The sequence below is a fragment of the Desulfosoma sp. genome, from assembly GCF_052743555.1.
The window spans coordinates 22,473-78,518 of record NZ_JBRAHS010000015.1; the positions used below are offsets into that span (position 1 = coordinate 22,473).

At 55.8% G+C, this 56,046-nt stretch carries 58 protein-coding genes and 1 pseudogene (1 of these 59 cut by a window edge); 43 read left to right on the top strand and 16 right to left on the bottom strand.

What is annotated here, in order from left to right; genetic code table 11:
• Positions 1–80 precede the first annotated feature (80 nt).
• On the bottom strand, positions 81–698 hold the full coding sequence (locus tag ACUVSA_RS10690) for a lipid-binding SYLF domain-containing protein (protein WP_445894798.1): 618 nt from the start codon (positions 696–698) through the stop codon (positions 81–83).
• Positions 699–1,352: 654 nt separating this feature from the next.
• On the opposite strand from ACUVSA_RS10690, the gene ACUVSA_RS10695 reads away from it, so the two are divergent.
• The 41 genes and pseudogenes from ACUVSA_RS10695 to ACUVSA_RS10895 all read left to right on the top strand — a co-directional run bounded on the left by ACUVSA_RS10695 (position 1,353) and on the right by ACUVSA_RS10895 (position 41,577).
• Positions 1,353–2,384, top strand: coding sequence for a peptidase U32 family protein (locus tag ACUVSA_RS10695; protein WP_445894799.1), 1,032 nt, complete (start codon positions 1,353–1,355; stop codon positions 2,382–2,384).
• 545 nt (positions 2,385–2,929) lie between these two features.
• A complete protein-coding gene (locus ACUVSA_RS10700) occupies positions 2,930–5,320 on the top strand; it encodes a tetratricopeptide repeat protein (RefSeq protein WP_445894800.1) in 2,391 nt (796 codons plus the stop codon).
• Positions 5,317–6,708 carry a sigma 54-interacting transcriptional regulator gene (locus tag ACUVSA_RS10705; RefSeq protein ID WP_445894801.1) on the top strand — a complete coding sequence of 464 codons (1,392 nt, stop codon included), beginning with the start codon at positions 5,317–5,319 and terminating at the stop codon, positions 6,706–6,708. The genes ACUVSA_RS10700 and ACUVSA_RS10705 overlap by 4 nt, the downstream gene beginning before the upstream one ends.
• Positions 6,709–7,135: 427 nt before the next feature.
• On the top strand, positions 7,136–7,522 hold the full coding sequence (gene flgB / locus ACUVSA_RS10710) for a flagellar basal body rod protein FlgB (RefSeq protein ID WP_445892313.1): 387 nt from the start codon (positions 7,136–7,138) through the stop codon (positions 7,520–7,522).
• Entirely contained in the window at positions 7,522–7,959 is a 438-nt protein-coding gene (gene flgC, locus ACUVSA_RS10715) for a flagellar basal body rod protein FlgC (RefSeq protein ID WP_445894802.1), read from the top strand. The genes flgB and flgC overlap by 1 nt, the downstream gene beginning before the upstream one ends.
• Before the next feature lie 22 nt (positions 7,960–7,981).
• A complete protein-coding gene (gene fliE, locus ACUVSA_RS10720; RefSeq protein WP_445892315.1) occupies positions 7,982–8,278 on the top strand; it encodes a flagellar hook-basal body complex protein FliE in 297 nt (98 codons plus the stop codon).
• A gap of 26 nt (positions 8,279–8,304) precedes the next feature.
• Complete coding sequence (gene fliF / locus ACUVSA_RS10725) at positions 8,305–9,885, top strand: flagellar basal-body MS-ring/collar protein FliF (RefSeq protein WP_445894803.1); 1,581 nt, start codon at positions 8,305–8,307, stop codon at positions 9,883–9,885.
• Between the two features lie 3 nt (positions 9,886–9,888).
• Positions 9,889–10,890: a flagellar motor switch protein FliG gene (fliG, locus tag ACUVSA_RS10730; RefSeq protein ID WP_445894804.1), complete on the top strand. Its 1,002-nt coding sequence runs from the start codon at positions 9,889–9,891 to the stop codon at positions 10,888–10,890.
• The gene (locus ACUVSA_RS10735) at positions 10,877–11,605 is read left to right on the top strand and encodes a FliH/SctL family protein (RefSeq protein ID WP_445894805.1); all 729 of its coding nucleotides are present in this window, start codon (positions 10,877–10,879) and stop codon (positions 11,603–11,605) included. The genes fliG and ACUVSA_RS10735 overlap by 14 nt, the downstream gene beginning before the upstream one ends.
• Positions 11,595–12,947, top strand: coding sequence for a FliI/YscN family ATPase (locus ACUVSA_RS10740; RefSeq protein WP_445892319.1), 1,353 nt, complete (start codon positions 11,595–11,597; stop codon positions 12,945–12,947). Before ACUVSA_RS10735 ends, ACUVSA_RS10740 begins: the two co-directional genes overlap by 11 nt.
• A gap of 11 nt (positions 12,948–12,958) precedes the next feature.
• Positions 12,959–13,414 carry a flagellar export protein FliJ gene (fliJ, locus tag ACUVSA_RS10745; protein WP_445894806.1) on the top strand — a complete coding sequence of 152 codons (456 nt, stop codon included), beginning with the start codon at positions 12,959–12,961 and terminating at the stop codon, positions 13,412–13,414.
• 259 nt (positions 13,415–13,673) lie between these two features.
• Positions 13,674–14,099, top strand: a complete 426-nt coding sequence (locus ACUVSA_RS10750; protein WP_445894807.1) for a MotE family protein — start codon at positions 13,674–13,676, stop codon at positions 14,097–14,099.
• A 976-nt stretch (positions 14,100–15,075) separates the two neighbouring features.
• Positions 15,076–16,899, top strand: coding sequence for a flagellar hook-length control protein FliK (locus tag ACUVSA_RS10755; RefSeq protein WP_445894808.1), 1,824 nt, complete (start codon positions 15,076–15,078; stop codon positions 16,897–16,899).
• A 19-nt stretch (positions 16,900–16,918) separates the two neighbouring features.
• On the top strand, positions 16,919–17,635 hold the full coding sequence (locus ACUVSA_RS10760) for a flagellar hook assembly protein FlgD (protein ID WP_445894809.1): 717 nt from the start codon (positions 16,919–16,921) through the stop codon (positions 17,633–17,635).
• Positions 17,636–17,824: 189 nt separating this feature from the next.
• The gene (locus ACUVSA_RS10765) at positions 17,825–19,009 is read left to right on the top strand and encodes a flagellar hook-basal body complex protein (protein WP_445894810.1); all 1,185 of its coding nucleotides are present in this window, start codon (positions 17,825–17,827) and stop codon (positions 19,007–19,009) included.
• A 492-nt stretch (positions 19,010–19,501) separates the two neighbouring features.
• Positions 19,502–20,266, top strand: coding sequence for a motility protein A (locus ACUVSA_RS10770; protein ID WP_445894811.1), 765 nt, complete (start codon positions 19,502–19,504; stop codon positions 20,264–20,266).
• Positions 20,267–20,297: 31 nt separating this feature from the next.
• Complete coding sequence (locus tag ACUVSA_RS10775; protein ID WP_445894812.1) at positions 20,298–20,798, top strand: flagellar basal body-associated FliL family protein; 501 nt, start codon at positions 20,298–20,300, stop codon at positions 20,796–20,798.
• A 15-nt stretch (positions 20,799–20,813) separates the two neighbouring features.
• A complete protein-coding gene (fliM, locus tag ACUVSA_RS10780) occupies positions 20,814–21,800 on the top strand; it encodes a flagellar motor switch protein FliM (RefSeq protein ID WP_445894813.1) in 987 nt (328 codons plus the stop codon).
• Between the two features lie 159 nt (positions 21,801–21,959).
• Positions 21,960–22,217 (top strand): annotated as a pseudogene (gene fliN, locus ACUVSA_RS10785) (flagellar motor switch protein FliN); the annotation flags it as partial.
• 4 nt (positions 22,218–22,221) lie between these two features.
• Positions 22,222–22,527, top strand: coding sequence for a flagellar biosynthetic protein FliO (fliO, locus tag ACUVSA_RS10790; protein ID WP_445893150.1), 306 nt, complete (start codon positions 22,222–22,224; stop codon positions 22,525–22,527).
• Entirely contained in the window at positions 22,524–23,294 is a 771-nt protein-coding gene (gene fliP / locus ACUVSA_RS10795; RefSeq protein ID WP_445894814.1) for a flagellar type III secretion system pore protein FliP, read from the top strand. The genes fliO and fliP overlap by 4 nt, the downstream gene beginning before the upstream one ends.
• A gap of 13 nt (positions 23,295–23,307) precedes the next feature.
• Positions 23,308–23,577 (top strand): flagellar biosynthesis protein FliQ, encoded by a 270-nt coding sequence (gene fliQ / locus ACUVSA_RS10800; RefSeq protein WP_445894815.1) that lies wholly within the window; start codon positions 23,308–23,310, stop codon positions 23,575–23,577.
• Positions 23,578–23,612: 35 nt separating this feature from the next.
• Positions 23,613–24,386, top strand: coding sequence for a flagellar biosynthetic protein FliR (locus ACUVSA_RS10805; protein WP_445894816.1), 774 nt, complete (start codon positions 23,613–23,615; stop codon positions 24,384–24,386).
• A 64-nt stretch (positions 24,387–24,450) separates the two neighbouring features.
• Complete coding sequence (gene flhB / locus ACUVSA_RS10810; protein WP_445893154.1) at positions 24,451–25,512, top strand: flagellar biosynthesis protein FlhB; 1,062 nt, start codon at positions 24,451–24,453, stop codon at positions 25,510–25,512.
• 12 nt (positions 25,513–25,524) lie between these two features.
• Complete coding sequence (flhA, locus tag ACUVSA_RS10815; RefSeq protein ID WP_445893155.1) at positions 25,525–27,630, top strand: flagellar biosynthesis protein FlhA; 2,106 nt, start codon at positions 25,525–25,527, stop codon at positions 27,628–27,630.
• Positions 27,620–28,729: a flagellar biosynthesis protein FlhF gene (gene flhF, locus ACUVSA_RS10820; protein WP_445894817.1), complete on the top strand. Its 1,110-nt coding sequence runs from the start codon at positions 27,620–27,622 to the stop codon at positions 28,727–28,729. The genes flhA and flhF overlap by 11 nt, the downstream gene beginning before the upstream one ends.
• A gap of 15 nt (positions 28,730–28,744) precedes the next feature.
• On the top strand, positions 28,745–29,632 hold the full coding sequence (locus ACUVSA_RS10825) for a MinD/ParA family protein (protein ID WP_445894818.1): 888 nt from the start codon (positions 28,745–28,747) through the stop codon (positions 29,630–29,632).
• A 16-nt stretch (positions 29,633–29,648) separates the two neighbouring features.
• Positions 29,649–30,485, top strand: coding sequence for a FliA/WhiG family RNA polymerase sigma factor (locus ACUVSA_RS10830; protein ID WP_445893033.1), 837 nt, complete (start codon positions 29,649–29,651; stop codon positions 30,483–30,485).
• Positions 30,486–30,505: 20 nt separating this feature from the next.
• Positions 30,506–31,201 (top strand): hypothetical protein, encoded by a 696-nt coding sequence (locus ACUVSA_RS10835; RefSeq protein WP_445894819.1) that lies wholly within the window; start codon positions 30,506–30,508, stop codon positions 31,199–31,201.
• Between the two features lie 461 nt (positions 31,202–31,662).
• Positions 31,663–32,142 (top strand): hypothetical protein, encoded by a 480-nt coding sequence (locus ACUVSA_RS10840; protein WP_445894820.1) that lies wholly within the window; start codon positions 31,663–31,665, stop codon positions 32,140–32,142.
• Between the two features lie 171 nt (positions 32,143–32,313).
• Positions 32,314–33,096: a flagellar hook-basal body protein gene (locus tag ACUVSA_RS10845; protein ID WP_445894821.1), complete on the top strand. Its 783-nt coding sequence runs from the start codon at positions 32,314–32,316 to the stop codon at positions 33,094–33,096.
• A 17-nt stretch (positions 33,097–33,113) separates the two neighbouring features.
• Positions 33,114–33,896: a flagellar basal-body rod protein FlgG gene (flgG, locus tag ACUVSA_RS10850; RefSeq protein WP_445894822.1), complete on the top strand. Its 783-nt coding sequence runs from the start codon at positions 33,114–33,116 to the stop codon at positions 33,894–33,896.
• Positions 33,897–34,045: 149 nt separating this feature from the next.
• Positions 34,046–34,960, top strand: a complete 915-nt coding sequence (flgA, locus tag ACUVSA_RS10855) for a flagellar basal body P-ring formation chaperone FlgA (protein WP_445894823.1) — start codon at positions 34,046–34,048, stop codon at positions 34,958–34,960.
• 38 nt (positions 34,961–34,998) lie between these two features.
• Positions 34,999–35,769 carry a flagellar basal body L-ring protein FlgH gene (locus tag ACUVSA_RS10860; RefSeq protein ID WP_445894824.1) on the top strand — a complete coding sequence of 257 codons (771 nt, stop codon included), beginning with the start codon at positions 34,999–35,001 and terminating at the stop codon, positions 35,767–35,769.
• Between the two features lie 19 nt (positions 35,770–35,788).
• Positions 35,789–36,895 carry a flagellar basal body P-ring protein FlgI gene (locus tag ACUVSA_RS10865; protein ID WP_445894825.1) on the top strand — a complete coding sequence of 369 codons (1,107 nt, stop codon included), beginning with the start codon at positions 35,789–35,791 and terminating at the stop codon, positions 36,893–36,895.
• On the top strand, positions 36,873–37,751 hold the full coding sequence (locus tag ACUVSA_RS10870) for an OmpA/MotB family protein (RefSeq protein ID WP_445894826.1): 879 nt from the start codon (positions 36,873–36,875) through the stop codon (positions 37,749–37,751). The genes ACUVSA_RS10865 and ACUVSA_RS10870 overlap by 23 nt, the downstream gene beginning before the upstream one ends.
• A gap of 15 nt (positions 37,752–37,766) precedes the next feature.
• Positions 37,767–38,504: an OmpA/MotB family protein gene (locus ACUVSA_RS10875; RefSeq protein ID WP_445894827.1), complete on the top strand. Its 738-nt coding sequence runs from the start codon at positions 37,767–37,769 to the stop codon at positions 38,502–38,504.
• A 10-nt stretch (positions 38,505–38,514) separates the two neighbouring features.
• Complete coding sequence (locus tag ACUVSA_RS10880) at positions 38,515–38,814, top strand: rod-binding protein (RefSeq protein WP_445893023.1); 300 nt, start codon at positions 38,515–38,517, stop codon at positions 38,812–38,814.
• Positions 38,815–38,911: 97 nt separating this feature from the next.
• Entirely contained in the window at positions 38,912–39,331 is a 420-nt protein-coding gene (flgN, locus tag ACUVSA_RS10885; RefSeq protein WP_445894828.1) for a flagellar export chaperone FlgN, read from the top strand.
• Between the two features lie 2 nt (positions 39,332–39,333).
• Positions 39,334–40,692 (top strand): flagellar hook-associated protein FlgK, encoded by a 1,359-nt coding sequence (gene flgK, locus ACUVSA_RS10890; RefSeq protein ID WP_445894829.1) that lies wholly within the window; start codon positions 39,334–39,336, stop codon positions 40,690–40,692.
• A 15-nt stretch (positions 40,693–40,707) separates the two neighbouring features.
• Positions 40,708–41,577 carry a flagellin N-terminal helical domain-containing protein gene (locus ACUVSA_RS10895; RefSeq protein WP_445894830.1) on the top strand — a complete coding sequence of 290 codons (870 nt, stop codon included), beginning with the start codon at positions 40,708–40,710 and terminating at the stop codon, positions 41,575–41,577.
• A gap of 161 nt (positions 41,578–41,738) precedes the next feature.
• On the opposite strand, the gene flgM is transcribed toward ACUVSA_RS10895, so the two are convergent.
• Both flgM and ACUVSA_RS10905 read right to left on the bottom strand, forming a co-directional pair.
• Positions 41,739–42,035 (bottom strand): flagellar biosynthesis anti-sigma factor FlgM, encoded by a 297-nt coding sequence (gene flgM / locus ACUVSA_RS10900; RefSeq protein WP_445894831.1) that lies wholly within the window; start codon positions 42,033–42,035, stop codon positions 41,739–41,741.
• Positions 42,036–42,088: 53 nt separating this feature from the next.
• Positions 42,089–42,325 (bottom strand): DVU0524 family FlgM-associated protein, encoded by a 237-nt coding sequence (locus ACUVSA_RS10905; protein ID WP_445893018.1) that lies wholly within the window; start codon positions 42,323–42,325, stop codon positions 42,089–42,091.
• Between the two features lie 204 nt (positions 42,326–42,529).
• On the opposite strand from ACUVSA_RS10905, the gene ACUVSA_RS10910 reads away from it, so the two are divergent.
• Together ACUVSA_RS10910 and ACUVSA_RS10915 are read left to right on the top strand one after the other, a co-directional pair.
• A complete protein-coding gene (locus ACUVSA_RS10910) occupies positions 42,530–42,748 on the top strand; it encodes a uracil-DNA glycosylase (protein ID WP_445894832.1) in 219 nt (72 codons plus the stop codon).
• Between the two features lie 29 nt (positions 42,749–42,777).
• Positions 42,778–44,235, top strand: a complete 1,458-nt coding sequence (locus ACUVSA_RS10915; protein ID WP_445894833.1) for a diguanylate cyclase — start codon at positions 42,778–42,780, stop codon at positions 44,233–44,235.
• A gap of 280 nt (positions 44,236–44,515) precedes the next feature.
• Here ACUVSA_RS10915 and ACUVSA_RS10920 read toward each other — a convergent pair whose 3' ends face one another.
• The 13 genes from ACUVSA_RS10920 to ACUVSA_RS10980 form a co-directional block, all read right to left on the bottom strand.
• Positions 44,516–45,904: a protein phosphatase CheZ gene (locus tag ACUVSA_RS10920; protein ID WP_445894834.1), complete on the bottom strand. Its 1,389-nt coding sequence runs from the start codon at positions 45,902–45,904 to the stop codon at positions 44,516–44,518.
• Positions 45,876–48,110 (bottom strand): chemotaxis protein CheA, encoded by a 2,235-nt coding sequence (locus tag ACUVSA_RS10925; RefSeq protein WP_445894835.1) that lies wholly within the window; start codon positions 48,108–48,110, stop codon positions 45,876–45,878. The genes ACUVSA_RS10920 and ACUVSA_RS10925 overlap by 29 nt, the downstream gene beginning before the upstream one ends.
• Complete coding sequence (locus tag ACUVSA_RS10930) at positions 48,107–48,475, bottom strand: response regulator (RefSeq protein WP_445894858.1); 369 nt, start codon at positions 48,473–48,475, stop codon at positions 48,107–48,109. The genes ACUVSA_RS10925 and ACUVSA_RS10930 overlap by 4 nt, the downstream gene beginning before the upstream one ends.
• A 592-nt stretch (positions 48,476–49,067) precedes the next feature.
• On the bottom strand, positions 49,068–50,147 hold the full coding sequence (locus ACUVSA_RS10935) for a protein-glutamate methylesterase/protein-glutamine glutaminase (RefSeq protein WP_445894836.1): 1,080 nt from the start codon (positions 50,145–50,147) through the stop codon (positions 49,068–49,070).
• Between the two features lie 9 nt (positions 50,148–50,156).
• Positions 50,157–50,576 carry a chemotaxis protein CheX gene (locus tag ACUVSA_RS10940; RefSeq protein ID WP_445894837.1) on the bottom strand — a complete coding sequence of 140 codons (420 nt, stop codon included), beginning with the start codon at positions 50,574–50,576 and terminating at the stop codon, positions 50,157–50,159.
• The gene (locus tag ACUVSA_RS10945) at positions 50,557–50,979 is read right to left on the bottom strand and encodes a response regulator (protein WP_445894838.1); all 423 of its coding nucleotides are present in this window, start codon (positions 50,977–50,979) and stop codon (positions 50,557–50,559) included. The genes ACUVSA_RS10940 and ACUVSA_RS10945 overlap by 20 nt, the downstream gene beginning before the upstream one ends.
• 20 nt (positions 50,980–50,999) lie before the next feature.
• On the bottom strand, positions 51,000–51,482 hold the full coding sequence (locus tag ACUVSA_RS10950; RefSeq protein WP_445894839.1) for a chemotaxis protein CheD: 483 nt from the start codon (positions 51,480–51,482) through the stop codon (positions 51,000–51,002).
• Positions 51,483–51,525: 43 nt separating this feature from the next.
• A complete protein-coding gene (locus ACUVSA_RS10955; RefSeq protein WP_445894840.1) occupies positions 51,526–52,356 on the bottom strand; it encodes a CheR family methyltransferase in 831 nt (276 codons plus the stop codon).
• 291 nt (positions 52,357–52,647) lie between these two features.
• A complete protein-coding gene (locus ACUVSA_RS10960) occupies positions 52,648–52,980 on the bottom strand; it encodes a hypothetical protein (protein ID WP_445894841.1) in 333 nt (110 codons plus the stop codon).
• Positions 52,977–53,435 carry a hypothetical protein gene (locus ACUVSA_RS10965; protein ID WP_445894842.1) on the bottom strand — a complete coding sequence of 153 codons (459 nt, stop codon included), beginning with the start codon at positions 53,433–53,435 and terminating at the stop codon, positions 52,977–52,979. Before ACUVSA_RS10965 ends, ACUVSA_RS10960 begins: the two co-directional genes overlap by 4 nt.
• Positions 53,436–53,907: 472 nt before the next feature.
• A complete protein-coding gene (locus tag ACUVSA_RS10970) occupies positions 53,908–54,717 on the bottom strand; it encodes an ATP-binding protein (RefSeq protein ID WP_445894843.1) in 810 nt (269 codons plus the stop codon).
• Between the two features lie 6 nt (positions 54,718–54,723).
• Entirely contained in the window at positions 54,724–55,347 is a 624-nt protein-coding gene (locus ACUVSA_RS10975) for a PilZ domain-containing protein (protein ID WP_445894844.1), read from the bottom strand.
• Positions 55,310–56,046: the end of an HD domain-containing phosphohydrolase gene (locus ACUVSA_RS10980; RefSeq protein WP_445894845.1), read on the bottom strand. The gene runs 907 nt beyond the window's last position; 737 of the gene's 1,644 nt are visible here — the last part of the coding sequence; its start codon lies off the right edge, out of view; the stop codon is at positions 55,310–55,312. The genes ACUVSA_RS10975 and ACUVSA_RS10980 overlap by 38 nt, the downstream gene beginning before the upstream one ends.

Genomic DNA, 56,046 nt, shown 5'->3' on the forward strand with positions numbered 1-56,046 from the left:
TTCCGTAAACCGCGCCGCTAGCGGTCAGAAGCGTGTCCGAACATAACCATCTCGGACAGGCTCCCAGGCGGGCGTCGGGATCAGCGGCCCGCCGCAATGGCCTCCAACCGCTGTTGAAGGGGTGCAGACCGTGGGTGACTTACGGCTTTTTGAATAAGAATGTCCATGGGCCCAACGGCTTTGCCGTAATAGAGTTGGTTCCAATCGCTGCGAACCCTGAGCACTGATCCTTCCAAGGACAAACCGGCATAGAGGCCTTTGGCCTTGGCAAAAGACAAAATATCCGCGCTGAGGTTGTGGGGCGTTGCCCCTTCCATGCTCATCCCCACGGGCCCGACGGCCACCGCAGCATCGCCCCCCAGCTTGAAGGTGGACGAATAAAAGGCTTCCACGCCTCGCTCGGTGCGCACCATGAGCAACACCTCGGCGGCATTGGCTCCGATCTGCAAACCAATACTCGCCCCTACCAAAGTGTAGAACACCGGCTCACTCCACCGGCCTGTTTGTGGCTCACGGGCCAGAAAAACCCCGGACCCTCCGGACCCGCCGATAATAAATCCCCCTTTGAGAAACTGGGGAACAATGAGCACGCCTCGAGCGTATTTGAGATAGTTCTTGAGCCATGAGAAGTTAGGATCGGAAGTCAGACTGTCCAGGGTCACCCGTGCCCGTTCCACAAGGGCCTCCGGGGCGCTCATGGCCCCAACCTTCGAAACCGGCAACACACTCAGCCAGGCGGCAGCCATCACGGCCGCAACCAGGATTGCAACCTTTCTTTGCATCACAGCCTCGCGAAAGTCGGAATCCGTGTCGGTTGATCGGCGGGCCGGGGAGGTTTTCACCAGGACCCGCAGTGCCCATGCATTTTTTATTCTTTTATGCCATGGACCCACGCAGGGCTCCAAGCTTTTTCACCATAGGCTCCTTTGCGTCGGAAGGAGTCTTGTTCATGGAAGCTTGTGCGAAAAGCTTTTTTCAAGCTTCACAAGGGGCCTGTCCGAAAATGCAGTCGAAGGATTCCGTAAAGCTCATGTGGGCTACCAAGCATCATCGCGCCATGCCTTTCCAAGGGACGGCCTTCTGATGGTCCGTAAACTTTCGGAGCGCAAGGTCGCGCTCCTTTAGTTGGGATAGGCGGATCCTTAGGACCCGGTCTGCCAGTGGTTTTGTCGCCTCGTTTCGGGTTAGCTCGGACACGTTCGGACAGCCCCCTAAGGACGCCCCGTGTCAGCCTTTTCTTAAGGCCTGCGAGGATCTTGCATTTTAGACGCTGGTTTTGTAGGATAACACTTAACTGCCAAATCTATCTCATTCTGTTGTGAGCGGCAGTTAAAGATCAAAGGAGGCGCCCCATGAACGAACTGCTCGCCCCGGGCGGCAGTCTTGAAATGGTGGAAGGGGTTTTGAAAAGCGGAGCCAATGCGGTCTACGTGGGCTCGAAAGGTTTCAGTCGCCGCAAATGCGCATGGGAAATGGAAGATTCTCAAATTTGGGAAGCCATTGAGATGGCCAAACCTTTTGGCGGCAAGATTCGCGTTGCGCTGAACGCGGAAATTCCCGAAGACAAGCGCATGCTCGCCCTGAAGAAGATCGCCAAGTACGCCGCATGGGGTGCCGAAGGTGTCATCGTCAAAACCCCGGCGGTCATGCAGATGGTGTCGGAAAATTTTCCTCAACTTGTGATCCATGCCAGTGTGGGCTGCAACATTCAAACACGCTCTCAAATCGCTCAGTACAAAGCCTACGGTGTGCATCAGATTGTGGCCAGCACGGAAATCGACACCGTGGAAAAACTGCGCCGCTTCAAGGGCGACGCCGATGCGGAAGGTGTGGGCACGGAAGTCCTGATTCATGGCAATCGCTGCGTGGGGGGCGTGGGCAACTGCAGCTTTCACGAACTCATCAGTGACTCCTATATCAAGAAGATCTATTATGACGAAGACGGCAATGAAATCGTGGAATATGAAGGCTGGCCTGATCGAAGCGGCAGTTGTTTTCGTCTGTGCCTTTTGACCGACGAGCAGAGGGAAAAGGTACTCAAAAAGCGCGGGCGAAGTGATCAGGAAATTCAAAGCATCAACGAGCGCATTCGCCGTCATCCTAATGTGGCTTTTGCCATCAACGGCAAGGAACTCTGGGATTATATGGACCTCGGCCTGACCACGCTCAAGGTTCAAGGCCGAGAATATGCCGTCAGCTTGATCAGCCGCATGATCGCCCTGTACCGCGCCCTGATTGATGCGCATCGCGCCGGAAAACCGCACGACGATCCACACCTTCTTCCACTGCAACAAGAACTGGACGCCATCGCTCTGGACCGAGACCGGGCGCGAATGGAAAAAACACGGGAACTCCATCGAAACATCAAAGGGCTTTTCGCCTAAGAACCCGCTTTGTGCATGCCTTTTGGACGTCTTTTTCCACTTCGTGGATATACGAGCGCCGCACGCGACACTCCGGCGCCCATGCCCAGGGCCCTCCAAGAAGGCCACCTGATGGTGCGGCGACGCCGCGATACTCCATGGGGCTGTCCTCATTCTTCCACCCGAAAACCTTAAGGTCAGTATCGTCAATTCCTTGACGGCTTATTCGAGCCATCCCTTGCCAGAATCATGGCGTTTGCCCTCCACAGGGGTTTTGTCTGCTGCAAACACCGGTGTCGTGGCAAAAGCCCTTGAAGCCGCGCGTTGGCGCAAGCGTGGCCTTTGAAAACCCGGAAAACGGTCCGCTTGAGTTTACACCGTCTTCCATGAAGCCGTGGCCTCATTTCAGTCTGGTATACCGGTTGCTAGATCGAGAAGGGGGACGGTCCACAAAAATCGGCGAACCGTTCTGACGTTCGAACCCGACGTTTGAAACGGGTGGCTGTGGTGCGTTGTTTTTGTGTCCGTGGTTAAGTGGTCAAAGGCGGTTGAGAGGAAAAATCCTCATGCGTCACAAGACGGTGTGCGCTTTGGTTTTGCCCATTTTGACAAGCTTGGCTGTTCCGGGGTGGAGTAGCACCGTCGTGCATGGCGTTCGCATTGGTCTTCACCCGACACACACACGACTTGTGCTGGACTGCCAGGGGGATCGCTCCCTGAACGTTGAACGTCAATCGCCCCAGAAATGGGTTGTGTCCTTTGATAGGGTGGAAACTCCCCAGGGGGAAAAGGCCCTTTCTCCACGACCTCGAGGAAGAATTCAAAAACTGCAGTGGGTATCCAAAGGATCGTCGGCCGTTTTGGAGGTCTACCTCAAGGCTCCGCTCCTTGAAGCGAAAATTTTTACCCTGGAGGACACGCTTCGCGCACCCGACGGCTATCACCTGGTGATCGACTTTGGATTGCCCGGCGTGTTTTCATGGGCCTATGAAAAAAGCGATAAGCCTGTGCCCCGTGAGGAGGCATCAGAAGCGGAAAAGACCAAGAGGACTCCTGAGCCGCCGCCTTCTGCTTCCAGTGGCGAAGCCCTAGCCTCTAACAGCTCCAACACCGTGCCCCCACTCAAGCCCCTTCAACCCACGACGAGCACGCCCTCGGCAAAGATCACCCGTTCCATCGAACCTCAGTCCCTATACGACATGGCAGATTTGACCTACGAGGAGCTTCGAAGCGGCCTTCCGCAGACGGCAGAACAGATTTTAGCCGCCTATCAAAACGCCCTTCAAAAGGATCCCGGGAATCCTCGGCGGGCTTCAGCCTTGTTGCGTATGGCCCAGACTTTGGATGGGGCCGGAGATGTGAAAAAAGCGGAACGCTTCTACCAGCGTCTCATTGACGAACATCCTCAAGACCAGTTCACGGGCTCGGCGTGGCTTCGTCTGGGAGAAATCCAGGCAAGCCGGGGAAATCTTATCGACGCCCTCAAAGCGTATCGCGAGGCAGAAAGATTTTCTTTGACAACTCCCGAGTTCCTTCGAGCGCGGTGGGGTACAGCGCAGGTATACCTGCAATCGGGAAAGGCGGCTGAAGCCCTGCATCTGCTCAAGCGCCTGCTCGAAGAACATCCGGACGCCTACTTAGAAAAACCGGAAATCGATCGAACACTGGGTGAGGCTGCCTTCGCCCTAAAGGATCCAGCGGCCAGTCGCTCCTTTCTGATGCGATACATCAATTTGGCCTCCGACATTCCGGACAAGGACATCGTGCTGGCGCGCATCGCTGAAACCTACCTTCATGAAGGCAATCGCACGCAGGCGGAAAAACTCTTTGCCTATATTCAAGTGCATTACCCCGATTCCGAAGGGGATGTCATCGGGCGGCTTCGCAAAGCCGAGTTTTATGAAACCCAGGGCCCTGAATTGCAGGAGGAGGCCTTCAAGATTTACGGCGACCTGGAGTTTCGGCTAACTAAGGGACCTCTGAAACACTTTGTGCAGTTCAAGTTGGCCTATGGGGAGTTTGCGGCGGGACACTACGAAAAAAGTCTGGAACGCATCGACAATGTTCTGAAATCGGCTGAGAAGGCACCCGTTAACGACGACCTGCGCCTCCTTCGTCGCAAGGTTCTGCAGGCGCTCGTAAAGAAACGTTTTGAAGCGAAAGATGCCAAGGGCGTACTGTCTTTGTATTCGGAAGACCCCTTTGCATTTCAAGACGGCGAGGCGCTTGAGGCGCTGGTGTATGTGGCTCAGGCCTATGAAGCGCTGGGCTTCTATGCAGAAGCCATGGGCCTTTACGAAAATCTTGCTCAAAAAGACCCCAAGCAGCAATGGCAACTGGCCGTCGCCCGCATGGCCTATGAAATGGGCAATTTGGAAAAAGCCCATGCCCTGTGCCTGTCTCTGACCGACCCCGCCGTTGTGGATGCCAAGGAAATGCTCTTGATCCGCATCGCCTTTGCCAGAAAGGATTATCCCACCGTCTTTCGCGTCGGCGAGTCTTTCGCCAAGCGCCGTGGCGGCGTCGCCCATTGCCCGGCAAATGTGGCGGCCATGGTGGCTCTCAGCTTGTTTGAGATGGAAAAGGATGAGGCGGCCATGACATGGGCTGAACCTTCTTTTGGCACTTCAGACTGGCAGGATGCTTCATTGCTCGTGGTCCTAAGCCTCAAAGCCAGTCGATACAGGCAGAAAAACCGCATGTACGATCAGGCCGTTCAATTGTTGGACCAGGGGATACAGAAAGTGCGCTCAGAGGACCTGCGCAACCAGCTCCTTTACGAAAAGGCTTCCCTGCTGCTCGAACAGGGCAAGCGGGAAGAGGCTGAAAAGATCCTCTCCGATCTTCTGCAATCGTCCAAAGAGCTGTGGAAAACCGCCGCAAAGCAGAAACTTGACTACCTTCAGCTGCGCCCATGGAATTTCTGGACGTTGGAAAAAGATGTGAACGCCTCATGATTGCCGACGACGCGCAACGCCGCATCTTAAAAAAAGGGACGCCCAAAACAATGCACGTCGCCTTCTTAGAAAGCCAGCCCACAGCCGGGGAATCACTGCGCCATGTGGTGGAAAACCTGGGGCACCGTTGCACTGTGGTGCGGACCCTCAGCCACGCCTGGGCTCTTGTGCACGAAGACCCGCCCTACGTGGTTTTTGTCACCTTGAACGACTCGAACAAGGACGCTCTGCAGTTTCTTGAAAAAGTTCAGTCCCTGGACGATCCTTTTCCCGTTATCGTGCTCAGCCCTCAACCCTGCTTAGAAGACGCCGTGCAGGCCATGCAGAGGGGTGCTCAGGATTTTTGGGTGCTTCCCGTCGATGAGGAGCGCGTGCAACAAACCTTGCTGTGGCTTGAAGAACGCCGCAAAGCCAACGAGACCAGGAAAAGGGTACCGTCGACGACTTCCGGTGACAACATTGTCACCAGCAATCCCGCCATGTTGAAATTGAAAAGCATCGCCCTGAAGGTGGCCTCAAGCCATGCCACGGTTTTCATTCAGGGAGAAAGCGGAACGGGCAAGGAACTCTTCGCCCGCTTCATCCACCGCCATAGTCGCCGAGCGCGGGGTCCGTTTCTGGCGGTCAATTGCGCGGCGCTTCCGGAAAACCTTCTGGAAAGCGAATTGTTCGGCTATGAAAAAGGCGCCTTTACGGGAGCTAATCGCCTGCGAAAAGGTAAGTTTGAATTGGCTCATCAAGGAACACTGCTTCTGGATGAAATCACAGAGATTCCCATCCACCTTCAAGCCAAACTTCTGCGGGTCCTTCAGGAAGGGGAAATCGATCGGTTGGGAGGGCGCTATCCTGTGCCCGTCGACGTCCGCGTCGTCAGCACCACGAACGTGGATGCGGCCGCCGCCGTTCGAGAACAACGCTTTCGCAAAGACCTTTACTACCGCCTGAACGTGATCCCTCTGAAGATCCCCCCGCTGCGGGAGCGCCTGGACGATATCCCCGTTTTGGTGAATCACTTCCTCCAACGCTTTCAACAAACCCTCGGCACCTCCACGGTTAAAGCTTCACCGCAGGCCTTGAAAAAACTTCAAGACCACCCGTGGCCCGGAAACGTTCGGGAACTGGAAAACGTGCTGCAAAGGGCGGTGCTCCTTTCCGATAACCCCGTCCTGGAACCCGAAGACCTGGAATTCGATCCTGTGGAAACCCCGCAGGACGCGTCGCCCCTGCCCCTCATGAGCCTTGAGGAAATGGAGCGGCGCATGATTCAAAAAGCCCTGGCCGACACCGACGGCAACCGCACTCGAGCCGCGCATATTCTGGGCATCAGCGTCCGCACGCTCCGGAACAAACTCCACGAATACGCCCAAGACCTTCCCGACAATTATTAATACGGCTCGCCATTTTCTTGACACGGTTCAAAGGATCAGCATGCGTCAATCTTCTGGCGACCCTTAGGGCCTTCTTGAACGCATGTCAATGCCCAAGAAGCCAAAAATGCGGCTCTCTGATTCAGGAGCCTGTTCGAGAACACCTGCAGTCGGAGCGGCGCGAGCTACGACGCCTTATCGCGGCTTGTGGCGCTCCTACAGAATGAAATGAGAACGGGCCCGAAAAGCCATTTTCGGACAGACTCCCAGTATTTTGCCCACCGTGCCTTCGCGATGCGGCGGGGACGGTCCACATCCCTCGGAAAACCCTTTTCGACAAGGCCTTGAGACACACAAGGGATGTCGGAGCATGGCGTGGCTGGTATGAGCCTTGCTTCTAGGGGGATTGGATCGTCGATGGCAGGACAGTTCAGGAGGAGGAAGTCCAATGGCGGATGTGCATCCCATTGATCGCACGGTGAGCCTCATGCAGGATCGGCTCAACCTCAACGCCCTCAACCAAAAGGTGGTGGCGGCCAATGTGGCGAATATTAACACGCCTCGCTATGTGGCCAAGCGTCTTTCCTTTGAAGACGCGCTTAAGGAGTCGCTGGAGGAAGATACTGTTTCCTTGGTGAAAACTTCCCTAGCCCATCGGGATCCCAGCTCGGTGGAAGAAATCATGAAACAGCCGGAAATGGTGGAAACCGGACCTGTGGATTTGGATACCGAGATGGTGCTTTTGGCCCATAACAGTGTTGAGTACCAGTTTATTCTGACCATGCTCAACAAGAAATTCAGCCTGTTGCGCACGGCAATTGAAGGAGGCCGCTGATGGACTTTGAAACCGCCATGAGAATCAGCGCTTCGGGGCTTCGGGCGCATCGAGCGTGGATCAATGTACTTTCGGCCAATTTGGCCAACATCAACACGACCCGAACGCCTGAAGGCACCCCCTATCGGCGGCGAACCCTCATCTTCGAGAGTGTGCCGCAGGACGAGAGCTTTGAGGCCGCCCTTCGAGAGGCCATGGAAGGGGAACTGGAGCGCGTGGAGGTATCGGCTGTGGTGCCCGATGGGCGGGACTTCAAGACGGTCTACGACCCCAACCATCCGGATGCCGACGCCGACGGCATGGTGCGAATGCCCAACATCAATCCTGTGGAGGAGATGGCCAACATGCTCAACGCCGCCCGTTCCTATGAAGCCAACCTGGCCGCCCTCAACACGGCCAAGACCCTGGCCCTTCGGGCCCTGGAACTGGGCCGCTGAGGCCCATTAGGAGGCAGAGTCCATGCGCATCGAAAAGCCTTGGAGTCCGATCCACAGCCCTTATGAGCCGCTCCCCGGCCAAACCGCACCGGGACAAGGGCCTTCCTTTGGGGAGGAACTCAAGGCCGCCGTGCACCAAACCAATGAGCTGCAAAACCAAGCCGAAGAAGCGATGAAAAACGGGGCCCTGCGCGGCGCGGAAAACATTCATGAAACCATGATCGCTCTTCAAGAAGCGGAAATCGGCCTCAAAATGCTGGTGCGTTTTCGGGACAAGGCCCTGGAAGCTTATCAGGAAATCATGCGAATGCAATTCTAGTCCCGGGAAAAGGAGTCTGGTGATCCATGGAGAAACTTCGGCTTCTTTTCACCCAAGCGCGCCGGAGCTTTACAAGCCTTTCTTTGCCCCAGAAAATCCTGTCCATCGGTTCGATTGTGCTTCTTGCAGGAAGCTTGGGGTATTTGGTTTACGCCGTCAATCGGGTCGAATATGCGCCTTTGCTGTCCGATCTGTCGGAGACCGAGCTGGCTTCCATCGTCGATGTGCTCAGGAAAAAAAAGATCCCCTACAAGCTCTCGGGATCCCATGCTGTGTCGGTCCCCAAGGAAAAGCTTTATGAAACCCGCTTGGTGCTGGCTTCGGAAGGGCTGCCTCGAGGATCGGGCATGGGCTTTGAGATCTTTGACCAGCAGCGCTTGGGCAGCACGGAATTTGTGCAGCAGATCAATTACCAGAGGGCCCTGCAAGGGGAATTGGCTCGAACCATCGCCCAGATGGAAGAAGTGCAGGAATGCCGGGTGCACTTGACCCTTTCGGAAGAAACCCTTTTTAAAGAAGACCAGAAGCCGGCACGAGCCTCCGTCTTTTTAAAGCTCAAACCGGGATCCAAACTGGGCGCCAAACAGTTGCAAGCCGTGGCTCATTTGGTATCCAGTGCCGTCAAAGGCTTGGATCCTGAAAACGTCACCATCATGAGCACCGATGGCAAGGTTTTTTACCGCAAGGAAGGATCTGCGGATGATCAGTCCATGAGCCCCACGCAACTGGAAATCAAGAACCGTCTCGAAGAAGACCTGCGATCCAAGGTGGAAGGCATGCTCGCCCGCGTGGTGGGCGCCGACAAGGTCACGGCACAGGTCTCCGTGGAACTGGATTTCAGTCGCTTGCAAATCGCCGAAGACATCTATGATCCGGACAGCGCGGTGGTGCGCAGCCAGCAAAAGACTTTAGAAAACTCGCAAGGCGCGGCCCCCCAGGCGCGAGGCAATCCGGACGCCCCAATCAACATCGAAGGCAACGTTTTGCAAGCTGAAGAAAAACAGTCAAAAATTTTCAATCGTCAAAAAGAGACCGTTAATTACGAAATCAACCGGGTGAGCCGCCAGATTCTGCGAGCACCTGGGACTATTAAGAAACTTTCCGTGGCCGTCATTGTGGACGGACCTTATCAGACGCAGCCGGGACAAAACGGGAGCGCGGAAAGGGTCTTCGTGGGCCGAAGCCCTCAGGAAGTCAAAACCCTGGAGGATCTTGTCAAAAAGGCTGTGGGATTTGACGAGGCTCGAGGCGATCAGGTGACGGTTTCCAACGTGGCTTTTGCTGCGGAAGAACAAAATGTGGGCGCGGTTTCCGTGGCCAACAAATATGTTGCACTCCTCAAAAAACACCAGCAACTTCTTTTCAACGTGCTTCTGACCCTGCTGGTTTTTCTCTTCGTCGTGCGCCCCTTCATGAAGCGCTTTCAAAAGATGGGCGAAGAAGGCGCAGGGGCTCAGACGTCCCCTGCCCTTCCAGAAGGAGCAGCCGAAGAACTCATCGAAGGGCCGCGCGTTCTTCCTCTGCGCGATCAAGTGGTGGCCCTTGTTCAGGAAAACCCTATGCAGGCGGCACAGGTCATTCGAGCGTGGATGCGGGAGGAGGCGTAAGCCATGGCCAAGCTGACGGGTGTGCAAAAAGCGGCGGCGGTGCTTTTGGCTCTGGGCGAGGTCGGCTCAGCCCTAATTCTCAGGAACCTGACCCCTCAGGAAATCCAAAGGCTCGGATCCCAAATGGCCCGCATGGAAAATGTGACCAAAGAAACCGTCGATGAACTGCTCAAAGAGTTCCTTCAACACCTGGAAAAGGAACCCGCGGTTCAGGTTCCTGGAAACATTCTGCTGAAAAAGCTCTTGCCCGCCGTCTTGCCGCCGGAAGAAGCCGGAGCGGTCTTGAGCAAAATTGAAGAAGAAAATAACAAAGTGCCGTTCAAAAACCTTCAGGATGTGGATTCTCGAGTTCTCGCCAATTTCATCAAGAATGAACACCCACAGACCATTGCCATTATCCTCGTGCACCTGGAACATGAAAAGGCGAGCGAAATCTTGTCGCTTCTTCCAGACAACCTTCAGTTTGAAGTGACCAAACGCATCGCGACGCTGGAAACGGTCCCTCCGGACTTGTTGCGCGAAGTGGACGAGGCGCTGGAAAAGGAACTCCTGTCCATGGCCGAGGAAGGCTACAAGGTGGTCGGAGGCGTACAAACCGTAGCGGAACTTCTCAACCGCTGTGACCGCCGCACCAGCGACGGCATCCTTCAGGCCCTGGAAGACTACGATGCAGAACTGGCTGACAGTGTCCGTAATCTCATGTTCGTCTTCGATGACCTCGTGAACGTCAACGATCAGGGCATTCGAGAGCTGCTCAAGGAAATCACCAACGAAGACCTCACCTTGGCCCTCAAGACGGCCTCGGAAGACGTCAAGAACAAGGTCCTGAAGAACCTGTCCCAGCGCGCCGCGCAAATGCTCACGGAAGACATGGAAGTCATGGGCCCGGTTCGGCTCAGCGACGTGGAAGCGGCGCAACGCAACATCCTGAATGTGGCTCGAAAACTGGAAAAAGAAGGTCGGCTCATTTTGGCCAGAGGAGACGGCGGCGATGCCCTCGTTTAAGGTGCTTAAAGGAACCGGCCGTGCCAACGTGTCCCGTTTCTCCTTTGAAACCTTTGACCTGGAATCTTCACGGGAATGCGGCTTAAAGTCATCCGAAGCTTCGTCGCCCCCGGAAGATTCGGCGGAAGCGGCAGCCAAAAACCCCTTGGATGAACTGGAGGAATTGGTTCGACTGCGCCTTCTGGAAGCCGAAAGGCGCGCGGAAGAACTGGAAAGAGAAGCCTATCAAAAGGGGTATGAACAGGGACAAAGGGATGGTTACGCGTTTGGAGCCAGCGCCGTTGAGAAGGTTCGTGAACGCTTGGACACTTTGGCCACCTCTTTGGAGCAGATGCATCAGCAGGTGCTCCGCGAGTATCGCCACTGGCTCCTTGAAGCGGCCTTAACCCTCAGCCGGCATCTCTTGACGGCGGCGGTCGGTATCAATCCGAAGGTCCTGGAAAGCTTGGTGGATCATATTCTGGAACAGATGGATCGATCCCAGGCGATCACCATCGTTCTCCATCCCAACGATCGCGATCTGTTGGAGAAACACGGCGTGTTGGAACGATGGCTCTCGCCCCCGCCGCTAGGACAGAGTCCTTTTCGAGTCACAGTTGATTCAAGCATTCAGCGGGGCGGCTGCCGCGTGGAAAGTGCGCTGCAGGAGATTGATGCCCTAGTGGAAACACGCCTGGAAAACCTCCGGGAGGTTCTTTTCAGCCATGCCTCCTGAAAACGCCACCTCCGTTCCACACCATGACAGGCTCAGCCTAAACGGTGTCCTTTCCCGCGTCTCCCAGGCACCGCTATGGAAAACTTACGGCAAGGTGTCCGCCGTCGTGGGAAACCTTATTGAGGTTGTAGGGCTGGAAGCCACGGTGGGGGATATCTGTCGGATTTTTCCCAAAGACAACGCGGAGCCGGTGGTGGCCGAAACCGTGGGCTTTGTGGGACGACGCTTGAAGCTGAGCCCCCTTTCGCCCCTTCGGAACTTGGCGCCGGGGGATCGTGTCACCGTGGATGCCAAATTCTCTTCCTGTCTGGTCTCGCTGCAGTTGCTGGGCCGCGTCATCGATGGCATGGCCCAGCCTCTGGACGGCGCCGGCCCCATTGTGGACGGGATCCCCTATCCCTTGCGTCCCAGCACACCCAATCCCCTGAACCGGCCCATCATTTCGCAACAGTTGGATGTAGGCATTCGCGCCATCAACGGCTTGCTGCCCATCGGCAAGGGGCAACGCATGGGCATTTTTGCCGGATCGGGCGTGGGCAAAAGCACCCTGCTAGGCATGATGGCCCGCTACACATCGGCCCCTGTCAATGTCATCGCGCTCATCGGGGAACGAGGCCGCGAAGTCAACGAATTTCTGGATTCCGAGCTGGGCCAAGAGGGAAGGCGTCGTTCCGTCGTAATCGTCGCCACATCGGATCAGCCGGCCACCTTAAGGGTGCGCGCCGCGTATGTGGCCTGTGCCGTGGCGGAATTCTTTCGAGATCAGGGAATGGACGTTCTCTTTATGATGGATTCGGTGACACGGTTTGCCATGGCCGCCCGAGAAATCGGCCTGGCCGCCGGAGAACCTCCGGCCACCAAGGGATATCCTCCCAGCGTCTTCGGACTGCTGCCCCAACTTCTGGAACGGGCAGGAAGCTTTGACAAAGCCTCCATAACGGGAATCTACACAGTCCTTGTGGAAGGCGACGACCTGGATGATCCCATTGCCGACACCGTGCGCTCCATTCTCGATGGGCACATCGTGCTGGACAGGGATTTGGCGCACCGGCGCCACTATCCGGCCATCGATCCCTTAAAAAGCGTCAGTCGTTTGACGGACCGCATTCTGCATCCTCAGATCAAGAATCTAGCCACCCGCTTTATCGAGATTCTGGCGGACTATAAACGCAGTGAGGACATGATTCAAATCGGGGCTTACGTACGAGGAAGCCATCCCCCGACGGATTATGCCATTCAAATGATTGACAAGCTCAACGATTTTCTCAAACAACCTGTGGAACAATGCTGCACCCTTGAAGAAGCCCATCAAACCTTGCAAGCCCTTTTTGAAGAACAGTAGGGAAAAGCGCCGTGGTTTTCGTCTATCGATTTGCCAAGCTTTTGGAGCACCGCCGGGTGCAGTTTCGCGAAGCCCAAGTGGCCTTGGCCCGCGCCGTGGAACAGGCATCCCATATGGACCGACTGCTGGCTGAAACGGCAAGCGCTTTGGAAAATTGTCGGCATCGTTGGGCACAACGCACCACGGAAGGGCTGCCCCTGGGGGAACATCTGGCTTTTGAGCGCTACCTTTCGGACCTGGAACGGCGATTGCTACAATTGAAAACGGCCAGGGAGCGCGCCTGGCGCGTTGTTCACGAAAAGCAAAAGCGGCTCATGGAACAAGACCGAGAGGTGAAAAAGCTAGAGCGGTTGCAAGAGGTCGATTATGAAAAGTTTCAAAGGGATCAGAAAAAACGCGAACAAAAGAAACTCGATGCCTACGGAGTCCGGCTCGATCTTGACCCCCTCATGCGAAACTTCCCCTAGCCCCTCTCGCCACCAAGCTCATGCGCCAAAGGACCGAGAAAAACGCCCCTTCATCAAGCTCACTCTAGCGTTACTGGTGCTCCTGGCTGCCGGCAAGACGACCATCACGGCGGTTCGCCTGTTTCCCAGCCACATTTTCAGCTTCGCGGGGCCCACCCATTCCATCAGCGTTCCCGAAGTGCACGCTCAACAAACCCCTGCTGCGGCCTCACCACCTGCTGTGGCCGAGCCACCAGCTTCCCACACGAAGGCGCCACGAGTGGAAAGCGAGGATCATTTTGTGACTCTGGAAACATGGGCTGCCCTTCGAGAACAAAAAAAGATTCTGGAAACCAAGGAAATGGAGATTAAGGAGAGGGAAGCGCGGCTTCGAGAGATGGAAAAAGAAATCGAAAACCGCCTGAAAGAACTCATTGCCGTTCAAGACAAAATCAAACAGGCGCAGCAAGAAATTCAGGCCTTTCGAGAAGAACGGGAACAGGCTCGAAACGCCCAGGTTCAAGCCCTGGCCAAGATCTATGGAAACATGAAGCCCAAAGATGCCAGCCAGCTTTTGGAAACTCTGGAAGAGTCCCTTGCGGTCAAGGTCATCAGCCTCATGAGCCCAGATCAGGTGGCCAAGATTCTCGCCTCCATGGAGACGAAAAAAGCCGCCAAGCTTTCCCGAGCCCTCACCGCGCGCTGAGGCCACGGATCGCCAATCTTAGCCAATCTTAAATCAAGGCGCTGTTTTCCCGCAGAAAAAGGCACCATCCGGGCGACAAAACAGCCTTGTGTCAAAGCGTACCATAAGACGCGATTCCTTCTCCCTGTCTCAAGTCCCTGGACATCGCCAATCCTCATTCTCATTGCAGCCAAGGGCTCCGGCAGGTTGCTTTTTCGGCCAAGCTCGGGCTGCGTGGAGCATTAACCTGGAAACGCGAGTGTCATGTTCCGTAGGGTAGGCTGTTGAAAAGTCAGCAAAAGCCCGAAAGGATTTCAAGGCTTTGGGGGATCATGGTCAAAGGTTGTCCGCAAGATCGAACCGCGCGTGCTGCGCGACCCCGGCGGGGCGTTCTCGACGGTTTTTTTGGAGCGCTCCGTCCGCAGTGAAAAGGCGCTGGCGGCTGCGCCAGTTCTCCCGCCCTGCCAACCAGCAGATCGACGAACCCTACCCCTACATGCTCGTTGATGCGGGCTATGCGTAAGTGCGCGAGAGCAGACAGGCCTAGGCCGACTCCCTACCGGGCAACTCTTGCTGGGTGTCCAAGAAAAAATTTCCCCTTCCACTGAAGCTTCACCTAAGAGATCAAATGTCAATGCCCTGGATTTACTACGCTTTCTGTGCCCATGTGTTCTGGCATAGCCCTTGCCACAGGCAATGCTCGGAATGGATGGCAAAAGATCAGGAGCGTGTCTGAGAATGCCTTTCGCCGGCGCATCTTAAAAGACGACTCCTGATCGCGCCTTGCGGTGCGCTTTTGAGTTTCAAGCTGAATCCCTGAAAGAAAAGGACGCACATGAAGGGACTTTCCGTCGGGCGAGCAGAACTTGTCAGTCGGTTTGTTGCCAAAGAGAGGCAAAGGATCAGCCGCTCTTTGGAATCTTCTACGTTTGCGTCGGCATTGCAGCAACAAAGCCAACTCCTGGGTGGGCCTTTTTCGAAAGGTCAACAAGGCCCCGTGGCTTCCGCTCAGGCTCCGAGGCTTTTCCTGAGTCTCGATCGAGTTCCTTCTTCGGGCTTCAAGAAGCGACTCGGGGGTGAAACAGCCGAGAAACCGCACCTGGAAGTGGCCGATCCGCTGCTGGTTCAGGAAATTCTTTCCCTGTTTTACGCGCCAGCGGATCAAACCAAAAAAGCCGCCACCCTCACTGGCGACGAAGGCGCCCTGGCGCTCGAGGAACTGATTGCGATGCTCGAACGCAGCTCCAACGAGCACCCCGCCGACTCTGGGCAAGAGCAGGTATCGGCTGAAGACTTTCGAAAGCTGCTTCGCGCCATTCGATGGTCCGACACCAAGCACAAAGCAGTGCCCAACGTGGATGGTTTTGCGTGGACCCTCGCTGATGACCGCCAGGACCTGGCAGCAACCCTGAAAAACCTTCTGGCTTCGGCAGAAGCGCAGCAAGCCTCTTTGGAAAAGGCTAAAAGCGGCGCCGCGGCCTCTTCGCCCCCCAGTGATAATGGAGATGTGCCCGATCGGATGGGCCCTCCCGGTGTCGCCGACGCCATTAAAGACGACTTTATGATGGACTCGGAATCCACGCCTTTCAGGCTATGGCACACCTCCAGTGACCAAGAAACTAGGCGGCCCGTGGATCGAGAAAACCCCCGCGGCGCAAAACTCAACGATGACCGAAAAACGCGCGGCACCGGTATGACCGCATCATTGGATTCCTGCGCCTTGGAGAGCCAAGAGCTGCAGGATCTGCAGACTTCAAAAAATGAAACGGGGATTGTTGCATCCGTTCAGCCGCCTGCCACAGAAAAAACCACCGGCATGGCGTCGATGCCTGCGCAGGCCCTTGCCCCACAGGTCGGGTCTTCGCCGCAAGGTTTTACTCAGCCATGGAGCCCTGTTTTCCACCTCACCGATCAATCTCAGCCAAATGCTGCGCAACCGCCTGAAACCCTCGCTGCGGAAATTGAACCGTTTCTATGGAACCGACCCGCTCCGCAGGATCTCCCGGCGGAAAAGCCCGGTCTTCTGGAAGAGCTTGGAGGACTTCCGGAAACCCCATCAGCGCCTCAGGTGAACGCAATGGTTTCCCGGCACCTCCTTTCCATGGACGTCGGCGGTGAGTTGGTGGAAGATTCTTCCCAGGTTTCGGACTCCCTGCCCGTCGAAGTGGTGCGAGATCTCTTTGAGATAAAGGGCGCTTTGGCGGGCGAAGACTTCAACGGCGCTCATTCCTCAGGCGAAAATGCTACGCCCTTTGGCGATCCTTCGCCTCCTTTTCATGAGGGGGACTTTCGTCCGTTATTCCAAGATTCTTTTGGCGGCCCCATCCTTTCTCCTTTCTCGCCAGCTTCGACCACCCCCAACAAAGCGTTGGAAACCCGCACAATCTTGTCCTTGGAACAGCCGGAATGGCCTCAGGAATTGGGCCACCGGCTTTCGCTTCTTTCGCGCGGCGGCAAAAACTCCATGACTCTAGAACTGCAGCCCGAAAGCCTTGGCAAGCTCCTTGTCAGGGTCGAAACCCACGGCACCCACGTCAGTGCTTTGGTTCAGACGGAACATCCGGTGGTGCGGGAAATTCTTCAGAGCAACACGGCCTCACTGCGGGACATTCTTGCGGACCACGGCTTGCAATTGATGCAATTTTCCGTGGATGTCCGCCACAGCAACACGCCTTTTTCTCGCGAAGACGACGCCCTGTGGCTGCCGAATGTTCAACCCGCCCCTGTCGCGGCGTCTTTGAACGAAAAACCCGAAGAAACCATGCCCACCCTGCACGTGATGGACGGCAATCCCGCCGCACTCCTAAGCGTCCGTGTGTAGGCAATCACGGAGGAAGATCATGGCCGTGGCATCCGTCCCCGCCTTGACCCAAGACGCCTTGGCCGCATCGGCCGCCAATATGGTGGGTGCGAGAAATCTGTCGGACATGAACTCTTTTTTGATGCTGTTTACAACACAGTTGCAGCATCAGGATCCCACGAATCCCATGGCCGCTTATGAAATGGCGGCCCAACTAGCCCAATTCAGCACCGTGGAACAGCTCACCAGGGTGAACACTCAGCTGCAGGCGCAACAAAATTACTTGATCTCCATCAACAACGCCATGGGCGTGCAACTGCTTGGAAAAACCGTTGTCGCTCAAGACAATCGTTTGCAACTGAAGGACGGCACGGTTTCTCGAGCCGGCTTTAATCTGGATAGCGCAGCCCAAGTGAAAGTGACCATAACCGACAGCGCCGGCAAGACGGTCCGTACCCTGACTTTGGCATCCCTCGAACCCGGCCGCCACGAATTCACTTGGGATGGCATGGATGATCAGGGCAAGGCCTTGCCGAACGGCACATACAGTTTTTCGGTGGAGGCCACGAGCGCTTCCGGGGAAACCATTCCTGTGCAGCCGCTGGTCACGGGGGAAGTTTGTGGATTTGTCATGGAGCAAGGCGTCAATTACGTGGTCTTGGATCACAATGGAGGACTGCGTGTGCCGGTGAGCTTCATCACCACCATCGAAACACCGCCGAAAGTCGATGAAACGGCGCAGGAGGCGGCGGTTTAGCGGTGTGCCAAGAGCGGGGTTTTCGAGGAGATCTGGATTCTCTGCTGAAGGAGCCCCGCGACGGGCAAAAAACAAGCCGCGGCACGCGTGGTTTTTACAATAGCGTGTTTGAAGAAATCGGACAAGCATGGGAGCAGACCACGTCGCTTTTTGGACGAAATCAACCAAAGATGCATAAGGAGGTTTCTTATGGGCATCAGTCAAGCCATGAACATCGGCGTCAGTGGACTTAACGCCAGCGCCACCGCTTTGACGGTGGTGAGCGACAACATCGCCAATGTGAACACCACGGCCTTTAAAGCGAACAGTGTGCGCTTTGGAGACCTCGTGGCGGGGTACTACTCCACCCTGTCCCAGGATTCGGACCGCGAGGGGTCGGGCACGGCCATTATGGGCATCGTCACGGAATTTGCCCAAGGTCCGCTCATCAGCACCACGCGCTGGTCCGACGTCGCCATTAACGGCGAAGGATTCTTCAGCCTTCAGGTGCCGGGAACCACCAAAGTTTACTATACGCGAGACGGCAGCTTTCACATGGACAAGGACGGTTATCTGGTCAACGAACTGGGCTATCGCGTGCTCAACCGGGATGGCAATGCCATCAAGGTGGACAATCCCAGTGATCCGAGTTTCAGCAATTACTATGTGGACAGCAACGGCCAAATTTGGGGGACGCCCACAGACCCTTCTCAAGTGGTGATCTATGCGGCTAACGCCAATCAATCACCCAAGGCCTATGGCAGCGTCTACATCAAGGATCCCGTCAACAGTAGTGACGTGACCATTACCCTCAATGACGGAACGGAACTGGTCTTAACGGTTGGCCAAAACAACACGTTTCACCTGCAATTCAACACCGACACTAACGGCGATGGCGAGATGGACGCTTTTCAAGGAGCGATCAATCTCTCGGAATTCTCCTTGACCGATGTGGACCTGGACGGCGATGGCACACCCGATCTCAACGGCATCAGCCCCGATGCCGAGCCGGGCTATTACACCATTGCTGATGTCAGCGCGACCCTTGCCAGTGGGAACAATTGGACTAAAGACAATTGGATGGCCACCTCCAACGACCCCCAGCCCGTTTTGAATGCGCAACTGCGCGTTTCCACCTTCGCCAACAATAACGGACTGATCCGCCAAGGCAACAACCTCTTCACCCAAGGCCCCGAGTCCAAGTTCCCCATTCACGGGACGGCCAATGACGGCATCCGCGGCAATGTTTTCAGTTCCACCATCGAAGGATCCAACGTGGATATCGCCCAGGAAATGGTGAACATGATCACGTACCAGGCCAGTTACAACGCCAATTCCAAAACCATCACCACCTCCGCCGACCTGCTGAACACCGCCGTCAACATGGTACGTTAACGAAGATTTTTCATATTGCATGGCAAAACCCCGGCCACGCCGGGGTTTTTTGTGTTCCGGGCCGATGCGGCCCAAGGAGGCCCTCCGAGAATGCAAGTTTTCGCCAGATGCGGCCTTGTAACTCATTAAAATTGTGAGCCCATAAGCCGAGACAGGCAAGTTCTCAGACTGGCTCCATGGAGCCTGTCTGACAATGGCTTTCCCGCGTCCTTTCGGCTCGATGCCGTCGAAGCGCCACAAGGCGCGATGATAAGGAATCGCGGCATGCGCCGCTCCTACCGAAGCTGTTCTCGGCCACGCTCTCCGGGACATCCTCTCGTCAATCCTTTGACGATGCTCAGGCTTCTCAACACCTAGAGGATTCCTTAAAACGGCCGTTTTGTTGTGTGCGTCCTCCTGGCGCGGGCCTTGCTATCGTAGGCGATGGCGGTCGCCGCCGAAGCTCAAGAATCACTGGACCCGGGGTTCGAACAACGAGGGGCGTGGAACTTTATGGACATTGCAACGATTGTGGGTATCGTTTCCGCCTTTGCTCTCGTGGTGGTTTCCATCATGATGGGAGGTAGTCTTGGCCTTTTCATCAATATTCCATCCGTCATGATTGTTTTCGGAGGCACACTCGGCGCCACCATGATTAATTACCCTTTAGCCGATGTGCTCAGCGTCGTGAAAGTTGTCAAAAACGTCTTTTTCACCAAAGTCTGGAGCACCCAAGAGGTGGTGGATCGTTTTGTGGAATTTGCCAACAAATCGCGTCGGGAAGGCATCCTCGCCTTGGAATCTGAGCTCCCGACCCTGAATGACCCTTTTCTGATCAAGGGATTGCAACTCACCATTGATGGTATGGAACCGGACGCTATCAGAGACATCATGGAAACCGAAATCTCCTACTTGGAAGAGCGGCACAAATCCGGTGCCGAAATTCTGACGACCATGGCCACGTTCTTTCCGGCCATGGGCATGATCGGCACCTTGATCGGCCTTGTGCAGATGCTGAGCACTATGAATGATCCCAGCACCATCGGGCCGGCCATGGCCGTGGCTCTTTTGACCACTTTTTATGGTGCCGTGGCAGCCAACCTGGTCTGCCTTCCCATGGCGGGCAAACTGAAAAAGCGAAGCCAAGAAGAAACTCTGGTCAAAGAGATGATCATCAGCGGCATTCTGAGTGTAGCCAATGGAGAAAACCCTCGAGTGATCGAACAGAAGCTGCACTCTTTCGTGGCGCCAAGCGCTCGAACAAGCCGGTTTGATTAGAAGCCTTTAGCACTGGATAAGGAGTCAGCTCATGGCGGCAAAGAAAAAGGAAAAGCAAGAACAGGCTCCCGACGTCGCGCAACAGCCCAAGAAGAAGTCTCCACTTATAAAAATACTTATCGTCGTTGTGGCTTTGGGGGCGCTGGGCTGGGGTGGTTTCTTCGCCTATACGAAGTTTTTCGCCAAGGAAACCACGCCTCAAGAAGTTGAGGCCAAGACAGAACCGGCGAAGGTCAACGTGAAAAGTCTTGAGACATTCTTGGTCAATCTGGCGGATCCGGGCGGAGAACGCTACCTCAAGGTGACCATGCAGCTAAGCCTCAACAACGAAAGTGTTTCCCAGGAAATCGACAGTCGCATGGCGGAGCTTCGAGACTCCATTCTGATGCTTCTGTCCAGCAAGGAATACGATGACATTTCCAGCCTCTCCGGAAAGCTGGCTCTCAAGAAGACTTTAATCAACAATTTGAATCGAGTTCTCAAGAAAGGCACAGTGCTGGACATCTATTTCACCGAGTTTCTGGTGCAATAGCGGCGGAACGGGGCCATGGAACAAGTCCTCTCCCAAGACGAAGTGGATGCCCTGCTCAAGGGGCTGAGCGACGGTGAAATCGAAGCGGAGACAGCAGCGCCGGCCGAGGAGCAGAGCGGCATACGGCCGTACGACCTCACGAGTCAGGACCGTATCATTCGCGGCCGCATGCCGACGTTGGAAATTATCAACGATCGTTTTGCGCGCGTCCATCGGGTGACCCTCTCCGGAGCCATGCGCAAGGTGGTGGATATCACGGTGACCCAACAGGAAATGATCAAATTTGGGGATTTCACGCGAACCCTTCCCGTGCCCACCAGCCTTCATGTACTCAAGATGGAACCCTTTCGAGGACACGTGCTTCTGGTCGTGGAAAGCCGACTGATTTTCAATCTGGTGGACTGCTTTTTCGGGGGATCGGGCCGCAGCAGCTTTAAAATCGAAGGCCGGGACTTCACGTCCATTGAAAACCGCGTCATCAACAAGGTGGTGCGCATGGCCCTCAAGGATCTGGAACAAGCATGGAACCCCGTGACGCCGGTGGCCTTCAAGTTCTTGCGCTCGGAAGTCAACCCGCAATTCGCCACCATTGTGCCGCCGACCGAGTTGGTGATTGTGGTCCACTACCAATTGGAAATGGATACAGTCATGGGCAAAATCATTTTGTGCCTGCCCTATTCAACCATCGAACCCATTCGGTCCAAACTGTCCGCCAGTTACCAAAGCGACCAGTTGGAAGTAGATTACTCCTGGACTCGGCGCTTCATTCGTCTGCTGCGGGAAATCCCTGTGCAGATCTGCGTGCATCTCGGGCGCACGAAAATCAAAGGACAAGACCTTCTGGGACTGGAAAAAGGCGACATCATCGTCTTGGACCAAGACGTGAACCACCCTCTGACGGTCAGCGTGGAAAAAGTACCCAAATACAAAGCTTATGCTGGCGTGCACAAGGGCAACCTCTCCGTGAAAATCGTCGATTTCATCACATCAACCTACGAATAGACGCATAAGGCAGGGAGTGAACCAATGGCTGATGCCAACGTCATCAAGGAATCCATTCAATTGGATCCCATGGAAGCGCCCCGGGTGTCCGCAGTCTCCACGGATGTCGCTTACAGCGAGGAAGGGGAAAGTGGAGCCGCCGCTCTCAAGAAGGACATTCGAGACCTGGAATTTATTCTGGACTTGCCGTTGGAAGTTTCCGTGGAATTGGGCCGAGCCAAAATACTTATTCACGATCTCCTGCAATTAGGGCAAGGGTCCGTGGTGGAATTGAACAAATTCGCTGGAGAACCCCTGGAGATTCTGGTCAACAATCGTCTGGTCGCCCGTGGAGAAGCAGTGGTCGTCAACGAAAGGTTCGGCGTGCGCATCACCGACATTGTCAGCCCCATGGAGCGGGTCAAACAGCTGGGATAATCCCATGGACTTTCCATTACAGATTCTCAAAACCCTCGGCGCCCTCGCTCTGGTTCTCGGTTTGCTCTGGGGAGCCACCTTCGCCTTTCGACGTTGGGGTCGAACATTCCTTAAGGCTTCGGACAAGGGATGGATCCACATCCTGGAACGGCGATACCTGGGGCCAAAGCATTCTCTGCTTCTCGTGCGCGTGGCGGAGGAAACGCTGCTTCTTGGCCTTTCCCCTCAGGGGCTTACCTATCTCACAGCCGTAGGTCTGCAGAGCCCCGGGCAAAGCAACGTCTTAGCGGCAAAGGACAGCGCTCCATGAGGCTTCGAAAAGCCATCTTCTTGCATGCCCTGATCGTGATCGCCTTGACGGCGACCTTATGGAGCCCCCAGGGGGCCTGGAGCGCCGATTTCAGCCTTCCGGCTTTTCGACTGCATTGGGATGAGCCTTCGGCACCTGAGCAGGTTTCCAGTGTGTTGAAGATCGTCTTTGTGCTCACCGTGATCTCCATCGCTCCATCCATTTTACTCTTAATGACCTGCTTTACGCGGATCGCGGTGGTCCTGTCCTTTTTAAGGACGGCCATGGGCACGCAGCAGGCTCCACCCAATCAGGTCATCGTGGGGCTCGCGCTGTTTTTGACCTTTTCCATCATGTGGCCCGTATGGCAGGAGATTCATCGGGAAGCCGTGGTGCCGTTGCAAAATCAGGCCATCGATGCCGACACCTTTGTGCAAAGGGCCGTCGACCCGCTTAAAGCCTTCATGATGAAACAAACGCGCCTCAAGGACCTGAAACTCTTCGTGTCCTTGACGCAACAGGAAAAGCCGCAAAACCCCAAGGATGTGCCCCTTGCAGCGCTAGTGCCCGCCTTTGTCATCAGCGAACTGAAAACGGCGTTTCAAATCGGCTTTCTGCTCTACATTCCCTTCCTGGTGCTGGATATGGTGGTGGCCAGTGTGCTGCTGTCCATGGGCATGATGATGCTTCCTCCGGTGATGATTTCCCTTCCCTTTAAACTCATGCTCTTTGTGTTGGTGGACGGTTGGAACCTTTTGATCGGTTCCTTGGTCAAGAGCTTCTCCTGAAGGACTTCTGCCCATGACGCAAGAATTCGTCATCGGTCTCGCCCGCCAGGCTCTGGAAACCATGTTAATGGTGAGTCTGCCTGTCTTGCTCACCAGCCTGGTGGTAGGTGTTTTAATCAGTTTATTTCAGGCCGTCACACAGATTCAAGAAATGACGCTGACGTTTGTGCCTAAGATCATCATCACCTTTTTATCCCTGCTCGTTTTCGGGGCATGGATGACCAGCCGCATGCTGTCCTTTACCCGCACTCTTTTGGAAAATATGCCCTACTGGATTCGCTGAAAGGGAAAAACACCGAGACGAGCCCATGGCGCCCAATGATTTCTCTTTCCATTGACCCCATACAGATTCGCATTTTCCTCAGCGTGCTTCTGCGCTTCAGCTTGGTGCTGTTTCTTCTGCCCGTCTTTCGCACTCGTCAAGTACCCACATCGGTCAAAGCTTGGGCCGTGTGGGCTCTGGCCGTGATGACCATGCCCGTCACCGCCCCCTTTGTGCCCCCCCTTCCCTTGGAACCCGTGGCCCTTCTGAACGTGATCTTTAGTGAACTCATCTATGCCACGCTCTTTGCCCTTTCCATGAACATCATCTACGGCGCCTTTCACATGGCCGGCCAACTCATTTCCTTTCAAATGGGCCTGGGCGTGGCGGAAGTGATTGATCCTCAGACGGGAAATCATGACGTTTTGCTGAGCCGATGGCTGCAAATTCTGGCCACGCTCTTTTTCTTTTCCATAGAAGGACATCTGGTGGTCCTTCGCACCTTTATGGAAAGCTTTCAGGCCGTGCCCATCGGAAGTTTTCTTCCCACACACAACATTCTGCACCACATGCTCGTTCTCTCAGGACGCCTCTTTGTCATCGCCTTGAAAATCGCCGCCCCCATTATGGCCTCCCAGCTTGTGCTGCAAGCCGGCTTCGCCGTGGTGACCAAGTTTTCCCCTCAGATTCATATCCTCATCGTGAGCTTTCCCATCACCATAGGGGTTGGCATCCTCTTTGCCCTCCTTTCCCTTTCGGAATGGGCCGGCTTCACGGCAAACACCCTGACCGAGCTGCTCAAGTTCTTTCGCGCCGTCGGCCTGTCCTGATGACGTCGATGCATTGACTTGAAGGCGTCAAGAATTCTTCCTATCCCCATAGGCAGGCAAAGGCATGGCGGGAGTCCAAGAAAGAACGGAAAAACCCACGGGAAAGCGCCTGGCGGAAGCCCGACGCAAGGGCAATGTGCCGAAAAGCCAGGAATTGACGGCCCTGACGGTGCTCAGTGTGGGCAGTCTAGTGGCCTGTGTGCAAGTCAAGGCTTTGCCGGGGCATTTTCGAGGACTTTTGGACAGGCTATGGGCTCAAGGGCTATGGGGTTCGAGCGACTGGAGCGCGGACGGTTCCTTGGTGGCCTGGATTTTTCTTATGTTTCTTCGCATGGTAGGCCCCGTCATGTTCTCAGTGCTGGTGGCTGTCGTGGCCGTTCATTTTGTGCAGTTCAAGGGTTTTCTGTTGGCGCCCGAAGCGCTCAAACCTAAGCTTTCCAAGTTGAATCCCCTGAACGGCTTCAAGCGGTTCTTTCAGCTGCGCATGGTGACGGAAACCGCAAAATCCCTTTTCAAGATTCTTCTGGTGGGCACTGTGCTTTACACGATCTTGGACAGCGAACAGCCGTCCTTTGGCGCCCTGGTCCACATGGATCTGGTGGACATGGGACGAGAGACGGGGCGGATTTTGTTTCGGTTCTTGTGGAAAGCCGGCGCGTTTCTCGTGCCTTTGGCGTTTTTGGATTTTTTGTATCAGCGCTGGCAGTACACCAAGGCTCTCATGATGACGAAGCAGGAAGTCAAGGAAGAGCACAAACAGGCCGAAGGAAACCCGCAGATCAAATCCCGCATCCGCTCCATTCAAAGAACGCTGGCCCGGCAACGTATGATGTCCAAGGTGCCCAAGGCCACGGTGGTGATCACCAACCCGACCCATTACGCCGTCGCCCTTTTTTATCAAGAGGGTCTGCAGGCCCCGAAGGTCGTAGCCAAAGGCATGAATCTGATCGCCCACACCATTGTGCGGCTGGCTCGTGAACATGGCGTTCCGGTGGTCCAGAATCCCCCTCTGGCACGCGCCTTGTATCATCAGGTGAAGCTGGAACAGGTCATTCCGGAAACCCTGTACCGGGCCGTGGCCAAAGTCCTGGCCTATGTGTATCAGCAACGTCGCCTTAAACCATAGGATGGAAAAAGGATGCCCGACTCCACGTCGTCCGCCGTCGCCCGTGTGCGTTGGAACTTAAAAAACTTCAGCGATGCCGATGCCATTTTAGGTATCGGGGTTGTGGCCGTTCTGGCGGTGATGCTTCTGCCCGTACCCAGCCCTGTGATGGACATCCTTCTCGCCATCAATATCTCTTTTGGTCTGCTCATCTTATTGACCACCATTTATACAGCCCGCCCCCTGGATTTCGGCATCTTTCCCACGCTGCTGCTCATCACCACCCTGTTTCGCCTGGCGCTGAACGTCGCCAGCACGCGCCTCATTCTTCTCAGAGGGGACCAAGGCACCGAGGCGGCCGGCCACATCATTCAAGCCTTTGGGGAATTCGTGGTCGGAGGCAACTACGTCATCGGGCTCGTCATTTTTGTCATTTTGGTCATCGTCAATTTCATTGTGATCACCAAAGGCACTGAACGTATTTCGGAGGTCGCGGCGCGATTCACTCTGGACGCCATGCCCGGAAAACAAATGAGCATCGATGCGGACCTCAACGCGGGACTCATTGACGAAAAGAAGGCTCGAGAGCGCCGCATGGAGATCATGAGAGAGGCGGACTTTTACGGAAGCATGGACGGCGCCAGTAAGTTTGTTCGCGGCGATGCCATGGCTGGCATTTTGATCACCTTGATCAACATTCTCGGTGGGTTTGCCATCGGCGTGTTGCAGCGTGGCATGGAATTGGTAGAGGCGCTCAAGGTCTATACCCTTTTAACTGTAGGCGACGGGCTCGTGTCTCAAATCCCTGCGTTAATCATTTCCACGGCGGCCGGAGTGTTGGTGAGTCGCGCCGAATTGGATCAAGGCATGGGTGAAGCCTTTAAGAAGCAATTGGCGTTGAGTCCCAAACCTCTTGGCATCGCCGGAGGCATGCTGTGCGCCTTGGCCCTGGTGCCCGGTTTTCCCTTTGTGCCCCTGGTTCTTGTCGGGGGAGGGCTTCTGGGGCTGTCCTATCAAAAGGCCCAACAGCGCAAGGTGAAAGCGCGCCAGGCCCAGCAGGTGGAAGCGGAAAAGAAAAAAGAGGACAAAACCGCTTCGGCCCTACCGCCTCCTTTGGACCTTCTGGAACTGGAAGTGGGCTACGGATTGATCCCCCTGGTGGACGGCGAGCACCCTTCGGATCTTCTCGGGCGCATTCGCTCCATTCGTCAGCAGCTGGCCATGGAATACGGCATCGTGGTGCCGTCTCTCCATGTGCGGGACAACCTGCAGCTCAAACCCTCCGAATACCGCCTTGTGCTCAAAGGAAACCCCATCGCCCGCGCGGAACTCATGCTGGGCCACCATTTGGCCCTGCCCACATCCGACCGTCAACCTTCCGTGGACGGCATTCCCACCAAGGACCCGGCCTTTGGCCTGCCGGCCCTTTGGGTGCCTGACCGAAACACGGACGCTGCCGCAAGGGCCGGTTACACCCTCGTGGATCTTTCCACGGTGGTCGCCACCCATTTGACGGAACTGTTCAAAAAATACGCCGATGAGTTTCTGACCCGCCAAACCGTCCAAAAGCTCCTGGACATGGTGGCTCAGTCGCAACCCAAGCTCATCGAGGAATTGACACCCAATCCGCTGCCCCTGGGAGTCGTTCAGAAAGTGCTTCAAAACCTGGTCCGGGAAAAAGTCTCCATTCGCGACCTCCAGACAATCTGCGAAACCCTGGCAGACCATGGGCCGATGACCAAAGACCCCGACATCCTCACCGAATACGTGCGCCAGGCCCTCGCCCGCACCATCACGCGGCCCTACGAAAAAGAAAACGGAAAGCTCTATGTGCTGACCGTGCACCCGCAGTTGGAAGAAAAGCTGGCGCAAAGCATTCAAAAAACCGAGCACGGATCCTTTCTGTCCATCGATCCTGAGCTGCTCAACAAAATCATTCAGTCCACCACCACGGAAGTGCAACGGGCCGCCAATGCCGGTCATCACCCCGTGATCCTGACATCCCCCATGGTGCGCCGACACCTCAAAAAGATCTTGGAACGCTTCTTGCCTGAAGTGGTGGTGATCAGCCACAGCGAATTGAGCCATCTGTCGGAAATTCAGTCCATCGGCATGATTCGAGGCGCTCATGCAGGTTAAGACCTTCATCGCTCCCACCATGCAACAGGCCTTGGAAATGGTCCGCAAGCACCTGGGATCCGATGCCATCCTCTTGGGCAACCGAAAGGTCAAGGATACGGACGGCAAGCCGTGCATTGAGATCACCGCCGCGGTGGATCGCGCCGGCCCAGGGAAAGCGAATGCAGCGCCCCAGTGGAAAGAAGAGGCCATGGCCCCCCTTCCAGACCCTGTTCTGCAGGAACAGCTGGAAGACATTCGCGGCCTGCTGACCTTGTTGCTTACGGGTAAAGACACCTTTGTGCGCCTGCAAAGCCACAACGCCCTCGCCGAACTTTTTCAACACCTGCTGCTTCGAGGACTGAGCGAGAAGACCGCCTTCACCCTTCTTCAAAATATTTTTTCCCGCTTTTCTCATGAGGCGCCATCCAAAAGTCAACTTTTGGACGCCTTTTCCTGTCAGATAGCTGACAGAGTGCGTATTGTGGACCCCCTTGCGGGCGTGGAAGACGAAGGCCAGGGCTCGAAAATGTATGTTTTTCTTGGGCCAACAGGCGTCGGCAAGACCACGACGCTGGCCAAGGTGGCGGCCTACCTCAAGGTGAAGCGTAAGGTTTCCATCGGACTGGTTTCCTTGGACACCTATCGCATCGGGGCCTTGGATCAACTGAAGACTTATGCGGACATTTTGGATGTGCCCTTGAAAGTGGCGCAAACGCGGTGGGAGCTGGTTTCGGCTCGGGAGGCGCTAAAAGAAAACCCCGTGGTGCTCGTGGACACCACCGGACGCAACTATCTGAACAGCCGGGCCATTGAGGATCTGGGGGACATCTTTCGAGATCTGGACGGGGTGTACTCTTTCCTGGTTTTGAGCGCCACGGCCAAGGACGAGGACGTACGGCATGTGATGCAGCGTTTTCGGCCGTTGGCTCCGCAGAGCCTTATTTTCACCAAAATTGATGAAACATTGACTCCGGGTACCATTGTGAACCCGCTGCTGCGTTTTTCGCTCCCCGTGTCGTACCTGGGGGTGGGTCAAAGGGTTCCTGAGGACCTGGTCAGAGCGACACACGAGCGCATAGTGGGTTTCTTTTTTCCGCGCGGCCAGTGGAGAGGTTGAGGAGAAAGGGAGGTTATGGATCAGGCGCTTGGACTTCGGAGGAAAATTTCATCTCGCGATCCCTGGGATGACGGTCGCCCTTTGAATGCCCCGTTTGAGGAGGTCACGGTGCGAACCCTTTCGGTCAGCAGCGGCAAAGGGGGTGTCGGCAAGAGCAATGTGGTGGTGAACCTGGCTGTGGCTTTGGATCGCTTGGGCCGCCGCGTGATGATTTTGGACGCCGACTTGGGTTTGGCCAACGTGGACGTTCTGTTGGGACTCACTCCCACCCACAACATCAGCCATGTCTTGGACGGCACGCGTCGGTTGGACGAGGTGCTTGTTCCTGGTCCCGGAAACATCCGCATCATGCCAGCCAGTTCCGGCGTGCAGCACCTCACGCAGCTCACTCAGGAACAGAAAATCCTTTTCGTGGATCTTTTAGACGATATGGAAACCGATGTGGACATTCTTCTCATCGATACCGGCGCGGGCATCTCGGACACCGTGCTCTATTTCAACGTGGCCGCTCAAGAAAAAATCGTGGTGGTGACGCCCGAGCCCACCTCTCTTACGGACGCTTATGCCTTTATCAAGGTCATGTTTACGCGGCACGGCGAACGCTTCTTTCGCATCCTCACCAACGCCGTGGCGGACGAAAAGGAAGGCCGGGCCGTGTTTCGCAAACTGAGCCGCGTTGCCGATCATTTTCTGGACGGCATTTCCTTGGACTACCTGGGCTGGATTCCCCGGGATCCCAGTGTCCCTGAAGCCGTGCGGCGTCAAAAGGCGCTTTTGGAGGTTTTTCCCGGAGCGCCGGCCTCCCGCGCCTTTGAGGACATTGCTCGACGACTCAACCGCGAAGCCCCGACCATGCCCAAGGGAACCATCCAATTTTTCTGGAAGCGACTTTTGAAGATGTGACAGACTGGAGTACTTCATGAATCCCATTGCCTCCCCGATCCCCTATGCGGACTCTAACCGAGCCGACGGCGTTCCGCTGGGATGCGCCGGTCGAGACGAGGCCGTCATCAAATACTACCCTCTCGTACGCTATACGGCCTATCGCCTGGCCGCTCGGCTTCCCAGCACCATCAGCATAGAAGATCTGTGCGCCGCCGGGGTGATCGGGCTCATGGACGCCATCGAAAAATTTGACCCGAATCAATCGGTTTCCTTTGAGAACTATGCCAAAATTCGCATCCGCGGTGCCATGCTGGATGAAATCCGTTCCATGGACTGGATTCCGCGATCGCTGCGGCAGAAGTCCTCGGAACTGGAAAAGGTGTGCTCCGCCCTAGAAAAAAAGCTGGGACGCTTTCCGGAAGACGAAGAAATCGCCGAAGCATTGGGTCTGGACCTTGAGGCCTATTTTGAACTTCTGGACAGCCTCAAGGGCCTCTCCTTTATCCCCGAGGATCTCAACGAATACATTCAAGAGAACCGAGAAGCGGCCCACCTGGCCACTGATCCTGATGAGACTTTCCAACACATTCACAAAAGTGAACTGCAGCGCATTTTGGCGCAGTGCATTGAAACCCTGAGCGAAAAGGAAAAGCTGGTTCTTTCCCTGTACTACTTTGAAGACCTGACCATGAGAGAAGTCGGTGCGGTCATGGGATACACGGAATCCCGCATCTCGCAGATTCATACCAAAGCGGTGCTCAAACTGCGCCTTCGGCTGCTCAAATGCCTCCATGCGGACGATCTTCCCGAGGGCCTCCACCCCTTAAGAAGGCACGAAGCCGAATCCAATAGCCGGCGCAAGACAAAGTAAACTTCAGGGAGGAGTTCCCCATGGCGGATGCGCATACAGAAACCACGCCCACAGCTGAATCGAAAAGCCCGTCTACGGGGCGGGACAACGTCTTTCTGGTGGAAAACGCCGACATGGATCTGGCCACACTCTTTGCCCATGTGGACAAGAAACCGGTCGCCCAGGAAGAGCCGGCCCCTGAGGCGAGTCCCGCGAAACCTGCGGTTCAGGCCCCCGAGGCGAATGCGGTCTCAATGCCTCTTCAAAAAGGGGTCGCCCCAAAGAAAGCGCTGTGGAAGCGGGCAACCGTCATCGGAACCCTGGCGAGCCTCGTGGTGGCCGCGGCAGGCGGCATGTTGGTTGACAAAATGCTGAAGCCACCGACAGCACAACGCCTTTTGAAAAATGCGGCGGTGGTGCGCCAGCCCATTGCTGTTCCAAGCGCCGTCGAGCGCATTGAGGTTTTTTTGTCGGCACAAGCCAAAGAAAAGGAAGAGCTGTTGTGCATGAACCTTGCCGTACACGCCAGCCGTCCCGACGCCGAAGCCGTGTTGTCCGAACTACGGGTCGCGTTGCGGGATGCCGTGTACGCCTTTTTGTCCCAGCAGCATCCGGAAAAAAACGTGAGGCGCTCTTGGTCTCCCATCGTGGAAAAAGAACTTCTGGCGGAACTGCAGCGGCGGTTTCCTCAGGCGGGGCTCGTCGCTGTGGAATTGGAAGACCTTCAGAGGATTTAGGAGCTCGTCCCACAGTGCTTTGGCTGCGTCCTTTCGGCTGCAGGCTGGAGGAGCGCCGCAAGGCGCGACGCAGTATCGCGGCCTGCGCTGCTCCTGCGCAAGGTATTCTCGAATGTGTTCCATAGAAGAACCTCTTGTCCGCGGTCCTTTCATGGGGGCACGCCGAAGGGGATGGGCGAAGCCACGTGGGCGCTTCTCCGTGGGGGATCCAACAGCCGACGCGCGGAGCGCGTCCCTTCGATACCAAGGGCCCGCTCGTCATATGGACACCCGGAGGGATGCGTTGCAGTCGGTCCAATTTTCCCAGCAACCGGCTTTTGCCGCTCCCCAATTTTACGAAGGGCTTAAAGGCTCTTCATTCAAAAGCGTAGGCGCCGGAAGGACTCGATCCGCACACCAGATGGCATGCAGAGCAATCTTGAACGAGCTTTCAGACTTTTCGGCATCTCGAGGCATTGAGCATGTGGAATCTGCTACAGCACAGTGATTGGCAGATCGTTGTTCAGCTCATCCTGGACGCGCTGCTACTGATTCTGGTCGCGAGTCTACTGTGGCATCAACGGCGCCAAAGCCCTTCATCCTCCTTGCCACACGCTCAGGTGATCGAATCCTTTGAACGCATTCTCGCTGAAACAAAGTCGCTCAGTGAGGAGTTCGACCGCAATCTACGGGAACGCGGACGCCTGATACAAAACGTCCTGGAGGCTCTGGATGCCAAGCTCTCGGAAGCGCACGCCATTCTGAAAACGCTCAATGAAGGCGCCGCACCACCGTCGGCTTCCACCACCAAGCCTGACCTGTCTTTCAAGACTTTGGTGGAAAAGATTCTTCAGCTTGCCGACGCAGGCCATTCCACGCAGGAAATCGCCGCACGCATCCATCGTCCCTTTGGAGAAGTGGAACTGATTCTCGGTCTCCACAGGTTGCAACAAAAAAAGTGACCATCCGCAATGTGGGTGCGGCGCCGGCCGCCAAACCTTTCGGTGCCTTGCGGGGCTTCGATGAACCGACGCCACAAGGCGCACCGCCTGAAGCCCGTCTTTTAAACCCAACTTTTTCCGCATCCATAGTTTTCAGAGAACGCGGTGTTGAAGACAATGCCCCTCGCCGCCATGGCCTCGGACCTCTCCAGTCTAGGACCCAGTGTGTTCGGCAAAGAAAAGCGGGCCGATTTGGCACCGGGGTTGCTTGCCTTGCTCTATGAAAGGAGTCAGCCCATGCGACTTAGTCCCTACACATCGGTTCTCGGATCCATTCAGCAGGAAAAACGCATAGAGGTCATCGCCAATAATTTGGCGAACGCGGCCACACCCGGCTACCGCAAAGTGGGGGCGCGGTTTGAAAACTTCATGGAGCTCCAAACCTACACGCAGACGGCCCAAGGCCCTGTGCGCCGCACGGGCAATCCCATGGACGTGGCCATTAACGGCGAAGGCTATTTTCGCATCCAAACCGATCGAGGCGAACGCTACACGCGTGCCGGAAATTTGACACTCGACGCCCAGGGGCGACTGGTGACACCGGAAGGATGGCCGGTCCTGGGGCAAGGCGGCATCATTCAGCTGAAAAGCTCGCAGATTCGCATCGACGCGTCGGGTCAAGTCTATGACAGAGACAATATGGTGGACACTCTGGACGTGGTAGCCTTTGCCCCCAATGTGCGTTTGGTCCACGACCAACGGAATCTGCTCAGACCGTCGGACCCCAACGCCTTTCCCATGCCGGCGCAAAATTACACTCTGGAACAGGGAGCCTTGGAAGGGGCAAATTTTTCCGCCGTCCAGGAAATAACGTCCATGATTGAGACCCTGCGCGTTTTTGAAGCGAACCAAAGGGTGATGAAAATGCATTACGACAAAGATCAACAGTTGATCAATCAATTGGCCAAATCTTAAGGGAGGCAAGCTCAGCCATGATGCGAAGTCTGTGGACGGCGGCGACGGGTATGGACGCGCAGCAACTGAACATGGACGTGGTGGCACATAACTTGGCCAACGCCAACACCACGGCTTTTAAGAAGAGCCGCGCGAATTTTGAGGATCTCATGTACCAGAATTTGATTCCTCCGGGGGCCGAAACAGGAGCCGCCGCAAGAATTCCCGTGGGCATTCAAATCGGCATGGGTGTCAAGACCGCCTCGGTCCAAAAGATCTTCACTCAGGGAAACTTCACGGAAACGGGAAATCAACTGGATCTGGCCATTGAGGGCAAGGGCTTTTTCAAGGTGCTTCGAGGGGCGGACGAGGTGTACACGCGCGCCGGCACCTTCAAGCTGGATGCGGAGGGTTACCTGGTCGACGGGGAGGGAAACCGTCTGCAACCGGAAGTCAGCATTCCCCGCGAGGCGGTGACGGTCAACGTGGATCCTCGAGGAACCCTCAGCGCTTTTGATCAAAACGGCACACTGCTCGCCTCGGTGAACATCACCCTCTATGACTTTCCCAACCCGGCCGGTTTGCTGAGTCTGGGAAAAAACTATTTTGCGCCTTCGGAAGCGTCGGGAGAAGCCGTGGAAGGGCAGCCGGGCACTGAAGGTTACGGCACATTGCTTCAAGGTTTTCTGGAAAGCGCCAACATCAATGTGGTGGAGGAAATGGTGAACATGATTGCCGGCCAAAGGGCGTACGAAGCCAATTCCAAAGTCATTCGCACAGCGGATGAAATGCTTCGCATCGCCAACAGCGTGGCTTCGTGAGGTCTTGGGGCGGGACAACGGGCGGCACGAAAGACGGAGATGTGATGAAAGTTTCAGCGATCCCTCTTGTGTTCTTTGGAATGTTCCTGGGTGGTTTTCAGGCGGCGGCATTCCAGGAAACTGCGGGCTCGGCTTCGAACTCGCCGACAATGCCTTTCGTCATTGAGCTTCGTTCCGTCGTGGAAACATCGCGGGAAACTTTGACACTTTATGACCTGCTGGAAAATCCGCAAGCCGTGCCGCCCGAATGGATTCGCACTTTCCAAGGCATTGCTCTCGGACCGAGCCCTTCCGTAGGGGCGGAAAAGACGGTGCGCACCAATCAACTGGGTCCTTATCTTATGAAACTTCTTGCCTCCCTAGGCGTGCAACCGGAGTCGGTTGATTTATCCATTCCCGAACGAATCGTGCTGCGCCGAAAGGCGGCGGCCCTGAATACGGAAATCATCGAAGATCTTTACCGAGCCTACATCCGCGACCACGCTCCGTGGGACACCTCAGAGATGGAAATTCGCGATATCGTGATTTCCGGTCTGGCCCCGATGCCCGACGGCCATGTGACGCATGAGATCGAAGCCCCCCAGCACACGTCCTTTGTCGGCGTTGTGCCTTTGACCATGCATTTTTTTGTGGACGGTCAAAGAGTTCGAAGCCTGCGTGTGGCCGGAAAAATCCTCGTTCGTCGCACGGTCCTTTTTGCCACTCAAAATCTTCGCAGGGACACGGTGCTGGGACCGGAACATGTGGAATTCCGTGAAATGGTGGTGAGCGATCCCGAAAGAATCTATGCCACGCGCTTGGAAGACGTGGTGGGCCACAGGGTCGTCCGTCCCGTCAGGGCTTGGCAGCCACTGGAAATGGCTTTCTTGGACAAGCCCTTGTGCATCACAACGGGAAAACCGGTGACCATCATTTACCAAGAAGGCTCCTTGAAACTTTCCGCCAGAGGAGAATCCAAGGACAACGGAGCGCAGGGGGATTGGATTCGTGTGGTGAACGTGGCGTCCCAAAAGACGGTCAAGGCTCGGGTTGTGGACGAAGCCACCGTCACCTTAACTCCTTGATTCTGCTAGGCGGCCTTTAAAGGCAAAGTGAGAAACCCATGAAGCGAAAACGCGACACACGCAGGGCGCCGTCGACGATGTTGAGCCTGTGGGCTTGGCTGTGGCTCGGAATCGCTGGATTATGGGGATGTGCCACGCCGCACGACACCGTGCACCATCCTTCGGTCGCCTCGCCACTGCCACCGGTTCCTTCTCCCCCGGCCCTGCCGCAAGAGTGGGCCCCTCCCTCCACCGACCAGGCGCCGCCCAAGCCTGTTCCCACAGGATCCTTGTGGAGTGCTCGCCAGGAATCTCTGTTCCAGGACATCAAGGCCCATCGTATCGGGGATATTGTCACCATTATGGTCAGCGAACAGTCCAAGGCATCAAAGGAAGCCGCCACATCCACGAGCCGGGTGCGCGAACTCAAGGGTGAAGGGAGCTTTATGGGGTTGAGCACGCCTTCCCAGACGATTCTTCAACCGGTGAACAAGACGGGCTATGGGCTGAGCTTTGACAGCACCTTTACGGGAAAGGGCAGCACCAAGAAGGCGGATTCCATGACGGCTTACATGACGGCCACGGTCACGGAGATTCTTCCCAACGGCAATCTGGTGATTCGCGGATCCCGATGGACCAAGGTCAATGACGAACTGCAACAGATTGTGCTCGAAGGGGTGGTGCGCCCCATGGACATCACCCGGGACAACACGGTGCTGTCACAAAACATTGCCGAAGCCAAGATCTTTTTCGTGGGCAAAGGTCCGATCAGCCGTCATCAAAAGCCGGGCTTCCTGGGCCAGCTTCTGGATATGGTGTTGCCTTTCTAAAGAGGAGGCCTTTTTCGCCATGAAACCACCGTGCGGGATTGCGGCCGTTGTCGGATGCCTGCTCATGGGCCTCGTTCATAACGCGCACAGCGTGCGCATCAAGGACGTGGCGCGTTTTATGGGGGCTCGTTCCAATGCGCTGGTGGGCTATGGGCTGGTTATCGGTTTGAACGGCACGGGCGACAACAACAAGACCCAGTTCACCACCAGCACCCTGGCCAACTTTCTCGATCGCATGGGCATTCACGTGGACCCGGACAGTATCAAGGTCAAGAATGTAGCGGCCGTTATGGTGACCGCCAAACTCCCCCCCTTTGCCCGTAATGGAACCAAGCTCGACGTGCAGGTGTCTTCCATCGGTGACGCCAAGAGCCTGGAAGGGGGTACGCTGCTCATGACCACACTGCAAGGTCCCGACGGCCAAGTGTACGCTGTGGCCCAGGGGCCGGTGTCCACGGGCGGGTTTTCCGCTTCCGGAGCCAGCGGCAGTTCGGTGCAAAAAAACCATCCCACAGTGGGCTTTATCTCTCAGGGGGCCGTGGTGGAACGCGAATTTTCCGTAAGCCTCGAGGACCTGAACCGACTGGATCTGGTCTTGAACACCCCGGACTTTTCCACGGCTGATCAAACGGCGCGGCAAATCAATTTGGCTCTGGGCGGACCTTATGCCCGGGCCGTGGACGGCGCCACCATTCAATTGGATGTCCCTCCATCCTATCGATCCGACGTGGTGAGTCTCATGTCCCAGGTGGAAGCTTTAGAGATCCGGCCCGATACCGCCGCCAAAGTGGTCATCAATGAACGCACGGGCACCATCGTGCTCGGAGAAAATGTGCGCATCTCGCCGGTGGCCGTCGCCCATGGCAACCTGACGGTGCAGATCAGCGAACGGCCCGCCGTTTCCCAGCCCTTGCCCTTCAGTCAGGGCCGAACCGTCGTCACGCCCCAGTCCACGGTGCAGGTTCAGGAAGGCAAGGGGTCCATCAACGTCGTGGGCGGCGGTGCCACCATCGGGGAAGTCATCAAAGGCTTGAACGCCATTGGAGCCACCCCCCGCGATATCATCACCATTCTTCAAGCCATCAAAGCTGCAGGAGCTCTCCATGCCGAACTCGAAATCATCTAAAAGAAACACATCCGGCGGAGACGAAGGGCCGCCAGCCGAAGGCTGGCTCACCACCTACTGCGATCTTTGCACGCTTCTGCTGACCTTCTTTGTCCTTCTTACGAGCATGTCCGTGCTGGACAACACGCGACAGAAACAAGCCCTCAATTCCCTCTTGGGGGCCTTTGGTTTCTTGCCTGGAGGTCGTACGGCCATCGGAACACCCGAGGGCATAGATATCAGCGAATTTGAAGCCCCCATGGAAACCAAAGCCCTCGACTTTGATGTGCTTCGAGAAGTGACCATGAAAAACGAACTGGACAGAGAGGTGGAAATCATCAAGAAAGATGAAAGCCTTACCATCGTCCTGCACCAGAAAATCCTCTTTGAACCCGGCTCCTTTGACCTGAAACCCGCAGCCCGCACGTACCTGTCGCAACTCATTCCCTATCTGGCTCGCGACTCCCGGGAAATCGAAATCGGCGGACACACGGACCGCTTTGAAAAAATCGAGGATCCCCACTGGGAAAAGTCTTCCTGGATGATTTCTACCAAAAGGGCCATGGCCGTGTACCACTTCCTTTTATTCCAAGGGCTGGATCCCAAGCGCGTGAGCGCGCATGGGTTCAGCTACGAAAACCCCTTGGTGGACGGCACGCAATACCCCCATCTTCGAGATAGAAATCAACGAGTGGAAATCACTCTGACCTACAGCCGCCATCTGCCGGCTAGTCTGGTGCACGAAGACCCCAAGGCTAGCCCTTATTTTAATTACAAGAACTTCTTCTTTCGGTTGTTCCCCATGCCGGAAAAGAGTTCGCAGACCCAGAACACAACACCCGCCGCGGCCACGCGGAAAACTCATGAGCGCGGGTAAAAAGAGGCGTCAACCATGGCGAGGAAAAAGAAGAAGGCGGAAAGTGAAGGGGGCAGCGCATCGTGGATGGTGACTTTTTCCGACTTGTCCACGCTGCTTCTGACCTTTTTCGTTCTGCTGTTGAGCATGTCGTCTTTGAACGAAAAAGCCATTCGCAGCACTTTTCAAAACTTCGACAAAACCAGCGGCATTCTCTTTTTTAAAGAAAGGCAAAAAGTCCGCAAGAATCCCGATATGGTCATGCAAGACCTCATCAAAAGCGTTAAGAGTGTGTACATTGCGGATGTGCGCCGGTTGGACGAGGTCTCGCAGACTCCGTGGAAAAAAGACTTCAAGCTGCTCGTCTCTTCCGGAAACGCCTTGTTGGTGAAAAAAAGGTGGAGCCCTGGGGACTTTTCGTTCATCTTCGGCGATCAGCTGCTTTTCGAAAGCGGCAGCGCCACACTGAAACCCAGCGCCTATCCCATACTCGACAAATTCGCCCGCTTTCTGAACGAGGCCTCCTACAAGGCGTATGTGGACGGCCACACGGACGATGTTCCCATTAAGGGACCCGAGTTTTCTTCCAACGAGGATCTGGCTCTGGCTCGAGGGTACGCGGTTCTCAACTATTTGAGCACTCAAGGAAAGGTCCCTTCCACGAAATTGGCCTTGGCCGGCTACGGCGACACGCAGCCCCTGGCGCCCAACAACACGCTGGAAGGACGCCAATTGAACCGTCGCGTGGAAATTATTTTTGAAAAAATCAAGTAAAGGAACATCCATGACATCGATCCACGGCCTTCGTGAAACACAGTCTTTTGCCCCAAACGAAAGCCTCGATAAAGAAAAAGAGAGGCTCAAACAGGCCTGCACGGATTTTGAGAGCTTGCTGACCGCGCAGCTGGTCCAGTCCATGCGGCTTTCGGTGCTTCGTGATGAAGAACCGGATCACGCCATGGGGATCTACGAATCCATGCTGGATGAGGGGCTGGCCCATGTGTGGAGCCGCCAGGAATCCCTCGGCATCGCCCAATGGCTGTACCGGTCTCTGGAACCACTGGTGCCATCCAGGAAGAAGTGAGCGTTTCCCTCGGCACATACACTCAAGTTTTCGCCGCATTGTGCCGATGATACGTTATGGAATCGTCGAAAATCTAAGGATCAATGGAGAAGCAGCCATGGCATCAACCGCCCGGCAGCAAGCCTTCAGCTGGGAGACGTTGCGGGACCTGTCGCAACGGTTGCTTGAACTGGTGCAGCAGGAGACGCAGATTTTGGCCCGAAAGGATCACGGCGCCTTGTGGCAGCTGCTTCCTGAAAAAGAGATGCTGGCCCGCCGCCTCGCCAACACCCTTGGCCCCTTGAGCCAAGAGGCCCAAGCGTTCGCGCACACCCTGGAAGCACGGGCCGTGCGCCGTCAGGTACAGGAAACGCTTCGGCGCATCGAAGCCGTCAATGAAGCCAACGGCCGCTCTATTGCGGAACTTCTCTCCATTCACCAAGAACTCCTTTCCCTTCTGGTGCCTCAAACCTACGGCCGGGAAACCCATAGAGCCCTTCCCGCCATCAAGGGATGCGGCCTCAGCACGGAGGCATAGCCATGGCCGGTTTGAACGCCGCTCTGGAAATCGGCAAGAACGCCCTTTTCAACGCGCAGGTGCAGATTCAGACCACGTCCCATAACGTGGCCAACGCCGAAAACCCTGGCTATGCGCGCCAAAAAGCGCCCACCGTGACTCAGGGAGCCATTCCGGGGCGCGCCGGGTGGATCGGAATGGGAGCGCGATTGAATCGCATCGTGCAACAAAGAGATCTTTTCCTGGAAGGGCGATACTTGAGCGCGTCCTCCCAGAGCGCCTATTACGAGACCCTGGAGCGTACGGCGCGAGCCGTAGAGACTTATTTTTCCGATGACGGCGAAATTGGCCTCAACGGGGCGCTCAACGACTTCTGGAACGCCTGGAACGCTCTGGCGCAAAACCCCGAAGGCGCTGCCGAAAAGGCTCTGGTTCTGGAGTGCGGGGAAAACCTCTGCAGCAGCCTGCACCAAAAAGCCTCCCAACTTCAGCAAAGCCAGGCAGGCATCGTAACGGAGCTCCAGAACACTTTGAGCGCCGTCAACGGGCTGCTTCAAAAAATTCGGGATTTGAACCAACAGATTCAAAGGTCGGAAACCCCCGCCTTTATGGCCAACGACCTCAGAGACCAGCGGTTTCAAGCCTTGCAGGAACTTTCCACGTACCTGCATTTCAACACGGAGGAAGCTTCCGGCGGCATGGTGAACCTTTTTCTCGAAGACGGGACTCCTCTGGTCCTTTTTCAGGACTACGCGGCGGAACTCACATGGACAGGGACCACCGCATCTTTTGTCATTGAAATTCGCGATACGTCCAAGGTGGTCGCTCAATTTGACGGTCCCACGAATATGGTCAAAGACAGCTTACAGGGGTCGAGCGGGGCCCTGGTTGCGGCCATGGGTCATGTGGACTCCTGGGGTGACGCTCTGGATCAGTTCGCCGGCGCCCTCGTCACAGGCTTTCAAGAAATCTACGACGACATTTTTAATCCGCCCGCATCCTATTTCTTTGATCCTCACTTCACCACGGCAGCCACCATTCGCCTCTCCACCAACCCCTTGCCATCCCCATCCAATGCTTTGGCTCGGGCCGCTCTGTCGCTGCAAACGCAAGGCCTCTCAGAACTCGATGGCTTGAGCCTCTCCCAGCATCTAGCCCAGATCAGCCAGGACGTGGGACTGACCGTGACAACGGCCTCATCCTTACACCTTGTGCACGATGCCATGGCCCAGCAACTGGACGCCCAAAGGCAAAGCGTCTCGGGCATTTCCCTGGACGAAGAAATGGTGGAACTCATTAAACAGCAACAGCTTTACCAAGCGGCCGCAAAAATCGTTCAACAAACCGCCCAAATGATGCAAACGGCCATTCAGATGGTCTGATGAAAGGCAAAGACCATGCGTGTAACCCTACCCTTGATGTACGGCTTAACCACTCGAGACATCCTGTCGAAACAGGATAAGATCAGCCGCCTCGGCCGAGACATCGCCAGTGGCGTGCGCCTTCACAACCCTCATGACGACCCGGCGGCCTGGGCTCGGTCCTTGGATCTGCAGCAGACACTGCAGCGCATGGAACGCTACCAAAACAATCTGGAGTTTGCGGCCGACATGCTCTCTGCGGCCGACAGCGGTCTGAACCACAGCCATGATCTTTTGATCCGAACCACAGAAATCGGCATGGCCGCCAACACCCTCAATTCGCCGGAAGAAAAAAAGGCTTACGTGGAAGAAGTGGATCAGATTCTTCAAGAGCTGGCGCAAACCGTTTCGACCACCGTGAACGGCCAAAGCATCTTTGCGGGAAAGCCTGTCTGGAACGATGCTGATAAGAAGTGGGAATGGGAATCGGCCAGGCCTTCAGCAGATCCCCTGCAGGTCACGCTTGAGGACGGAACACAGAAAGTGACGGTGACCTGCGATCTTTCCTCCACGATTCCCGATGCCATGAACGCCCTGGAAGCCTTAAAAAGGCACATCGACAACGGGGATTCCTCGGGCATCAGCACGGCCCTGCAGAGTCTGAACGAGGCCATGGAACAGCTTCGAAGCTTTTCTTCTACGGTGGGAACGCGCCTGACGAGCATCCAGCGGCGCCAAGACGCTTTGGCCGCTCTTACCGCGCACCGGCAAGAAGGTCTCTCGGAACTTCGGGACACGGATCTTCTCGAGGCCGTCAGCTCCCTTCAGACCAACCAGACCGCCCTGGAAGCGGCGCTCAAGTCCTTCCTTGTGCTCAAAGACCTGAGCCTGGTGCGTTACCTCTAACCCATGCGCCCCCATGCCCTGGAAACAAAGCGCAGAAAAAACCCTCGAATCCCTTTCTTAAGGATTCGAGGGCTTCCGCGCCAACCTCGAACGCATGTCAATGTGCTGACAATTTCTTCAGCCTAAAAGTCGTCAAACGTATGACACCCTCCGGTATTGTTTCAGATGATTTCGTCGAGCATGCGAGCGGCGATCTTTTGAGTATCCACGGTGTAGGAGCCTTCGTGAATCTGTCGGCGCAGGGTTTCCACTTTTTCGACCCGCACGTCGTCGCGCTCCATGGCGACTTTGTTTCGAGCCATTTCCCGGGCTTTCTGAGAAACCGCCACGCGGTCTTCGATGGCTTCGGCTTCTACGTTCTTTGGTTGGGCAATAGCCTGAGCTTCCGGTCGTAGCGCGCGGTTTTCCAGCGCCTGGTTCCTTTGGGCCATGTAGCTGGCAACTTTTTTGACATCCATTGCTCAATTTCTCCTGTGGTTAAGGCGAAGATTCCTCGGCCGGTGGGCCGGACCTATTCCGACGATGGAAAACGGTTGGCAATTTCTTCATAGCCTTGTTTTTCCAGGACCTGGTTGGTCACACGATCACGAATGAGGCGCCGTCTCGCTTCTTCCGAAATGGTCACCTTTTCCTCCGGCACCCCCTCCGTCCTTTCGCCGCCGCCAAAGACAGCAGCGAGCCGAGACTTCTGCAACTGGCGGGTATAGGTCCGAAGTACGCTCTGCACGTGATAATCGGTGATCACCATGACCTGTTTTCTCCTTCATCTACTTTATCGGAAGGTTTTTTCCAAAGCTTGAGAAAAATTGCCGCCGCGGGCTTCACAGCAACCAACACCTTGCCGGGTGCCCTTGCCTGACGGAATCTGGCATGGGCTGTGCACTCTCCCCGGCTGAGATGTCTCAAAGACGGCCATGTTCCCGCAAGAACCTGAGGAGGTTGGCATTGAACCATGCCGCGCGGTGTCGTGCACGCTAAGCCCACGGTTTACTGTCCCAAGTGCGCCTACTTCGCCATGACGTGGGATCCCCGCACCCCTTACGCCTGTCGCGCCTGGGGTATTCGAACGCGGGAGCACCCAAGTCTGGCCGTGTGCGCCTCATCGGGATACCCCTGTCAGCTTTTTCGCGAAAAACCAAGCGCCGGTACCCTTTCTCGAGGGAGGGCCTGAAGCTTTGCCACGCGAGGATGGAGAAGACCATGCCCGGTTTAACTGGTTCTGAAGGCAACGGTTCCGCCCAGCAGCGCCTTGAAGCCTTACGGGAACAGCTTCAGCGCATTCAAAGCCAGAAAAAGGATCTCATGAAGGATATCGTGGATCTCCAGCAACAAAACCATCAAATGTCGGAGGTTTTTAAACGCACTGTGCTCCACTTTGTGTCTATGCTGAAGCCTCTGGTGGATCCGAAAGCCGCGGAAGCTCTTGACGCCCTCAAGGAACGGCTGGTTCCTGACCCCGACTGGCCCTCCCTGGAACGGGACATTCAACAGATTAAAACGTGGTCGCTGCGCGAGGCGTGCGATGCCGCTCCGTCCGGGAATGGCGGACAAGCCCACTATCCGGTAAACGATGCCGCGCCTCCTCAACCTTCCCTTACTGACTTTCTCACGGCGCACCGCCTGGTCTTGGACGCCCTGCGCAGTGACTTTGGGGACACGTACCGGGAAAAGTGGGAGACCGTTTCCAGTCTGTTGGACGGATGTCAATCCTTTACAGATCTCCTGACAAGCAGCCGGCAATTGGCGGATCTCGCGAGACATTTTCATGAATCCTTTATGATGGAAAGGTCCAGCGTGGCTAGGTTCTTTTCCGAAATCGGACAGGACCTGGAGGAAATGGAAAGCATGCTGCTCGTCACGGTGCGCCACAGCCGGGAAGCCAGAGAAGCCAGCGAAGCGTTTACGACCACTCTGGACGTGCAGATGCAGGAAATGAGGGATTCGGTCACATTAACGCGAACGCTGGAAGAACTCAAAAGCGTGGTCGAATCCAGGCTGGCGGCCATTAAAAGGTTTCTCAAGGAAAAGCGCCAACAAGACGAAGCACGGCATCGTGAAGCGGGGCAAAACACAGAGGCCTTGCAACAAGCCCTCAAGAAGATGAAACATGAAGTTTCCACCATGCAGGAGCGAACACGCATTCTCGAAGAACAAGTTGTTCGGGATCCTCTGACGGGTATTCATAATCGAAGGGCCTTTGACGCGCGCCTTGAGGAGGAATTCCACCGGTTTCAGCGCTACGGCCAGGTCTTTTCCCTGCTCGTGATCGATGTGGATCGATTCAAACAGGTCAATGACGTCTTCGGGCATACCACCGGAGACCAGTGCCTTAAGGAGATCACACAACGAATGGCCACTGCCTTGAGAAAATCGGATTTTCTGGCCCGGTACGGCGGTGAGGAATTTGTCGTTCTTCTCCCGGGCGTTCCTAAGGAGAGGGCTCTCAATGTGGCCGAAAAATTGAGGCTTTGTGTGGAAAAGACTCGGTTTTTGTATCAAGGGGAACGGATCCCCTTGACCATCAGCGTGGGGGTGGCCCAACCGCAGCCGAATGAAGGCTCACCCCAACATCTCTTCAAACGCGCCGATGACGCCTTGTACGCCGCCAAAAAGCAAGGGCGAAACCGCGTGCTCATGGCCGAAGATGATACGGCTTAAAAAGCGCTGCGACAGTGGCACGCGCGACCCGGTAGCCCGCTGGAACGCGCCAGGGGAAGGCCTTCCCAAGCGCGCCCAAAAGAGACCGTGCGAGAAAGGTGTTCGAGGGCGCTATGCCGGCGTTGAGGATTTTCGCGCCCACGGAGTGACGGGCTCCTCAAAGTATGACCGAAAATGGCTTTTCGAGGCCGTTTTCGTTCCATTCTGTAGGAGCGCCGCATAGCGCGATGAGAAATCGCGGCCTGCGCCGTTCCTACTGAAGGTATTTTCGGACAGGCTTCTAAAAACCGAATTCCGCCAACAGGGCATCCACGTCGCTCTGGGAGTGAAGCGCATCTTGCACGGCTTCATGGGCCGGCCCATAGAGTTCTTCTTTGGCCTTCTTTGTTTTTTCCACCTTCACGCCGAACTTGGCGATGAGCTGCACGAGTTTGGCTTCCAAGTCCTCCAGAAGGGCCATGATCTTCATGATGATTTGGCCTGTCAGGTCTTGATAGTCTTGAGCGGTTAAGATGCGGATCAAATCCGCATGACTCTTCCGGGTCGACTCCAACAGTTCCTGCACCAGGTTCACCGCTTCGTCCAATTTCTTTTGAGCGTTTTCGCCCAGAGGATGCAGCCCTGTGAGCATCTCGTGGATGGTTGCCAGTCGCTCCTGATCTTTTTCGTTTCTTTTTTGCAAAGATTCCACGTGATCCAGGGTGGTGTTGGCCGCCGATTCCGTGAGTCTGATGATGTGCTCCAGCCTGTTGCCCGAATCGGGAATTTTTTCCTCCACCATTTCCCGAAGGGAAGGATCCATGGCGTGCACAACGTCCCGAAGCGAATTGTGAAGCGCCCGCGCAATGCCTCCGATTTCCTTGTACAGGCCGTGATGTCGGTTTTCCGAGAGGGTCGCTAGAATTTTTTCCGCCCCTTGGAAATCGCTGTCGGAAAGGGCCTGCATGAAGTCCTTGATGGCTTTCAGCACGCTTTCCGTGGCGTCGTCTTGTTCGGCCAGCATGAGGCGCAGATCTTCGAGCTTGCCCGTGGGATTGAGCAGCCCTTTCAGGCGGGTAAGGACTTCCGGCGCCAAGACGATCTCGATACGGGCTACAGCCGTCCCACTCTCATTGGATTCCACGGTGACGGCGCCCTGTAGGCGTCGGCAAAAATCTTGGATAACGTCCAAACCTTGATCCAATTCCAGTGCCGTCTGTGACCTTTCTCCAGGGGGTGCTCCCACAATCTGGTCAATAATCACCGCTTCGTCCGTCTCCGCCTCCTCGTCCGCCGCCCCGGCCGCGGAACACTCCTCCTGTGCCTTGGAAGGCGCTCTCCTTTCCTTCACAATGGACAGGACCTCTTCAGGTTCAATGTCCCCGGCTTCAGCGTTGGAAGCCCGTCGCACCTGTTCCACCAGAGCATTGACGGCAAACTGAAAGACCGCCGTCGCTTCCGCGCTCTCCCCACCCTTGCCGCGAACCCTTTGTTCCAAATGCGCCTCCAGGGCTCCTCCGGCCTCGGCCAATCCCTCCATGCCCAACATAGCCGCCGTGCTGCTGAGCGTCTTCAGGGCGTCGGCACATCGATCCCACAGCAGTTCAGATTCTGTGGTTGCCGTCAGGGCCTTTTCCACATCTTCCACGAGCCGTAATAAGTCACGCCACTCTTCTTTGCCGATCATCATGTCCATACTGTCCACCTTCTTCGTAGGCGCTGACAATTCCTTTCACATCCAGGATCAGGGCCACCTTGCCGTCCCCAAGGATGGCCCCGCCGGAAAGCCCTCGCACATGCCGCAGTCCCGCCCCAAGACTCTTGATGACCACCTCTTGACGTCCGATAATTTCGTCAGCCAGCAGGCAATAGGACTTTTGGTCCTCATTCACGACAAGAATCAAGGCCTCCCAAGGGTTTCGGAATTTGGGTTCGACGCCCAGCATGTCGTGGAGACGGATCAGCGGCATGAGCTGGTTGCGCACCTTGATCATTTCCCCTGATCCATGCACCGTAAGGTACGATTCCCGAGACGCCCTCAAGGATTCGCGCAAAGCGACCGTGGGGACCACGTAACGTTCCGGCCCCACGCAGATCACCATGCCGTCGATAATGGCCATGGTGAGGGGCAGTTTCAGCTCAAACCGTGTGCCCTGGCCCGCCACACTGCTCACTTCCAGTTTGCCACGCAGGTCTTCGACCCTGCGGCGCACCACGTCCATGCCCACGCCTCGGCCGGAGACATCGGTGACCTCATCTTTGGTGGAAAAACCCGGATGAAAGATCAAGTCGAACAGGGCTCGCTCTTCCAGGTTGTCTTCCGGGCTGATCAGGCCCCGTTCCACGGCTTTGGCCCGAATCTTGGCAGCGTTCAATCCTCGACCGTCATCGCGCAGTTCAATGATGATATTGCCGCCCTTTTGCTCGGCGCTCAGGAAAATGGTTCCGCAGGGATCTTTGCCCACGGCTTTTCTTTCTTCCGGGGTTTCCAAACCGTGGTCGACGGCGTTACGGATCATGTGCACCAAGGGTTCGTAGATCTCCTCCACCATGTTGCGATCGATTTCCGTATCTTCCCCGCGCATTTCCAATCGCACTTCTTTGCCGGACTTCTTGGACAGATCCCGCACCAAGCGAATCAGCTTCTGAAAGGTGCTTTTAATGGGCACCATGCGCAGGGACATGGAAATGCGCTGAAGTTCCGCCGTGATGCGCCGCAGTTGCACGGAATCCTTTTGAAGCTTTTGATTCTTGATGGCCTGCACCTCGGGGTTTTGCAGCACCATGGATTGGGAAATGACCAGTTCGCCCACCATGTCCACCAAGTTGTCCAATTTGGCCGTGTCCACGCGAACCGAAGCGGTGCTTTCTTTGAAACGGCGCTGTTCTCGAAGGGCCCCGGCCACGTCTTGAGGGCTCAAGGTGCCTTCGTCCACCAGCACCTCACCGATTTTCATGCCCCTTTCTTTGGCGGTTTCCGCGGCCTTTTGGACCACCTCGGGTTCCACGAGCCCTTTTTCGACGAGAATCTTCCCCACCTTGGGAGGTTCCGTCGACCGAGGCCTCGCAAGAGGTTGTTGGGGGTCAAAATTTTTTAAGGTTTTGAGAAAGCTCGCCACGAGCCCCGAAGACAGGGACGCCTCGGCGCACCCCAGAGCCGATTCCAGTTCCTTGAGCAGCACCTTGAGAATGTCCACGGCGCGGAGCACCACATCGATGACGGCATCGGTGACATCAATGGCTCCCGAGCGCGCTTCGTCCAAAAGGTTTTCCACTTCATGGCTCAACTGATGGATGGCGGTGAGATTGAGAAAGCCGGCCACGCCCTTGATGCTGTGAAAAGGGCGAAAAACCGCATTGATGGCTTCCTTGTCACTCGGGTCGGATTCCAAGGACATGATGTTCAGCTCGATGGAAGCCAAATGCTCTTTGGCTTCCTCGATAAAATCCTTGATCAGCTCCGCGTCCTCCAGCGCCACGTGTTCTTTTTCCAGATTGCCCGCGTCTTCATCGTCGCCCACAACCGCAGGCGCCAGAGCACATGCCGAGACCGTCGTCTCCATCGCCTCCCCGGCTTGGGTGCTTCCGCTCGAGAAGCTTTGGCCGTTTCCCGAAAAATTCCTCAGGGTTACCTGAATCTTCTTCCAATCCGCCTGGGGATCCGCCGACTCTTCGAGGATAATACCTCGAAAGAGCCGTTTAACCACCTCGAGGTCCTGTTTCCAAACCTGCGGCGTGTCCTCATGGCTCTCAATGGATTCAATCACTTTGAGGCATTCCCCAATACCCATCAAGTCATCCGGTCCCGCCACAACGCCGTCCGAGAGGCGTCGCACCAAGGTCTCAAGGGTTTCCGAAGACACACGTTCCACGGTCATCGTCGGTACCTCGATCATTTTTGAGGAAGAATCTTTTCCAATTTTTCCGCTAAGACCGCTGCCGTGAACGGTTTGACAATATAGTTACTGACTTTGGCTTTCACGGCTTCCACCACGTTTTCTTTCTGCGCCTCCGCTGTCACCATGAGAAAAGGCAGGTCTTTGGTCTTTTCGTTGGCACGCACCCATTTGAGCAATTCCAGTCCGGTCATCTTGGGCATATTCCAGTCGGAGACGATGAGGTCGATGTCTTGGGATTCGAGAATCTTCACCGCCGCCGCACCATTTTCCGCTTCCACGATGTCCTTGAAATCCAGTTCTCTGAGAATGTTTTTGACGATGCGACGCATGGTGGCGAAATCATCCACAACTAAAACCTTCATGTCCTTATAGGCCACGGTACGACTCCTTTGTCTCACGAATGAACACAACTTTTTTGCGCTTCCTCAGCACGGCACGCCTCCCAAGGGTCATCTCAGATACCCCCCATGAGAGATATGCGCGTTATCCACCTCGAAGGAACCGCGTCTTCGCAGTCCTTGGCATTTGGAGAAACCGGCTCCCGCCCGTTGGCACATTCCCGGACGGCTGGCAGGTCGTCCCTTCGAACCCCTGCGTGCAAAAATCTTCCATACGAACCCATACTCTCCTCCAGCATTCCCGCACAACCTCAATAAAGCAGCGTACGCCCCGGTGCCTTATCCCCCTTTGCACCGCTCCTACAGCCTCAAGGCGCAAAGACGCGCCTAAGCCATTGTCGGGCGGGCTCCTATGCGGTTGTCCGAGGATGCCGATTTTGGGCCAACGTCGCCTTGCAACTCATTGAAATTGCTAGGGCGCCAATTGTCAAAATTGAGTTTTTGGACAAGCTCCTATGCGGTGTCCCAAAACTCCTTTGGGCCATTGGGTATTCAGCAATTTGGGCTCATGACGAAGCCCGCAGACTGGCCAAAATGTGCTTTCTCGATCAGGCTTCTAGGAAACTGCCTTTTCCGCCGATGATCCCTTTTCTTCCAAAGCCCTAAGGATGGCAGCGGGAATGGCCTCCAAGGGCACCACCGTTTCCGCAGCTCCCAGTTTTATCGCTTCCTTAGGCATGCCAAAGACAACGCAGGTGGATTCGTCCTGAGCAATGGTGCGCGCGCCGCTTTGGCGCATCTCCAAAAGACCTTTGGCCCCGTCACGGCCCATACCCGTCATGATCACACCTACGGCATTGGCCCCGGCATAGCGGGCCACGGAATGAAAAAGCACATCCACGGACGGCCTCTGATGACAGACCAAAGGCCCGTCTTTCACTTCGACATAGTAGCGCGCCCCGCTCCTTTTGAGCACCATATGTTCGTTGCCCGGGGCAATGAGCGCCAAGCCCGGTCGCACAGAGTCTCCGTTTTGCGCTTCTTTGACCTGAATGGCACAGCACCCGTCCAGTCTCTTGGCAAACGCGGTGGTAAACTTGGGCGGCATGTGCTGCACAATGACGATGCCGGGGCTGTTGGGCGGCATTTCCATGAGCACGGCTTTCAAGGCTTCGGTGCCACCCGTGGACGCCCCCATGGCAATGACCTTGTGCGTGGTCTGCGAAAGCGCCATGGGAACGGGACGAACGGGGCCCGCAGGCACCGGCTGAGATTCCTGACGACGCCTGGCCACATAACTGCGGGCTCTGGCCGCCGCACGGATCTTTTCCACCAATTGAACACTCATATCCCCCACAGAATACGACCCTCCGGGCTTGGCCAAGACCTCCACGGCCCCGATCTCTAAAGCCTCCAGGGCCATTTCGCTGTTCTTGGGGGTCAAAGAACTGACGATGATGGTCGGCGTCGGATGGTACTTCATGAGCTTTCGCAAGAAGGTCAGGCCGTCCATACGCGGCATTTCCACATCCAACGTGATGACATCGGGGCTGAGCCGGGCGATCTTGTCTCGGGCCACATAGGGGTCCGGAGCCGTGCCCACGACTTCGATGTCCGCATATTTACCCAGCTCCTGGGTGAAAATTTTTCGAACAATGGCCGAATCGTCAACGATCAGGACGCGTATCGGTTCCATAAGGCCCCCTCATCCTTGAACACAGGCAGCTTGGCCCACAAAGGATCCCGAGGAGGCCATGTTCAGAACGTCGCCGTTTTGGGTCGCTCGGCCTAGTTTCTTCTCAGCAAAGGGAAGGCCGAGCCGCCAGTTTTCCGGGCCGAGAAGCACCATGCAAGTGCCGGCCACCATGTTGGCCAATTCCTGCATGGCGTCTCGAACCTGATCATCGTCCAGCTTTTCAGAATCCATCCCCAACATGTTGGCCGCCAATTCCCGTGCAAAACCCTCCACAAAACTGAGGCGCAGTCGCCAACAAGCTCCTTCGGGAACTGGATGCACATCAATGCACGCCTCCCACCCCTCCATGGCCTCCCCTGAAACCTCGGCCTGAAAACCCACGTCCGTAAAGTACATGGTTTCCAAAACCTCAGAAATCGCAGCTTTCATCACTTTCCGCCAGTTCCCATTCATCGCTCACTCCCAAAAGTCTCAGCACCAAGGATCGAAACTCTTCCGGCTGAAACGGCTTGGAAAGATAGCCGCGAGCCCCCAACGCCATGGCCTCTTTCAGCCGCTTTTCACTGCGCTCCGTTGTCACCAGCACCACAGGAACGTCCCGCAGGTCGGCAAGGGTTCCAAGGTGCCGCAGAAACTCGATTCCGTCCATCACCGGCATATGAATGTCGCTTAAAATGAGATCCACCCAGTGATTTTGCAACCGGTCCAAAGCTTCCTGACCATTGCCGGCCTCAATGATTTCCCCGAGGTCCAAGCCACTGATCTTGAGCACTTTTTTGATCACGTGTCGCATGGACTTGGAATCGTCGACGATCATGACGTTGTAAGCCATTGCTGTCCTTCCCTCACACCTTACAGTTCAAATTCTCCGAGCCCCGAAACCTTGAGAAACACGCGGCCTGTGGCCATTTCCAAGCGCACGGTTCGATTCACTTTGCCCCCCACGTGTTCGGCGGCGATCAGGACATTGTTTTTCCAAAAGATTTTGCGGAGCATCATGTAGTTGCGCTTCCCGATGTTAAAGACCCCGTCCTCGTCCAGAATCTGGGCTCCCCCCACCACCTTGACGATCAAGCTCTTCTTCTTTGCGCCATACTTGTAGGTTTCCTTGAAAAGCAAAGGAATCCCTGAATCTGCAAACATAGCCGGTTTGGTCTGAGCCTTGACGGGATCGGTGCTGGATTCGGGAAGCATGTAATGGAGCATGCCGCCCACGCCCACTTTGGGGTCATAGAGCACCACCGCAATACACGATCCCAAGGAATAGGTGATGATCACATCGTTTGGATCACGACTTACAGCCAAATCCGCTACACCGACAATCACACGGTTCATGGGCTCACTCTCAGCGCTTGCAACGTTCTTTGTTCCCGGTCATTTAAAACTTCTTGTAGACGGCTGGTTTGATGTATTTGAGCGGGTGGTGCAATCCTGTCAGGCTCTCAGAATGCCCGACGAATAAATAGCCTCCATGATGCAAATAAGCAGACAGCTTTTGGATAAGACTCTCTTGTGTCTTCTTATCAAAGTAAATCATGACATTGCGGCAAAAGATCACATCAAAGGGTCCGGAAAAGGGAAAGGACTCCATAAGGTTCAGTCTTCGAAAGACAATGTATTTTCTCAGTTCGTTACGTACCCGATACGTCTTCGGTGAGGCTCCATTCCGAATGGGTTCAAAAAAACGCTGCCGCAAAGGGACTGGCACGTTGACCAACTTGGATGGCTCATACACGCCCGTTACGGCGCTCTGCAGCACGCGGGTGGAAATATCTGTGGCTAGGAGCCGAAAATCCCAACGGGTGGGAACATCCAAGAACGCCACAACGGTCATAGCGATACTGTAAGGCTCCTCTCCCGTGGAACAGCCGGCGCTCCAGATGCGAATCCGACGGGTGCCGTCTCTTCGGTTTCTTTCCAGAATTTCCGGCAGAGCTTCCTTTTCAAGAAATTCAAAATGCTTGGGTTCGCGGAAGAAGAAGGTGAGGTTGGTGGAGACGGCGTCGAAGAATTTCACGTACTCCTCGCGGCCGGCTTCCGAGAGGATGAAATCCAGGTATTCTCGAGGGTTGTCGATGCCCGTAGCCCGCAGCCTTTTCGCAAGCCTGGCCTCCAGAAGCGACTTTTTCCCATCATGCAGATTGATCCCCGCCTCCTGATACACCAGGGCGCTGAATTTCTGGAAGAGGCTATCCGTCAGTCGCTGCATGGGTCAGTCCCCTTCCCATAATGGTGCCATGACGTTCGCTCCCCCAAATCGGCAATGCTATACGTATAAGGCAGCTCCTCGCCCATGCATTTTCCTTTGACTGGGACAAGACAAACCACCAAGGAAGGCATCGCGCTGAGCCACGCTCTTGCCGAACGAACCCGTCCATCGTCTCGTGAAGCCTTATGGTGTGAAGCTGCCGGACCGCCATGATCGTCTCGGCGGCGCTGTCACAAGATTCATCGGAATTTCGGACCAGCGACTTAAGAAAAAAATTTGAAAAGCGATGGGCTATTTTGAAGGACGTCCAGGAAATTTTTCTTTTTTGGGGCGGAAAGGGAGGGAGCGTTCAGGAACGCTTCGCGGCCGTTCCACTTCAATGGTCAGTTGGCGAAGCATTTCCCACGAAGCGGCTTCCTTGCGTTCTTCCCAAAAGCGCTGATCCAGGGCTCCCGGTGCTTCATGCGGGTCCGCTCGATAGATCACCGCCTCGTCCGTCTCCACCTTTTCGGCACGAGACGGCGTAGGGCTTAGGGACACCCCATGGACAGCCGGACCATGGTGCCATACCCACAGCGCGAATCCCACAGCAACGCTGACCCATAGCCATCTAGGGACACTCACACGTAATCCCCCCGGCGCCATTTGATGGATTCCACATACGCCAGCAGGCGGGCTTCCTGGGCCATGCGACGCACCGGGTGATCGTCTTGGAACATTTGGGTGTGCTGCAAAACCTCTTCGGCGGCATGACCCAAGTCGCTCAGCGTCCGCCCCATGGCCTGAAGATCCAAAGAACCGCCCAAGGCATGCGAACACGCGGCGGCCAGTCGGTCCAGGGCCCCTCCCATGGCTTGCATCGCAGGCAACCAAGCCCCGGGCATGCCAGCCGATCCTTCCATTCTCCCCACGTCATTTCCCTTTAGGGTCCCCGCCGCTGAAACCGCCACGCCCTGCAGACCGCTTTCCATCTCTTGATGCAGAAGTTCATCAAAAGATGCGGCCCCGGTCCCGCTTTTTCCCCTCTTCTCCGCATCCCAAAGGATGCTTCCGATAGGATTTCCGTTTTCGATTTTCATAAAAGATCACCTCATAGGAGCGTGTCTGCGAATACCAGCTCCGGCCGGTATCGATTTCATATCCAGTTGAATTTGCCAGAGGGCCTTAGGATAAAACCGAGTTCCATGACCAGCTCTTCACAGGGGGCTGTCCCAGAACCGCTTTGGCGGAAACAGCGCAAGCCCCGATTCTTTACTAGCGCCTTGCGGCGCTTCCGCAGCATCGAGCCGAAAGAACACAGCGAAACCATTATCGGACACCCTCTTAGGGGCACGTTTTTTCAATTTATGATGTAGCAAAGTTCATGCTAGGGAGACGGGCGTTGCTCTCAACGCGGTGACACAAGGCACTTTGGAAGGCGCCGGGTTCGGACAACCCAGTGATCTCTTGGCCTACCGCACGCCGAGAGGTCTCCTTGCCAGCAGGCCTGCTTGAAGCAAACCCCAAAAGATAGGCCATGAAAGTTTTTCTGGCATGCCGGGAAAAAATTGCCTATTTGGGGAAGAAAATTTTGGCCACCGTGCCGCCCGATTCATGGGGCATCAAAGACACCGTGGCCCCGTAAGGCTGAAGAAGCCCGAGAGCGAGCGTCAGGCCGAGGCCGAAGTGTTGATTAATCTTGTCCGCTTCGCGCACCTCGTCGGGCCACGCCGTGACAAAGGGCTCAAACAATTCTTCCCCCCTTCGGTTTTGAGGCAACCCGCAGCCCGTATCCTGGATACCGATCACCACATGGTGCGCGGTCACTTCCGACGAAAGAATGAGCGTCTTTTCAGGGCTGGTTCTCATGGACAGCAGGGCGTTTTCCATCAGATGTTCCAAGGCCGGCACCAGGTGCCTGCCTCGAACCCGAAGCAGCGGTACCTTGGCCGCAGGCCGCATCTGCACCGTTACCTGGTGTTTGCAGAAAAGATCCGCCCGATAAATGCATCGCAGCTTTTCCAGAATCAGATTGACTTCCACTTCCGATTCATTGACTTCGATCTCGTGAAGGACCATGAAGTCCTTAAGCATTTCCGAAAAAAGGCGCACCTGGTCGATAATCCTCTGAATTCTCCCTCTTTGGGCATCGCACAAGGGCCGAAGGGCCTCGGCCAGGGAACCGGAGGCGGCGAACAGGTGGGCGTCGATTTTGACTTGATGGCGGTCCATGAGTTCCAACAGCATGGAAATGTTCTGCAGCGGCCCGTTGATGTTGTGAATCAAGCCGCGCAGCAAGCGTCCCACGTGCGCCGGACGGTCCAGCTCAGCCCACACCTCCACAGGATATTCGTTTTCAGCACCCGTTTTGACCACCCTCATGAATGATTATTCCTTGACCGCCCCGTCCTTTCGGCACGGATCGCCATCACCTTGACCCGGCTCCCTTTCCCCATCATGGAAGAGCGTCTCTGAGCCCCTCTGTTCCTTTTCCCTTCTCTGCATGTGAAACACCAAGCGGATAATGGCCTGGCGATCCGCTTCGTCGATTTCCACAAACCGAACCCCCACATGGTGGGCCTGCAGCCCCGATGATTCCGAAGACGGCTCCACCCAGCAAATTTTCCCAACGGCGTAAATGGGACGAGGGTTGCCCACTCGAGGCATCAGGCATAATTCCAGGTAGGCACCCACGGCATGCAGATGCAGCGTGGAGAACGAAAGTCCGCCACCGCTGATGTCCACCACTTGACCTTGGTAGGCGTGGGCTGGCTTGAGCGCGCCCTGGCGCTCCAGATAGCCGAGAATTCGATCCACCTTGGACTCCAGCTTGCCCAAGGATTCCAAAATGACGGAAACGACGGGATCGTCGGCCATCCCCTCCCTTTCCACAGAAGGCTTCGTGCGCTCACCGAATCCCAGGAAAAAGGGAGGGCTGGAACCCACCGGCAGTTCATTATACCACACGGCCAACTCAGGAATGCGAACCCGCAAATACTCTCTGTTCTTCATGTCGCCCCCGCGACTCCTTCTTGGCGAAACTCCTTAAAAAAGCATCCACCACGTCGGGGTCAAACTGTTTGTTGCGATTGTTGACCAATTCGGCAACGGCTTTTTCCATGGGCAAGGAATCACGGTAGGCCCGCTTGGACGTCATGGCGTCAAAAGCATCCGCCACCGCCACAATCCGTGCCAGCAACGGGATATCCTTGCCTGCCAACCCATCTGGGTACCCCAATCCATCCCAGCGCTCATGATGGTGGCGAATGATGGCCCTTTCGTCGGTGCCCAATCCGAGATCCCGAATGATGGATTCTCCAATCACCGGATGTTTCTTAACCACCTCGTACTCTTCAGGCGTCAGGGCGCCGGGTTTGTTCAAAATCTCATCCGGCACACCGATCTTCCCGATATCATGCAGGTACCCGACAGTGTTGAGGACTTCAATGTACGTCTCGCCCACGGACATTTCCCTGGCCAGTTCCACCGCGATCTGCGTGACCCTTTCCGAGTGCTTGCCCGTATAGGGGTCCTTGGCTTCCAAGGCATTCACCAAAGAACGCAGAATGCCGTAGAAGTTGTTGATGAGGCTCTCATACAGCGCCAAGTTTTCCACGGCAAGAGCCGCTTTTTTAACGAGGAAATCCAACAAGGCTTCTTCATCGCCGCCTGTAGGCCGATCCCGCCCCTCATGCAGCAGGGCTAAGAATC

Coding starts and splice junctions, on each gene's coding strand:
- fliQ (WP_445894815.1), top strand. CDS start 23,308: ATGACGCAAGAATTCGTCATCGGTCTCGCCCGCCAGGCTCTGGAAACC.
- fliE (WP_445892315.1), top strand. CDS start 7,982: ATGCGCATCGAAAAGCCTTGGAGTCCGATCCACAGCCCTTATGAGCCG.
- ACUVSA_RS10945 (WP_445894838.1), bottom strand. CDS start 50,979: ATGGCTTACAACGTCATGATCGTCGACGATTCCAAGTCCATGCGACAC.
- ACUVSA_RS10910 (WP_445894832.1), top strand. CDS start 42,530: ATGCCGCGCGGTGTCGTGCACGCTAAGCCCACGGTTTACTGTCCCAAG.
- ACUVSA_RS10735 (WP_445894805.1), top strand. CDS start 10,877: ATGCCCTCGTTTAAGGTGCTTAAAGGAACCGGCCGTGCCAACGTGTCC.
- ACUVSA_RS10930 (WP_445894858.1), bottom strand. CDS start 48,475: ATGAAGGTTTTAGTTGTGGATGATTTCGCCACCATGCGTCGCATCGTC.
- ACUVSA_RS10840 (WP_445894820.1), top strand. CDS start 31,663: ATGTGGAATCTGCTACAGCACAGTGATTGGCAGATCGTTGTTCAGCTC.
- ACUVSA_RS10700 (WP_445894800.1), top strand. CDS start 2,930: ATGCGTCACAAGACGGTGTGCGCTTTGGTTTTGCCCATTTTGACAAGC.
- flgN (WP_445894828.1), top strand. CDS start 38,912: ATGGCATCAACCGCCCGGCAGCAAGCCTTCAGCTGGGAGACGTTGCGG.
- flgK (WP_445894829.1), top strand. CDS start 39,334: ATGGCCGGTTTGAACGCCGCTCTGGAAATCGGCAAGAACGCCCTTTTC.
- ACUVSA_RS10950 (WP_445894839.1), bottom strand. CDS start 51,482: ATGAACCGTGTGATTGTCGGTGTAGCGGATTTGGCTGTAAGTCGTGAT.
- ACUVSA_RS10695 (WP_445894799.1), top strand. CDS start 1,353: ATGAACGAACTGCTCGCCCCGGGCGGCAGTCTTGAAATGGTGGAAGGG.
- fliM (WP_445894813.1), top strand. CDS start 20,814: ATGGAACAAGTCCTCTCCCAAGACGAAGTGGATGCCCTGCTCAAGGGG.
- ACUVSA_RS10940 (WP_445894837.1), bottom strand. CDS start 50,576: ATGAAAGCTGCGATTTCTGAGGTTTTGGAAACCATGTACTTTACGGAC.
- ACUVSA_RS10965 (WP_445894842.1), bottom strand. CDS start 53,435: ATGAAAATCGAAAACGGAAATCCTATCGGAAGCATCCTTTGGGATGCG.
- flgG (WP_445894822.1), top strand. CDS start 33,114: ATGATGCGAAGTCTGTGGACGGCGGCGACGGGTATGGACGCGCAGCAA.
- ACUVSA_RS10805 (WP_445894816.1), top strand. CDS start 23,613: ATGATTTCTCTTTCCATTGACCCCATACAGATTCGCATTTTCCTCAGC.
- ACUVSA_RS10870 (WP_445894826.1), top strand. CDS start 36,873: ATGCCGAACTCGAAATCATCTAAAAGAAACACATCCGGCGGAGACGAA.
- ACUVSA_RS10760 (WP_445894809.1), top strand. CDS start 16,919: ATGGCCGTGGCATCCGTCCCCGCCTTGACCCAAGACGCCTTGGCCGCA.
- flgB (WP_445892313.1), top strand. CDS start 7,136: ATGGCGGATGTGCATCCCATTGATCGCACGGTGAGCCTCATGCAGGAT.
- ACUVSA_RS10955 (WP_445894840.1), bottom strand. CDS start 52,356: ATGCAGCGACTGACGGATAGCCTCTTCCAGAAATTCAGCGCCCTGGTG.
- ACUVSA_RS10690 (WP_445894798.1), bottom strand. CDS start 698: ATGAGCGCCCCGGAGGCCCTTGTGGAACGGGCACGGGTGACCCTGGAC.
- ACUVSA_RS10915 (WP_445894833.1), top strand. CDS start 42,778: ATGCCCGGTTTAACTGGTTCTGAAGGCAACGGTTCCGCCCAGCAGCGC.
- ACUVSA_RS10770 (WP_445894811.1), top strand. CDS start 19,502: ATGGACATTGCAACGATTGTGGGTATCGTTTCCGCCTTTGCTCTCGTG.
- ACUVSA_RS10765 (WP_445894810.1), top strand. CDS start 17,825: ATGGGCATCAGTCAAGCCATGAACATCGGCGTCAGTGGACTTAACGCC.
- ACUVSA_RS10830 (WP_445893033.1), top strand. CDS start 29,649: ATGAATCCCATTGCCTCCCCGATCCCCTATGCGGACTCTAACCGAGCC.
- ACUVSA_RS10920 (WP_445894834.1), bottom strand. CDS start 45,904: ATGATGATCGGCAAAGAAGAGTGGCGTGACTTATTACGGCTCGTGGAA.
- fliG (WP_445894804.1), top strand. CDS start 9,889: ATGGCCAAGCTGACGGGTGTGCAAAAAGCGGCGGCGGTGCTTTTGGCT.
- flhF (WP_445894817.1), top strand. CDS start 27,620: ATGCAGGTTAAGACCTTCATCGCTCCCACCATGCAACAGGCCTTGGAA.
- ACUVSA_RS10970 (WP_445894843.1), bottom strand. CDS start 54,717: ATGAGGGTGGTCAAAACGGGTGCTGAAAACGAATATCCTGTGGAGGTG.
- ACUVSA_RS10740 (WP_445892319.1), top strand. CDS start 11,595: ATGCCTCCTGAAAACGCCACCTCCGTTCCACACCATGACAGGCTCAGC.
- ACUVSA_RS10705 (WP_445894801.1), top strand. CDS start 5,317: ATGATTGCCGACGACGCGCAACGCCGCATCTTAAAAAAAGGGACGCCC.
- ACUVSA_RS10975 (WP_445894844.1), bottom strand. CDS start 55,347: ATGAAGAACAGAGAGTATTTGCGGGTTCGCATTCCTGAGTTGGCCGTG.
- ACUVSA_RS10925 (WP_445894835.1), bottom strand. CDS start 48,110: ATGATCGAGGTACCGACGATGACCGTGGAACGTGTGTCTTCGGAAACC.
- flgA (WP_445894823.1), top strand. CDS start 34,046: ATGCCTTTCGTCATTGAGCTTCGTTCCGTCGTGGAAACATCGCGGGAA.
- flhA (WP_445893155.1), top strand. CDS start 25,525: ATGCCCGACTCCACGTCGTCCGCCGTCGCCCGTGTGCGTTGGAACTTA.
- fliF (WP_445894803.1), top strand. CDS start 8,305: ATGGAGAAACTTCGGCTTCTTTTCACCCAAGCGCGCCGGAGCTTTACA.
- ACUVSA_RS10860 (WP_445894824.1), top strand. CDS start 34,999: ATGAAGCGAAAACGCGACACACGCAGGGCGCCGTCGACGATGTTGAGC.
- ACUVSA_RS10880 (WP_445893023.1), top strand. CDS start 38,515: ATGACATCGATCCACGGCCTTCGTGAAACACAGTCTTTTGCCCCAAAC.
- ACUVSA_RS10905 (WP_445893018.1), bottom strand. CDS start 42,325: ATGGTGATCACCGATTATCACGTGCAGAGCGTACTTCGGACCTATACC.
- flhB (WP_445893154.1), top strand. CDS start 24,451: ATGGCGGGAGTCCAAGAAAGAACGGAAAAACCCACGGGAAAGCGCCTG.
- ACUVSA_RS10875 (WP_445894827.1), top strand. CDS start 37,767: ATGGCGAGGAAAAAGAAGAAGGCGGAAAGTGAAGGGGGCAGCGCATCG.
- ACUVSA_RS10865 (WP_445894825.1), top strand. CDS start 35,789: ATGAAACCACCGTGCGGGATTGCGGCCGTTGTCGGATGCCTGCTCATG.
- ACUVSA_RS10935 (WP_445894836.1), bottom strand. CDS start 50,147: ATGGAACCGATACGCGTCCTGATCGTTGACGATTCGGCCATTGTTCGA.
- flgM (WP_445894831.1), bottom strand. CDS start 42,035: ATGGATGTCAAAAAAGTTGCCAGCTACATGGCCCAAAGGAACCAGGCG.
- ACUVSA_RS10835 (WP_445894819.1), top strand. CDS start 30,506: ATGGCGGATGCGCATACAGAAACCACGCCCACAGCTGAATCGAAAAGC.
- fliO (WP_445893150.1), top strand. CDS start 22,222: ATGGACTTTCCATTACAGATTCTCAAAACCCTCGGCGCCCTCGCTCTG.
- ACUVSA_RS10845 (WP_445894821.1), top strand. CDS start 32,314: ATGGCCTCGGACCTCTCCAGTCTAGGACCCAGTGTGTTCGGCAAAGAA.
- flgC (WP_445894802.1), top strand. CDS start 7,522: ATGGACTTTGAAACCGCCATGAGAATCAGCGCTTCGGGGCTTCGGGCG.
- ACUVSA_RS10775 (WP_445894812.1), top strand. CDS start 20,298: ATGGCGGCAAAGAAAAAGGAAAAGCAAGAACAGGCTCCCGACGTCGCG.
- ACUVSA_RS10895 (WP_445894830.1), top strand. CDS start 40,708: ATGCGTGTAACCCTACCCTTGATGTACGGCTTAACCACTCGAGACATC.
- fliP (WP_445894814.1), top strand. CDS start 22,524: ATGAGGCTTCGAAAAGCCATCTTCTTGCATGCCCTGATCGTGATCGCC.
- ACUVSA_RS10825 (WP_445894818.1), top strand. CDS start 28,745: ATGGATCAGGCGCTTGGACTTCGGAGGAAAATTTCATCTCGCGATCCC.